Below are 55407 nucleotides of genomic sequence, written 5' to 3'. Positions count from 1 at the left end.
GGCGCAGCGGCGCCCTGTTCGCCGCCGACCACGCGGGCGTCTCGCCGGACGTGATGTGCCTGGGCAAGGCCCTGACCGGCGGCTACCTGACGCTGGCCGCCGCCCTGTGCACCGGCGAGGTCGCCGACGGGATCAGCCGCGGCGAGGTGCCGGTGCTCGCCCACGGGCCCACGTTCATGGGCAACCCGCTGGCCTGCGCGGTCGCCAACGCCTCGCTGGAGCTGCTGCTCGGGCAGGACTGGTCGACGGAGGTGAAACGGATCGAGACCGGGCTGACCGAAGGTCTCGCGGCGGCCGCGGACGTCCCCGGCGTACTCGACGTACGGGTCCAAGGGGCCATCGGCGTCGTGCAGTTGGACCACCCGGTGGACGTCCGGGCGGCCACCGGGGCGGCGGCGCGCGAAGGCGTGTGGCTGCGGCCCTTCCGGGATCTGATCTACACGATGCCCCCCTATGTGACGGAGGACGAGGACGTGGCACGGATCGCTGCCGCCGTGACCGCCGCGGCGCTGAAGGGATGAGCGCGCGCATCCTGTTCGTGACGGGGACCAACACGGACGTCGGCAAGACCGTCGCCACGGCCGCCGTCGCCTCGGCGGCGCTGCGGGCCGGGCTGCAGGTCGCGGTGCTCAAGCCCGGGCAGACCGGCGTGACGGCCGAGGAGCCCGGCGACGCCGCCGAAGTCCGGCGCCTGGCAGGCGAGCTGACGATCCGTGAGCTGGTGCGCTACCCCGAGCCGCTTGCGCCCGACACCGCCGCCCGACGGGCCGGGATGCCGTACCTCTCCCCCGCCGAGGTGGTTTCCGAGGTCGCCGAGCTGGCTTCCACACACGACCTGGTCCTGGTGGAAGGCGCGGGCGGGCTGCTGGTCCGCTACGACGACGAGGGCCGCACGCTCGCCGACCAGGCCCGGGCGGTACTCGACGCCGGGCTTCCGGCCGAGGTGCTGCTGATCGCCTCGGCCGGGCTCGGGACGCTCAACATCGTCTCCCTCACCGCGGAGGCCCTGGCGGCCCGGGGCCTGCCGCTCGCGGGTGTGCTCGTCGGCTCCTGGCCCGCCGAGCCCGGCCTCGCCGAGCGCTGCAACCTCGCCGACCTGCCCCGCTCCGCCGGCGCCCCGCTGCTCGGCGCCCTGCCGGAACGAGCGGGCGGCGCCGAGGACTTCGCCGCCCTCGCGTACACCTCGCTGGCCCCTGAGCTGGGCGGCAGCTGGGACGCGGAGCACTTCGCGCACGTCCACCGGCCCGAATCGGCCCCGCTTCGCTCGAAGGGGTGATCCCGGCTTCCGCCCCTGTCGGAAGCCGGGACGGCTCAATACCGTTCTTTCCATGACAGACGGGCTCACCGCAGACGAGGCCCTGCGGGCCTTGGCCGCCCTGGAGGCGGCGTGGAAGGACGACGACGAGGCGCTGTTCGCCCTGGCGGCGGGCGGCACCGGTGAACGGCCGCTGCCGGCACTGGTCGCCGCGTACGGCGAGCACGCCATGGACACCCTGATGGCGCTCGCCTTCGGGCTGCGCGCCACCATGAGCGACGAGGAGATCGCCGAGATCTCCGACGCCGTCAGCTCCAACATCGGCGCCCGGATGAGCGCCCTGCTGACCCAGACCCTGAAGGCCTGGGGCACCCTCGCCCCGGCGGAGGACCTCTCGGTGACGAAGATCATCGCCCACACCGTGATCGACGCGATGCGGGCCGTCACCGAGGACCCCAGCAAGACCGAGGTGCTGCCGCTGCTGGCCACCTTCCGCAGCTACGCCCTGAACGGCACCTGAGGGGACCGGAATTCGCGAGTCGGCGCGGGCTTCGAGAGGGCACTCGAAGCCCGCGCTGCTACGTGTGCGCCCTCATCCACCCTGCGGCGAACGCGAATCCGCCCGTAGCGGATGCGAGGAAGACGAGGACGAACACCATGGCACTCGCCGGGGTCGATACGCCCTCGGGGATCATGAGGGCGGCGACGGCGGCGACCGCGAGGCTTCCGACGACGATCACGCCGCTGGCGGCGACGGCCGCATACCTCTGCGGAGGACGGCGACCAGCCGCTCGATGACGTCCGGCCGGGCGGCCCCGAGGTCGATCAGGACGACGCCGGTGGCCTTGGCCGAGCGCCAGTCGATCCCGAGGGACGGGAGTTTCACGTCGGCGGCGTTCAGGACGGCCTGGAGGTCGTCGAGGACGTCGGCCGCGGTGCGACGGTCCTCGGCCGTGATCTTGTCGATCATGCTGCTCATCGGGCATCTCACTGTTCGGTGTTCGTGATCCAACGCGCCTCGGCGTCCCACTCGATGCCGCCCCCGAGGGGCCGGAGGTAGGCGCGGCCGTGCTGCCACCCCATGAAGGCGGCCCAGCGGCCGGAGCGGACGTCGAAGACCCGCTCGCCGACGGTGGAGGGGCGGTAGGGGCTGGAGGGGGGCGCCACCCGCCGCGCGGCCGGCGCCGCGGGGGTCAGGGAGGAGGCGTTCACCCGCGCCTCGGGGACGGAGTCGCCGCACTGCGCGCAGCGGCAGGGCGGAAAGCTCCGCCGCAGAACCAGGCTTTCGGCAGCTTGATTGTTCGTCATATTCACCGACTAGTCTCTCTCTGTTGCCACCCCCTCACCAAGAGTGTCTGCTCGCGACTAGTATCAGAAGAGCTTCACTTTGACAGCGAGCATTGTGGAAATCGGTGATCACCATGCCTCAGCGGGAAGTAGACCCAACCTCATCTCCGAACGCGGCCATCGGCGTTCAGCTGCGACGCTTCCGCAGGGCGAGGGGGCTCACGCAGATCGAGCTCGGACGGCGGACCAACTACAGCGATTCACTCATCTCCATGATCGAGAACGGAGACCGCCCCGCGCCGTTGAACCTCGTTCGCCGGTGCGACAAGGAACTCGACACCTGCGAGGCGCTTGAACTCCTGTACTGGACTGCCAAGAGCAGCACCTTGATCGGCGGATTCGTCGCCTTCATCGAGCACGAGCGCAAGGCCACGGCCTTCAAGGTCTACGAGCTGAACGTCATCCCCGGACTGCTCCAGACCCGGGCCTACGCCTCCGCGATCGTCAGTGCCGAGGCCCGACGGGGCGAGATCCCCGATGACAAGGTCAGCGAACGCGTCAATGTCCGGATGGCGCGCCAAGCCGTGCTCTACCAGGAACCCGCCCCCTCGATCCGCATCGTCATGGAAGAGAGCTGCCTGCGGCCCGTCGGCGGTCCCTTCGTCATGGCCGAACAGCTTCGCCGGCTGGAGAATGTCGCCGGCCTTCCGCACGTCATGCTGCAGATCGCGCCGTCCAGCCTCGGCGAGAACCTCCCGTCGCTCCTGCCGTTCACGCTGCTCACCTCCCCGGGCGGGGCGTGGATGGCCTACCTCGAAACCATCCAACGGGGCTACGTGGAGCGAGAGAACCAGGACAACATCCACTCCCTCGCAAGGACTTACGATTGGCTCCAGGCCCAAGCCCTCTCATGTGCGGACTCCCTGGCTCTCATCCGCACGCGTCTCAAGGAGTTCCACGCCATGTTCCCCATCGCGGCCTCCAAGCCCGTCTCCTGGCTGAAGTCCTCGTACAGCAGTGGCGGCGGTAACTGCATCGAGGTCGCACCGGGCATCCCCGGCGTCCTCCCCGTGCGGGACAGCAAGGACCCCGACGGCCCTCAGCTCGCCTTCGGCATGGACGCCTGGCAGTCCTTCGTCGCCGGCATCAAGTCCGGCGAGTTCGGCAGCATCTGAGAAGTTACGGCGGAGTGGGCCTCGCCCGCTCCGGGCGCGGCCCACTCCGCCCGCTCACCCCGCCGCAGGCCTCGTCAGGCGGCGCACCAGTGTGACCAGCGCCTCCCGGTCCGCCGCCGGGTCGGTCGCGCCGGAGAGGAGCAGCCGCACCATCTGCGGGAGCGTGAACCACGCGTTCACCAGGCCGATCACCGCGAACATCAGCCGTCCCGGATCCACGTCGTCGGCCAGCTCGCCCGCCCGCTGCGCGGCCGCGAGGACGGCGACCTTCTCCCCGTAGTGCGCGGTGCGTTCGGGCTCCGCCGCCAGAGCTTCGGACTCCGTGCCGCGCTGCAGCCCTTCCCAGGCCAGCAGGCGGGAGAAGTGCGGGTTGGCCGAGTGGTAGTCGAAGACGCGTCCGGCGTAGTCGCCGAGCTCCAGCCCCGGCGCCGGGGTGAGCGGCACCGCTTCGGCCAGCTTGCCGAGTTCGGACGCCAGTACCGCGGCGAAGAGCTGGTCCTTGCTGCCGAAGTACTGGTAGATCCGCTCCTTGTTCACTCCCGCCCGGGTGGCGACGCGGGCGATCCGGGCACCGTCCGGGCCGAACTCGGCGAACTCCTCGACGGCGGCGTCGAGGAGGAGTTGCTGCGTGCGTGCGGTGTCCCAGGCCATGGCATCACCATAGCGCGAATCTCCAACCAAAGGGTTGGACATCCGCGTGCGCGCCTGCCAAACTCCAACCGACGGGTTGGAGTTTTGGGCATCCGAGGCCTCCAGCCGCTCACTCACGGGAGGAAACCGCCTTGACCACCGACAGCATCACCGCACCGGCCCCCGCAGCCCCGTCCGTGCACCGCCGGGCCCTGCTCACCTGGCTCGCCGTCTACCCGACCATCACCGCCGCCTTCGCCCTGCTCGGCCCCCACCTCGGGCGCCTGCCGCTGGTGCTGCGGACCCTGGTCATGACCGGTCTCGTCGTCCCGGTCGTCGTCTACGCGCTGCTCCCGCTGCTGCTCAAGGCGGAGAGGAAGCTCACCCACCGCCCCGGTCGACGGAAGTAGCGAGCGCCCGGAACGGCGGCAGCCGCCGCACCGCTCCGGGCGCCGGACGGAGGAGCTACCGCCCCTCGGCGACCAGGAAGCGGCCGGAGCGCCAGTGCAGCCGCGCCGGGCCGCCGGTGGGCCAGTCGTGGTTCAGGTGACGGCGGCCGCGACCGAGGGCGCCGAGGTCCTGGGGCCGAAGCGTTCCGCTCCTCAGGCCGCTCGCCTCGACGGCCGTCACCGGCATGATCGTCACGTACTGGGCGTCGTCCCCGCCCATCCAGTCGACGACCTCGGTGAAGATCCACACGAACTGCTGCGAACAGCCCAGGCAGCGCCGCAGGTTGACGGCGAAGCGCGAGCCGCCCACCACTTCCGCCTCGTGTTCGAAGCCCTCCCGCTGCCGGCCCCAAACGGCCCGCTCGTCCTCGCCGTAGCACTTCGCGCAGCCGAACTCCGCCATCGGCCTTCCCATCGGTCGACTCCCTGGTCCGCGACGTCCCGTGTCGCGGCCCATGATGCCCGCAGGGCCCCGGGGGCCGGCCGGGCAGTTCACCCGACCGGGGAACAATTCACGGACCGTTCCCGCACCGTTCGCACCTCAGGGCGGATACCCGAACGGCCGGTTGACGCCCCGGGGCCCGGCTCGACCCGGCCCGGACTTCGGACCGCACACCTCGTTCCGGACCAGAAGCCGCCGCCCCGCAGGTAGCGGCGGACGTGGCTGTCGTAATCCTGTCGGAGCCTTCGGGAACTGACGCCCTTGAGGCTGTCGACCAGCTTGGAGAGCTGGATCTCGGGTGGGTAGTGCACCAGCAGATGCACGTGATCCGGTTCGCAGTCGACTGATTCAACCCGGCCTCGAAGTCCGCGCATACGTCCCGCATGATTTCTTCGCAGCGGGTCGGCATGGCGTCCGTGAAGGCCCTGCGCCGGTACTTCGTGACGAAACCGAGTGGACGTGCAGGTTGTGGACGACATGACGGCCGGTGCGCACATCGGGATTCGGATTCCATCGTGGTGACATGAACCAAAATGCTACGGTGGGCATCGTGCAGCTTCGGTACGCCTTCCGCGTGTACCCGAGCACCGGTCAGTGTGCTTTGCTGGCAAGGTCGTTCGGGTGTGCACGGGTGGTCTTCAACGACGCGCTCCGCGTCCGCGAGGACGCCCGCGCCGCCGGGTTGCCGTTCGTCACGTCGGCCGAGCTGTCCAAGCGGCTGACGGCCTCGAAGAAGACCCCCGAGCGTGCCTGGCTCGGCGAGGTGTCCTCGGTGGTCCTGCAACAGTCCTTGCGGGACCTGGACACCGCGTACAGGAACTTCTTCGACGGCATCGAGGGCAGACGGCCGAATACCGGACCACCCCGCTTCAAGTCCCGCAGGTACAACCGGCAGGCGATCCGCTTCACCGCCAACGCCGGATGGAGGATCACCGACGGCGGGAAGCTGCGCCTGCCGAAGATCGGTGACGTGCGGGTGGAGTGGTCGCGCCCGCTGCCGTCGGTGCCGTCCACGGTGACCGTGGTCCAGGACGCCGCCGGGCGGTACTTCGCCTCCTTCGTGGTCGGGACCGACCCGGCCGCCGACCGTGAGCGGATGCCCGAGACCGACGCCACGGTCGGCATCGACCTGGGCCTGACCCACTTCGCGGTGCTCTCGGACGGCACGAAGATCGACAGCCCGAAGTTCCTGCGCCGCGCCGAGAAGAAGCTCAAGAAGGCGCAGCGGGTGCTCGGTCGCAAGGTGAAGGGATCGAAGAACCGGGGCAAGGCCCGGATCAGGGTCGCCCGTGCGCACGCACGGGTGGCCGACGCACGGCGCGAGTTCCACCACCGGCTCTCCACCGAGTTGATCCGCGAGAACCAAGCGGTCGCCGTGGAGGACCTGGCGGTGAAGGGACTCGCCCGCACGCGCCTGGCCAAGTCCGTGCACGACGCCGGGTGGTCGGCGTTCGTGACCATGTTGGAGTACAAGGCCGTGCGGTACGGGCGTGCCTTCCACCGGATTGGCCGCTTCGAGCCGACCTCACAGGTGTGCTCGAACTGCGGCGTCAAGGACGGCCCCAAACCCCTCGATGTCCGGGAGTGGACGTGCGGGGCATGCGGGGCCGTCCTGGACCGGGATGTCAACGCGGCGGTCAACGTCGCCAAGGCCGCCGGACTGGCGGTATCGGCCTGTGGAGCGCAGGTAAGACCGGAACGCGTTCCGGCGCAGCGCCGCGAAGCAGGAACCCACCCGAAGCCGCACCAGGCAACGGTGCGACAGGCGGGAATCACTCGCCTTTAGGCGGGTGAGGATGTCAACAGGACTTCTTCTTCGAGGGCCCGTCCGTGACCTTCACCGGCCCGCACGACTGCTACAACGGCAACAGCGCCGACTACTCCTTCGACATCCCCGCCCCGCTCACCAACCACGTGTACTCGCTGCGCCCGTACGCCAACTGCTGGTTCAACCTGTTCACCGGCGTCCAGGCCACCGGGTACGCGAGCCCCAGCTACAAGGGTGAGACCGTCTCGGTGGACGACGCCTGGCGCACTCACTCCAGATCGCTGACGCTCGGCTGACCGACGGTTCCTGACCCCGCACCCCGCCCCGCTCGGCGCCCCTCCTCGGTGGCCGCCGGGGGCACGGTCAGGACAGGGGGCGGCCGGCCGGATCCCGGCCGGCCGCCCCGTCAGTCGGTCTCCAGCAGGACCGCCGGGAGCGCGCCGTCCAGCACCGGAGCACGCGGCAGGGTGAGGCCGAAGTGGCGGCCGAGCACCTCCAGGCAGGTGCGGTGGAGGTCGTCGCCCGCGCGGTCGTGGTCGGGCAGCCCGGCGGCGGCCAGTTCGGCCGTCAGGGCGGCGACGGTGGCCGGCTCGCCCCGGACGCCGTTGGGGCCCCAGCTGGCGTCCAGGTGGAGGTTGAGGAAGCAGGTCTCCCGGCCGTCCCGGTGGCCGCGGAAGAAGGGCGGCACCGGCTTGCCGTTCTCCTCCTCGAACTCCAGGTGGTAGACCTCGGCGCCGCCGCGCGAGGCGGACGGCGACACACTCAGCTCGCCCTGCCAGTAGCCGTACACCACCGCGAAGGCGAGGTCGCCGCTGCGCCCGTGGCGCAGCCCGATGTCCTCGACGTCGCCGAGGAATGCGAGTTCGTACTCCTCGAGCAGGTCGTCCGCCGTGAGTTCGCCGAGCGGGCGCACGGTGCACCCCGGGAGCTCCTCGGCGATCCGGGCCACGAGCTCCTCGGGCTCCAGGCCGCGGGCCAGGACCACGCTGTAGCCGCCGTAGGCGATCGACTGGGGTTCGGCGAGCCAGGTGAGTGCGTCCGTCATGGTGATCATCATGACGCACGGATCAACCGTTCGGTATTCCGAACGACCGGGCAGCGCGGCCGAACCCGTTCCGCCCGCTCAGTGCCAGAGCCCCCACGAGGCCGGCCGGACCGGTTCCGCGAGGTGGCCGTGCTGCTCGGCCCGGTACTGCAGCACCAGCACCGAGCGGACCTGTTCGCCGTCCAGCGCGGTGTAGGCGTGCGGCAGCGCCGCGTCGAAGCCGATGTAGTCGCCGGGGCCGAGTTCGATCTCGCGCCCGTCGACCCGCACGCCCAGCCGGCCGCTCTGGACCACGGTGTGCTCGGTGCCGGTGTGGCCCCCGGAGTCCTGGGCGGCTCCGGTGCGCACCACCTGGTCGTACAGCTCGAACACCGCGTCCCCGGACTCGATCCGGCGCAGCGGGCGCAGGTCGACGCCCCGCCCGCTGAGCACCTCGGTCTCGGCCGCGCGCACCACCGTGACCTCGCCGCCCGGCCGGGCCTCGACCAGGTCGGAGATCGGCACGCCGAGCACCCGGGAGAGCCCGAGCACCGTCTCCAGCGTCGGGTTCCCGGCCCCGGACTCCAGCTGGGACAGCGTCGCCTTCCCTACCCCGGCCTGCCGGGACAGCTCGGACAGCGACAGTCCGCGCTGGGCCCGCACCCGCTTCAGGTTGGCGGCGAGGACGCTCCGGACGGATTCCTCGGCATCGTTCACTCTCGACCTCTTCTCACCCGGCACTGTTCGATATACCGTACGGGACGCACACCGACGGACGGGGAAGCGTAGCGAAGCACGGCGCTTCCCTCACCCTCACCAGGAGACCTCAGTGACCGAGCCCGCCGAGCCCGCCGAGACCACCGATCCCGCCGAGACCATCAAGTACCGGAAGAACGGCCTGACCCGCGGGGTCACGGACGAGCTCGCGGAGAGCATGACGCAGGGCTGGGCCGACACCGAGCGCACCGCCCTGGAGCCCGTCCCCCAGGCCGCGCACACCGCCCGCCGCCGCGCGGAGCTGTCCGCCGCCTTCCCCGGCGAGCTGCTGGTGGTCCCGGCCGGCAACCCCAAGGTCCGGGCCAACGACACCGACTACCCGTTCCGCCCCTCCTCCGACTACGCCTACCTGACCGGCGACCAGTCCCAGGACGGCGTCCTGGTGCTCACCCCGACCGGCGCCGTCGGCCACGAGGCCGTGCTCTACCTGCGCGACCGCTCCCGCGTCGACAACGGCGAGTTCTGGCTGGACGGCCACGGCGAGCTGTGGGACGGCCGCCGCAACAGCCTGACCGAGAGCGAGCGGCTGTTCGGCCTGCCCTGCCGGGACGTGCGCGCCGTCCGCGCGGACCTGCGCGCCGCCACCGGCCCGGCGCGGGTGCTGCGCCGCCACGACGCGGGCGTGGAGGAGGCCCTCGCGGACCGGGCGGTCGCCGAGCGGGACGAGGAGTTCGAGGTCTTCCTCTCCGGACTGCGCCTGGTCAAGGACGCGTTCGAGATCGAGGAGCTGCGCTTCGCCTGCGCCGCCACCGCCCGCGGCTTCGAGGACGTGGTGCGCGTCCTCGGCACCGACACCGAGACCGCCGAGCGGCTGATCGAGGGCACCTTCTTCGTCCGGGCCCGGGTCGAGGGCAACGACGTGGGCTACAGCACCATCGCCGCGGCCGGCCCGCACGCGACCACCCTGCACTGGGTGCGCAACAGCGGGCACGCCCGGCCCGGAGACCTGTTGCTGCTCGACGCGGGCGTGGAGACCAACCACCTCTACACCGCCGACGTCACCCGCACCCTCCCGGTCAGCGGCCGCTTCACCGAGCTGCAGCGCAAGGTCTACGACGCCGTGTACGCGGCCCAGGAGGCCGGCATCGCGGCCGTGCGGCCGGGCGGGCAGTTCCGCGACTTCCACCGCGCCGCCCAGCGCGAACTCGCCGAACACCTCACCTCCTGGGGCCTGTTCGGCGACCTGAGCGCGGACAAGGTGTACGAGCTGGGCCTGCACCGCCGCTTCACCCTGGCCGGCACCGGGCACATGCTGGGCATCGACGTCCACGACTGCGCCCACTCCCGCACCGAGGAGCACGTCGACGGCCCGCTCGTGGCCGGCATGGTGCTCACCGTCGAGCCGGGCATCTACTTCCAGGAGAACGACCTGACGGTGCCGGAGGAGTACCGGGGCATCGGGGTGCGGATCGAGGACGACATCCTCGTCACCGAGGACGGCAACGAGAACCTCTCGGCCGGCCTCCCGCGCCGCTCCGACGAGGTCGAGGCCTGGCTGGCCCGCCTGCGCGGCTGATCGGCTGATCGGCTGATTCGCGAAGAGCGGCACCGGGGCGTACCCGGTGCCGCTCGCCGTACGGCTACTTGAGCCGCTTGAGCCGCTCCGGCTACTTCAGCTGCTGCAGCGCCACGCCCACCCGCCGCACGGCGGCCTCGACGTCCTCGGGCATCCGACTGGTGAAGCAGAGCCGGAAAAAGCCCGGCTCCGCGTTGTGCATGGTCCCGCCGGGCAGCAGGGAGACCTCGGTGGGCTTGGCGGCGAGGTAGCGGAACAGCCACTCCTCGTTCGGGTCGAGCCCGTCCGGCCCGATGGCCGGAAGCCCGTTCACGTGCTCGCCGGGCGCGCGCTTGCCGAGGTACCTGGTGAGGTCGAGCCAGAAGAACATCGCGGCGTTGTCGCCGTCCCGGTGGACGTACTCGATCCCGGCGGCGTCCAGGGCGTCCTTGGTCCTGCGGAAGCTCGCGCTCAGCAGTCCGCGGTAGTCGCGCATCGCGCGCACGGGGTACGGCTCCCCGTCGAGGGTGGTCTTGAACAACTCCCCGACGACGTAGGTCTTCAGCGAGTCGAACGGGGTGAACCAGGGAAGTGCGCGGGTCTGCTCGGCCGGGTCGTCGCTGCCGAGCATGGCGCGGTGCACGGCCTCGTTCTTGGAGACGACGAATCCCGTGCGGAAGCCGGACAGCCCGAAGTCCTTGGCGAAGCCCCAGACCAGGTGGATCCGGTCGGCATGCTTCTGGTACGCGTCCAGGGCCACCGCGCTGGTGAACGGCGTCGTACCGGTGTCGAGTTGGGAATGACAGTAGATCTCGTCCGAGATGATATTGAGATCGGTGTGCGCGAGCGCCCAGTCGTAGATCTCGTCGAGCAGTTCCTTGGGGTAGTTGACACCCAACGGGTTGTGCGGATTGGTGAGGACGAGCAGCCGCGGGTTGTGCCCCGCCTCCTTCCGCGCCTCGTAGGCGTTCACGATCAGGTTCAGGGTGAGCCGGTAGCGGTCCTCGCCGTGGGTGGGCAGGTGCACCGGGACGCACTTCAGCTTGGGCCGTTCCTGGAACGACCAGTTGAAGCCCTGCCAGTACGGCGCCGGGATCAGCACCTCGTCCCCCGGCTTGAGCGGCTCGCCGCCCGTCCCCTGCCGCCGCATGAGCCCGAAGGCGATGCACTCCAGCGCGGAGGAGACCCCGGCGCAGCCGAACACGTCGTCCATCGCGACCGTGCGGCCGAACGCCCGGGTGAGCAGGTCCGCCACCTGCTGACGCAGCCACGGTATGCCGACCGGGGCCATGTACTTGATGTTCGCCTCGGGGATCAGCCGGACCTTGTCGAAGACGTCCCGCTGCATCGAGTGGTGGTACAGCAGGACGTTCTCCGCGACGGACAGGTCGATCGCGGTGTCCGGTGCCAGGTGCTGGTGGTAGAAGGCGAGGGCCTGCTCGAAGTCGGGCAGGCCGGCGTGCAGGTCGGCGACCGCCTGGGGCGGGGCGAGCCTGAGTCCGTTCACGGTGGTGGTCATGGTGGTCCCCTGTCGGGTGAGCGGGTCCGGCGGTGCGCCGGAACGGTGCCGAACGACGCCGAACGACGCCGTTCGCACACGCATCGCCCCCAGCCGACCATGCCCCGGAACCGGCCGCCAGCGCTCGGCGGCCGTCCGGACGGCGCCCCTGCCGCCACACCCTCGACCGTCAGCCGAGCCGCCACACCGTCGTGGTCTTGACCGCGGTGTCCTCCAGGTCCGCGACCACCGGCACCTGGTAGGCCGCCACCGCGGTGAACCGCTCGCGGGGCAGGTAGGCCCGGCCCGGGTCGCCGACGACCACGGTCGCGCCGCGCGCCGCGGCCCGCTCCAGGAAGGGCAGGAAGCGGGCGGCCATGGCCCGTTCGTAGAAGACGTCGCCCGCGAGCACCACCTCGGCGGGACCGCCGTCGCCGTCCACCAGGTCCACCAGGGCGCCGTCCACCCGCACCCCGTTGGCCTCGGCGTTCAGCCCGATCGCGGCCACCGCGTAGGCGTCGATCTCGGCGGCGCGCACGTCCGTGGCCCCGCGCAGCGCGGCGGCCACCCCGACCAGCCCGGAGCCGGCCGCGACGTCCAACACCGTACGGCCGGCGACCAGTTCGGGGTGGTCCAGCACGTAGCGGGCGACCGCCACCCCGCCCGCCCAGGCGAAGGCCCAGAACGGCGGCGGCAGCCCGTCCTCCCCCCGCGCCCGCTCGGTCGTCTCCCACAGGGCGATGGCATCCTCGGCCATGTGCAGGCTGATCTCGGACACGAAGGGGACGGGCTTCAGCTCGGTCTCCCGCCGGATGAAGGCGAGGTCCTCGGCGGTCTGAAGGGCGGGCGGGAGAGCGGATCGGAGAGTGCGCAGCTCACTCGGCATGTCCGCAGCATAGGGCCCGCGCGGGGGTGCTCCCCGCCACCCGTCCGGCGGGACGCCCCCACCCGTGTGCCCGACGGCCGGGTTCACCCCCGCTCGTTCACCCCCGCTCGTCCACCACCCGCTTGATCTTCCCGACCGAGCGCTCCAGCGTGTACGGGTCCACCACCTCGGCCGCCACCGTGATCCCGACCCCGTCCTTCACCGCCCGGACGATCGCCGCCCGCGCCGCCGCCCGCTGTTCGGCGGAGGCCTCCGGCCGGGCCTCGACCCGGACGGTCATGTGGTCCAGCCGCCCCTGCCGGCCGAGCCGCAGCTGGAAGTGCGGCGCTACGCCCGGGGTGCGCAGCAGGATCTCCTCGATCTGGGTCGGGAAGACGTTCACCCCGCGCAGGATGATCATGTCGTCGCTGCGCCCGGTGACCTTCTCCATCCGGCGGAAGGCCGGCCGCGCGGTGCCGGGCAGCAGCCGGCTGAGGTCGCGGGTGCGGTAGCGGATGATCGGCAGGGCCTCCTTGGTGAGCGAGGTGAAGACCAGTTCGCCGCCCTCCCCCTCCGGCAGCACCTCGTCGGTGAACGGGTCGACGACCTCCGGGTAGAAGTGGTCCTCCCAGATGTGCAGCCCGTCCTTGGTCTCCACGCACTCCTGGGCGATGCCGGGGCCGACCACCTCGGAGAGGCCGTAGATGTCGACGGCGTGCAGGTCGAGCCGCTCCTCGATCTCGCGCCGCATCTCCTCCGTCCAGGGCTCGGCCCCGAAGATGCCGACCCGCAGCGAGGTGCCGCGCGGGTCGACGCCCTGCTTCTCGAACTCGTCCAGGAGGGTCAGCAGGTAGGACGGGGTGACCATGATGATCTCGGGTTCGAAGTCCAGGATCAGCCGCACCTGGCGGGCCGTCATGCCGCCGGAGGCCGGGATGACGGTGCAGCCGGCCCGCTCGGCACCGTAGTGGGCGCCAAGGCCGCCGGTGAACAGCCCGTAGCCGTAGGCGATGTGCACCTTGTCGCCGGGCCGGCCGCCGGCCGCGCGGATCGAGCGGGCGACCACGTCGGCCCACATGGAGAGGTCGTTGTCGGTGTAGCCGACCACGGTCGGCAGCCCGGTGGTGCCGCTGGAGGCGTGGATCCGGCGGACCTGCTCCATCGGGACGGCGAACATGCCGAAGGGGTAGCCCTCGCGCAGGTCGGCCTTGGTCGTGAAGGGGAAGCGGGCGAGGTCGTCCAGGGTGCGGCAGTCCTCGGGGCGGACCCCGGCGGCGTCGAACTTGCGGCGGTAGAGCTCGACGTTGTCGTACGCGTGGCGCAGGGTGGCCCGCAGCCGGGTGAGCTGGTGGGCGCGCAGCTCGTCCGGGCTCATCCGCTCACCGGCGTCCAGGAGCTCCGGCGGGATCGGCTCCCCGAGGTGTCGGTGCGGGACGGGTGCGGTGCCGGTCATCATCGCTCCTTCGCTGCTCGGCCGGGGTTCCCCTGCCAGGGGCACCGACCGATCGTTCGGTCAGCCCTGTTCGCTCCATTGATCCAGTACCCGAACCACCTGTCAAGGGATCGCACGAGGCTTCCGGAATGTGAAGTTCCGACCACTTCGAGGTGACTTCACCTCGACAGCTTGGCTGTCCGATATGAAAATCATTACAGAAGTTTGACTTGCCACCGGCCTTCACCGCCCCGCCCCCATGGTTCAGTAGTGCGGTTTCCGCCCCGCACCCCGGAGTGATCACCGTGCCCACGACTCCCGCCCTGGTCAGCGCGCTGCGCGAACTCGGCGACCGACCCGCCGTCGTCGCCGACGGGCGCGCGATCAGCGGCATCGGCCTGCTGCTCGGCGTCTCCCCGCCGGGCGGCCTGCCCCGCGCCCTCGCCCGGCGCGTCGCCGAGCACGCCGCGCTCCCGCCCTCCGCCGCCCGGGCCGCCGAACAGCGGCTGCGCTACTGGGCCGGCGTCCTCGGCACGCCCCCGATCCGGCACACCGTGCTCCACCCCGTGACCGACCTCGCCGTCGACCTCGCCCTCGCCACCCTCCTGGCCGGCGGCACCGTCCACTGCGGCGACCCCGACCAGCGGCCCGAACAGCAGCTCCGGGCCGTCGCCGCCGCCCGGACCACCCACCTCAGCCTGCCCTCCGCCCTGCTCTGGCCCCTCAGCCGGCAACCCGACCTCACCGCCCACGACCTCGGCGCGCTGCGCCTGGTCCTGCACGTCGGCCCCGAACCCCGACAGGAGGACGTCTACACCGCCGTCGACGCCCTCGGGGCCGTCCTCGCCCACGTCCGCGCCCCCGACAGCAACACCGAGGCCGCCGACCGCCGGCTGCGCGCCGACACCGAGAACGCCACCGCCGCCGCCTGGAAGCACAGCATCGGCATCACCGCCGCCCAGGTCCGCGACTTCGGCGCCCAGCTCGACCGGGCCGTACTCGCCGCACTGCTGCACACCCTCCAGCAGAGCGGCGTGCTCACCGACCCCGCCCGCGGCCACCCCGAGGCCGAAGTGCTCGCCGCGGCCATGGTCACCCCCGTCCAGCGCCCCCGCGTCGCCCGCTGGCTGGACGCGCTCGCCCGGCACGGCCTGATCACCCGCCAGGACGGCGGCGCCCAGGGCCCGGTCTTCCGCGGCCGCCCCGGCCCGGCCGCCGCCGAGGTCCGCGACACCTGGCGCCCCGCCGTCGAGACCTGGGCCGACGGGCTCGGCCCGGCCGCCGCCCTCACCCGGGTCCGGCGCGACGCCCTGCGGCTGCCCCGGGTGATCACCGGCCAGGAGACCCCCCGGCCGGCCGCCACCCCGGTCCGCCGGGCCGCCGCCCGCGGCTACCTCGGCGCCGCCCTCGGCGCGCTGGTGCGCGGCACCGCCGAGGCCCACCAGGGGCCCGGGCCGCTGCGCGTGCTCGAACTCGACCCCGAGGGCGGCGAGCCCGCCGTCGCCCGCGCCCTCGCCGCCGCCACTCGGCCCCGGCACGCCGTCGAGCACCACTCCGTTCCCGACGGCGGGCGCTACGACGTCGTCGTCGCCACGGTGGCAGCGGCTCCGGCTTTGGCTCCGGCTTTTGCCTCGGCTCCGGCTCCGGCTTTTGCCCCGGCCCCGGCTTTTGCCTCGGCTCCGGCTCCGGCCTCGACCGTGGCCGTCACCGCGGCCGGAGAACCGGAGCAGGAGGTGGCGGCCCTGGTCCAGCTGCTCTCCCCCGGCGGCCGGCTGCTGCTGCTCGCGCCCACCGCCGAACACCTCGACCTGCTGATCACCGGCGACGCCCACGGCCCCACCGCCCGCCCGGCGGAGCACTGGCGGGCCGCACTGACCGCCGCGGGCTGCCCGACCGTGCTGACCCTGCCGGAGGACGAGCACCCGATGACACTGCTGGGGCAGCGACTGTTCGCGGCCCGGGTGGACTGACGGACGCCCGGGGGTGCGGCTGGCTACTCTCAAGAGTCATGACCACTTCCGCGCCTCCGGCCCGACCCGCCCGCGGGTCCATCGGCTCCGTCCGCTCGATCGGCTCCATCGTGTCCGTCCGGTCGATCGGCTCGATCGGGTCGGTGCTGTCGACCGGCTCGATCGGATCCGTCCTCTCCCTCGGCTCGATCGGCTCGGTGCTGTCCATCGGCTCGATCGGGTCGGTGCTGTCCATCGGCTCGATCGGATCCGTCCTCTCCCTCGGCTCGATCGGCTCGGCCTGCTCCACCCTCAGCGTCCTGTCGGCCGGCTCACGGCGCGGCCTCGGCTCATTGCTGTCGAAGCGTTCCCTCCCATCGGTGCTGTCCCGGCGGCTCGCCCTGCCGCCCACCGTGGCCGAGCAGTGAAGTCCGGATCACGCACTGCCACCCGATCCGTACCATTTCGATACCGAAGCCTGGATGAGCTGCGAGGATCCTCGCCGCCCGGCTCCGTCCCCGGGTAGGCTCCGCATGTCCTCCGGCCCTCGCGCAGGCGGCCCCCTGCCGCCGTGCCGCGTTCTCCGGGGGTTGCACCCCCGCGGGCCACTCGATGGACACCGCGCACTCGACACCGCGCGCCAGGGCAGTCGCGCGAACGGCGAAGGGCATCGCATTGGCGGATCGGCTCACCGGAGGAGACTCCTCGCTGCTGCGGCGGATCAACGCGGCGGTCACGCTCCGGGCGCTGCGCAACGGCCACTCCGTGACCCTCACTCAGCTCGTCGGCGAGACCGGGCTCTCGCGCCCGACCGTCGAGGGCGTGATCGAGGGTCTGGTCGAGACCGGGCTGGTCGCCGAGGTCGAGCAGCCGCGGGAGGAGGGCCAGCCGGGCCCCGGCCGCCGCGGCCGCCCGGCCCGCTGGTTCCGCTTCCGCGCCGAGGCCGGGCACATCCTCGGCATCGAGATCGGCGTGCACGACATCCGGGTCATCCTGGCCGACCTCACCGGCGAGGTGGTGGGCAGTCACTTCAAGCCGGTCGACGAGACCCTCGACGCCGAGGACCGGCTCGCCGCCGTCCGCACCGCCGTCGCCGAGGTGCTGCGCAAGGCCGGCATCTCCCGGGACAACCTGTGGTCGGTCGGCATCGGCACCCCCGGCATCGTGGACCGCGAGGGCACCGTCCAGCTGGGCACCGCGATGCCCGGCTGGACCGGGCTCGACCTCGGGGCCCGGCTGCGGCGCTCCTTCCGCTGCCCGGTCCTGATCGAGAACGACGCCAACCTGGCCGCCATCGCCGAGCACTGGCAGGGGGCGGCGGTCGGCGCCGACGACGTCGTCTTCGTGATGGCCGGCCTCAGCCCCGGTGCCGGCTCGCTCATCGACGGCAGGCTGCACCGCGGGTTCGGCGGCGCGGCCGGCGAGATCGGCGCCCTGCACCTGCTCGGCCAGGAGGTCACCCCCGAACGGCTGCTGTCCACCACCGGAAAGCCCCTCAACCCACTGGACGAGGCCGCCGTGGCCCGCGTGCTGCGGCTGGCCCGGGAGGGCGACGAGGTCGCCAAGGTCGCCATGGACCGCTTCCTCACCCGCCTCGTCCAGGGCGTCGCCGCGCTGGTCCTCGCCATCGACCCGCAGCTGGTGGTGATCGGCGGCTGGGCGGCCGGCCTCGACGGGGTCCTGGACCCGCTGCGCGAACGCCTGTCCCAGTTCACCCTGCGCGCCCCGGAGGTCGCCCTCGCGGCGCTCGGCTCGGAGGTGGTGGCGATGGGCGCCCTGCGCGTCGCCCTGGACCACGTCGAGGAGCAGCTCTTCGCGGTGGACCCGCCCCGGGCCTGACGTCGGGCGCGGCGCGGGGCGGGGCTGCGGGGCCGGGGAGCTGGGGAGCCGGGGGCCGCTCCGTCACCCCCGCAGGCGTCGCTCCGCGACGTCGAGCGCCCAGCGGACGAAGTCGACCGGCAGCGCGCCGACGTCCGGAGGGATGCTCAGCACCGCGTCCTCCCAGGGCCCGCCCTCGGGTACGACGACGGCGAGCACCGACCCACGGGTGTCGAGGTGCCCGTCCCGGAACTCCCACTCCCAGGTGTCCGGGTCGGACCCCTCCGACTCGATCACCCGGACCGGCCGGCCACGAAACCGCTCCGCTGTCACGGCGCGTAGTCCGGGTCGGTCAGGTCGAGGGTGAGGACGGTGCCCCAGTCGTTGACGAAGTGCGCCAGCGGCCAGTCGACGGACACCCGGAGGAACGGGTTGCCCTCGGTCGACGCCAGCACCCACACCAGCCGGCGCTGCCCGTCGAGCCGGGCGAGGAAGCCCTGGTCGCCCATGCCCCCGCTGCCGCAGCAGACGTAGCCCCGCCCGTCCGGCAGTTCGGCCTCGCCGTCCACGCCGATCTTGTGCTCGTACGTGGGCTCCTCGACCTCGAACGGCTCGCCCAGCTCCAGGTACAGCGAGCCGGGCCCGTCGAAGAACACCTCCCGCGCCGTTCCGTCCGCCCTGAACAGCCCGCCGTACGCCGGTATCTCCGACTTCGCCCACAGCTCCACGACCAGGTTCACGACCCCGCCCTCCCCCTCCGCACTGCCGGAGCCTCCGATGCTACGCCGGCCAACGGCAAAGGCCCGGACGCCAGTTGGCGTCCGGGCCTCGGCCTGAGGGTGTTCGGAAGATGGTTCAGGAGGCGGTGCGGACCTCAGCCGTCGCACCGACCGGGGTGACCTCGACGAGTCCGGCCTCGCCGAAGGTCAGCTTGCAGGTGTCCGCCCGGTAGGTGGCGACGCCCAGCGCCACCAGCCGGCCGGCCGCGGCGTACTGGGTGGTCATGACCAGGACCGGGGCGCCGGGCGGGCGCTCCAGCAGGGCGGCCTGCTCGGCCTCGGCGACGCCCAGCTCGACCGAGCGGGACTCGCCGTCCACCTCCAGGCGCTCCAGCTGGCGCAGCACCGAACGGGCGCGGTCGCTCTCGGCGCGGAAGCCGGGCAGGTGCGGCAGGGCGGCGGCCGGAACGTGCAGCGCCTCGGTGGCGACCGCACGGCCCTCCACCAGGCGGACCCGGCGCACGGTGTGCACGGTGGCGCCCTCGGCGATGCCCAGGCCCTTGGCCAGCTGCGCGGAGGCGGGGGCCGTGGTGCAGTCGAGCGTCCGCCAGGACTGGCTGCGCGCGGCGCCGGGCCAGCCCTCCTCCTGCCGGTTGACCGGGACGCCGACCCGCGGGGCGGCGATCAGGGTGCCGATCCCCCGGCGGCGCACCAGGCGGCCCTCCAGCTCCAGCTGGTCGAGCGCCTGCCGCAGCGTGGCCCGGGCGACGCCGAAGCGGGCCGAGAGCTCGCGCTCGTTGGGCAGCACCTGACCGATGGAGAACTCCGAGTCGATGGCCCGCAGCAGCACCGTGCGCAGGTGCCAGTACTTCGGCTCCGGCACCGCAGAAAGCTGTCCTGTCGTCCCCACCGCGTCCTCCACCCTGATGCTGTCCGCCCTGAGACAAGGAGGGCGGATCCCGGGCCCACCGTCCGCAGTTGCGGCAGGTGGGAGAGCGGGCCTTTATCCGTCCTTCTTTATTAAAGGTCCTTGCAGTAAGTGACCCTAGGCGCTCCGTCCGAAGATGGTCAAGACCAATGGCGCCGCTCGATGGGACTGCCGCACATCTTCATGCCGCGTTCACGACAGGTCCTGTCAGTCACTGTCACCATCCACCTCCGCATCCACCTTCGCCGGAATCCCGGAGTCCACATTCCGCGGAGCCCGGCCACCCGGGCCCTCGGCCCCGCGCGTCACGATTCGGGACGGGGACGACCAGTCGGTAGGCTGCCCGGGTGATCGTGGTGACGAGTGTGAACGTGAACGGAATCCGGGCAGCGGCCAGGAAGGGCTTCGTCGAATGGCTGGCCGGCACCGAGGCCGACGTGGTCTGCCTGCAGGAGGTGCGCTCCGAACCCGAGCAGCTGCCCGCCGAACTTCGCGACCTCGACGGCTGGCACGCGGTCTGGGCCCCGGCCGCCACCAAGGGCCGGGCCGGCGTCGCCATCCTCTCCCGCGAGAAGCCGCAGCGCACGGTGATCGGATTCGGCTCCGAGGAATTCGACGATGCGGGCCGGTACATCGAAATCGACCTCCCCGGCCTGACCGTCGCCAGCCTCTACCTCCCCTCCGGTGAAGTCGGCACCGAACGCCAGGACGAGAAGGAACGCTTCATGGCGGAATTCCTCGTCCACCTCACCGCCCTGCGCACCCGCGCCGCCGCCGACGGCCGCGAGGTCGTCGTCTGCGGCGACTGGAACATCGCCCACCGGCCCGAGGACCTCAAGAACTGGAAGGCCAACCAGAAGTCCGCCGGCTTCCTCCCCGAAGAGCGCGCCTGGCTCTCCCGCGTCTACGACGAGGCCGGCTACGTCGACGTCGTCCGCGCCCTCCACCCCGACCGCACCGGCCCCTACTCCTGGTGGTCCTACCGCGGCCGCGCCTTCGACAACGACTCCGGCTGGCGCATCGACCTGGTTGTTTCCACAAAAACCCTGGCCGACAAAGCCGTCGAGGCCTACGTCGAACGCGCCGCGTCCCACGCCGAGCGGTGGTCCGACCACGCACCGGTCACGGCAGTGTTCGATCTGAACAACTAGGCAGCAGAAACGGGTAGTTCGACAGAATCAAGAGGCGGCCCCGACACGGAGCATTCCACACCTCGGGGCCGCCTCTCGGTAGCAAATACGCCAGCGGCGAAGGAAGTCGCACGGCACTCCCGCAGTGGATTTTTCAGCAAAGCGATTCACGTGACCCTGCTTCCACAAGCGAAGCACCTGTCCGCCCCAGATCGGCTCCCCCGACGATCCAGACCCGAACATCCCTCTGGATACGGCCACCGCCCGCAACCCCTTGACCCCCAGTTCAGGGCTCCGCCCCAAAAAACCTCAGGAACGCCTCTCCCCTGTTTCGGGAACGCATGAGGCTCCTTCGCAGTTCAAGTCCACGCGGTAGCGGCTCAACCCGCGCTGTCCGCAGTGAACTCCGAGCACCGGAGGTGGTGACGGTGACCGCCGCCCGCGGTTGCGGCCGGCCGGTTCAGGCAGCTCCGTGTGGAGCATGTTGCCCCTGTCCACTTCGTCGGGGCCGTCCAGGAGCCGTCCCAGCGTGAAGGCTGTGAGCTGCGACAGCGGACCGGGCTGCGGCTTCTTGCTGTTGTCCGTCTCGATTCTGGGGCGGGGCGGGCCCGCAGCCGGCAGTCCGGGGTGACCCCGTAGAGGCGGGGGTGGGCCGTGACCTCGGAGGGCCGACTGCCGACGGCTTCCGGTCCAGTGCCGGATATGGCGCACCCGGTTGTGAGCAGTAGGAGTGCAGCGGCCCTCCGCGGATCAAGCCGATTCGTACGGCGAAGGCGCCGCCGCGGGAAGCCTGACGTGGACGGCGAGGCCGCCCGCCGGGAGCGCGGTGGCGTGGACGGTGCCGCCGTGGGCCCGGGCGACGACCTGGACCAGGGCGAGGCCGAGTCCGTGTCCGTGGGCGCTGTCGAGGCGGGGCCGGGCCCGGTAGAAGGGTTCGAAGAGGCGGTCGACGACGGCCGGGTCGACGACGGGCCCGGTGTTCGTGACGGTGAGGTGCACCGCGCCGGGTCCGTCGTCCGGGGCGGTGGACCGGGACTCGGTGGCGACGTCCACGGTGACCCTGGCCCCCAGTTCGCCGGTGTTGTGCTTGACCGCGTTGTCGACGAGGTTGCCGACCAGCCGGCCCAGCAGCACGGAATTGCCCCGTACCAGGCAGTCGGGGTCGTCCGCGGTGAGGACGAACTCCGGTCCGTGCGCGGACTGCCCGGCGCCCGCGGCGGTCGCCGCGGTCACGGCTTCTTCCGCGAGGGCCGTGAAGTCGACGGGCTCGGGGTCGAAGGTGAGGTGTTCGGCCGCGGCCAGGTTCAGGAGTTCCTTGACGACCCTGATGTTGCGTTCGTTCGCCTCACCGAGCATGGGCAGGATCTCGGCGAACTCCTCACGGTCCGGACGGTCTCCCAGCATGGTCAGGGCCGTCTTCGTCGTGGACAGGGGGGTGAGCAGCTCATGGGCGGCGTTGGCGGCAAACCGCCGGTGCGAGGAGAAGGACTCCTCCAGGCGGGCGAGCGTGACGTCGAAGGTGTCGGCGAGGCGGCGCAGTTCGTCGTCGGGCCCGGAGGCGTTGATGCGGTGGGAGAGGTCGCCTTCGGCGGCGCTCGTCGCGGCCCGGTTGAGTTCGCTCAGCGGGGCCAGCAGCCTGCCCGCGATCCTGCGGCCGGCCAGCAGGCCCGCGGTGGCGACGATGAACACGCCCGCGGTGGAGACGGCGAGGACGGTGTTCCAGACGTCCTCTTTGGTGCGGATCGTGGAATGGGGACCCTGGATCCGCTCGCCGGGGGACGGGGCCCGGGTCCCGATCTCGTCGGACCCCGGTGGCATGGGGTTTTCGTCGGTGGGCGGGTAGGGGTGGGCCGAAGTGAAGCTGGTGCCGGGCGGTACGGTGACCGCCGTGGTCAGGTCGTAGGTCGGCAGCCAGCGGATGCCGACGTAGACGACGGTCAGCATCAGCAGGGCGCTCGCGGCCAGTGCGACGGCGAACCCGAAGGTCAGCCGGCTGCGCAGGCTGAGGGGGCGAGTGAGGCGGTGCAGGCCGAGCGGGCGGCGTCCGCGTCTCACGCCGCGCCCAGGCGGTAGCCCGTCCCGATGACGGTCTGCACGATCTTCGGGTCCCCGAGTTTGCGGCGCAGGGTGTGCACCACGAGCCGGACCACGTTGCCGCCCTGGTCGGTCTGTCCGTCCCAGGCTTTGTCCAGCAGGTCCGCACTGCTGACGACTCCGCCGTCGGCACGCATGAGCAGTTCGAGGACCGCGATCTCCTTCGGGGTGAGCCGGATCTCCGTACCGTCGCGGGTCACCTGCCGGCGGTGGGTGTCCAGGCTGATGCCGGCCTGCTCCAGCACGGGGGCGTACGTGGTGCCGCTCCTGCGGTGCAGGGCGCGGAGCCGGACGATCAGCTCGGGCAGGTCGAAGGGCTTGGGGAGGTAGTCGTCCGCCCCCAGGCCGAAGCCGGCGACCTTGTCGTCCAGTGTCCCGGCCGCGGTCAGCATCAGGATCCGTGCGCCCAGGCCCATCCCGGTGATCCGGCGGCACACCTCGTCCCCGTGGACCACGGGCAGGTCCCGGTCCAGTACGACCACGTCGTAGTCGTGGATCCGTACCCGCTCCAGCGCCGCGCCGCCGTCGGGTGCGATGTCGGCGGCGATGCCCTCGCGGCCGAGGCGCATCTGGAGCAGGCGGGCGAGCGGTGCCTCGTCCTCGACGATCAGTACCCGCACGGCGGCGACGTCCCTTCGGGTGAGAATTCGATGAGAGCCCGAAGGCGGGTCGGAATATCGACCCACGGAATTACGGGACACTTCCATTTGTACCGTACCGGGCGTGTGAGCGGTATGTGAGGCCTCGGTGCCGGGCCATCGGGCATCACATACGGGTGAAATACGCTGGCCGATAGCGTCGTTGCCATGAATCTATTCAAACGGGCCTGGTGGAGGCTGACCGGCCAGCTCGGGAAAACCGCCATGCTGATCGGCCTTTTCACCGTCATCTGCACGCTCGTGCTCTCCGGATTCCTCATCCAGTCTGCCGCGGCGCGCGCGGCCGATGATGCGAAGAGGAAGGTCGGGGTCGTCGCCACGATGCAGCTCGACATCAACGCGCTCATCAACTCGGGCGGAACCAACGCCGGCGGTGGCGGACGGCCCAGCACTATCGGTTCGAAGGGCGAGCTGCGCAGCAGCCTCGTCGACAAGATCTGCGCGTCCTCCGCGGTGACCGGCTGCAACTACGCCGTCGGGAGCGTCGGGCGCCCCGGCACCGGGCTGAAACTGCACCAGCCGGTTCCGACGCCGCCCGGCCAGAACGCCGAGGGAACGGACTTCTTCTCGGCTTCCGGAATTCTCGACCTGAACCAGGAGAAGGACTTCCGCAACGGCGACTCGAAAATCATCTCGGGCCGGGGCATCACCCCCACCAGCGCCAAGGACGAGATCGTCATCGAGGAACGCGTCGCCAACGACAACAAGATCAAGGTCGGGGACGTCGTCAAGCTCAAGGTGGGCGAGATGCCCGTGGACGGCAAGCAGCGCAGCGACGCCGACCTCTCCTTCAAGGTCGTCGGCATCTACAAGAACAGCACCGCCGACAGCAGTGCCTACGTTCCCGCGATGATGGACCCCGCCAACAAGATCTACACCACCCCGCTGGGCAGCTCGCTCCTGTTGGGCAAGGACGGCAGCGACGGCATCCTCAAGTCGGCCACCTTCAGCCTGAAGAACCCCGACGATCTCGACCGGCTGAAGGAGGACGCCGCGGCCGCCGGCGTGGACCCCAAGATCTTCCCCTTGACCGTCAACGACAAGCAGTACCAGGCCCTCGTCGGCCCCATCACCCGCACCGCGGGCTTCGCCGGCCTCACCGTCTGGCTCGTCGCCCTCGCGGGCACCGCGATCCTCGCCCTCATCATCGCCTCGGCGCTGCGCGAACGCCGCAAGGAGCTCGGCATCCTCCTCGCGCTCGGCGAGAAGAAGCCGCTGCTGCTCGGCCAGCACCTCGTGGAGATCTTCGCCTGCGCGCTGATCGCCATCGGCATCGCCTCGGCCGCCTCCCAGGCACTCGCCCAGCCCATCGGCGACGGCCTGCTGGCCGGCGAGGTCTCCTCCGCGAAGGACGACGCGGGTAAGAGGACCCCCGAGCAGGACTACAGCAGCATCGGCGGCGGCACCAAGGACGACGGACCGCAGGTCGATCCGATCGACTCCCTGGAAGTGAAGGTCGGTCCGTCCGACATCGCCCAGGTCGGCGTCCTCGGGCTCGGCATCGCCGCGATCGCCACCGTCCTGCCCGGCATCCGCGTGATGCGCATGAGTCCCCGCGACATCCTCACGAAGGGCGACTGACCCGCCATGAGCACCCACCTCACCGACGCCGCCGACTCCGCTGCCGGGCACGAGCCCGCGGTCCTCGAAGTGTCCGGCGTGGCCCGCACAGTCCCGGCCAAGAACCACAAGCGGACCATCCTCAAGGACGTCCACCAGCGCTTCGAGGCCGGCCGTATGTACGCGATCGTCGGCCCATCCGGCTCCGGCAAGACCACCCTCCTCTCCCTCGCCTCGGGGCTCGACTCGCCCACCTCCGGCACGGTCCGCTTCAAGGGCCGCGACATCGCCGAGATCGGGCTGGGCCGCTACCGCAACCGGCACGCCGCGACCGTCTTCCAGTCCCTCAACCTCATCACCTACATGACCGCGGTGCAGAACATCACCTCCGCCATGGAGATCACCGGGGTCAAGGCCGGTTCCCGGGCCCGGAAGCGGCGCGCCGTCGAACTCCTCGAACTCCTCGGTGTGGAGAAGACCGAGCACAACCGGCGCACGCTCCAGCTCTCCGGCGGCCAGCAGCAGCGCGTCGCCATCGCCCGGGCCCTGGCCTGCGAGGTGGACATCCTCTTCGCGGACGAGCCCACTGGCGCCCTCGACCACGACACCGCCGAGTCCATCGTCGGCGTCTTCCGCCGCCTCGCCCACGACGAAGGCAAGTGCGTCATCCTCGTCACCCACTCCCGCGAGGTCGCCGCCGCCTGCGACCAGATCCTCCAGCTCAAGCGCGGACGGCTCGTCGCCGCCTGATCCGCAGCACGCGGGAGAGGCTCCGACCCGGTACGGAGGATTCCGGGGGTCGGGGCCTCGTCCATGACTGGGCTTTACCCAATGCCGGGAAGATAGGGCCGTGGGCAGGCTGTCAAGGGCTGGGGCAGGGGGTGACAGTGATCGTGATTGTTGCTCTCTGTAGTGCCTTGTCGTTCCTGGTCTCGTTGTAGGCGAACTTGGACTGGCTGCGTTTCACACGGCGGGGAAGGATCCGGGGACGCCGCTGTTTGGGTCCCAGAGCTCGGGGGTTGAGGATGGCAGCGGTGATGCGTGGTGTCGTACCGACCTCTGCGCGGGGCGCCAGGTCGGCGTTGATCACCGTGTGGCGAGCGGTGCGAAGTGTGACGGTCAGTGAAATCCGGCCCGGGTCGAGACCGACCGCCGTGGCGGTCTGCGCCGAAGTGCGCCGAGCGGCCTGGAACACGATGAACAGTCCGAGCAGTTCTTGGAAGACATCGCGCGGGTGATGGGAGCGCAGGACGGGTCCCGAGCCGAGCGCGGTGACCTTCAGCCCGTAATAGGCGGTCTCGACCTGTCCGGTAGGTGCGGCGCATCGCTGCGCCGCACCCCCCTCAGAACCGGACTTGCCCGCTTTCCGGGCATCCGGCTCAAACAGGCCCTGAAGGCCCACGGGCAGCCAGAAGTGCTGGTTCCCTGTTGCCATTGCCGTCGCGCCAGCGGTGGCAATGGGCATGGATCAGTCGGAAGGCGACGAGACCGTCGGATTTGCCTCTGCCCGCGTCGACGGTGATCGCGTTCTCGCGGACCGCCGTTCGGGTCGCCCGCAGCCACTGCTCCCATTCCTGAGGGCTTTGCGGCTGGTGGGTGGCGTGCAGGAGGAGGCTTCCGCAGAGCGGACACCGTCCCTGTTGCGCCTGGAGCAGAAGCAACCAGAACGGGCTCAGCAGGGGTTTGTTCCTGCGTCGCCGTGAGGCCCAGTACTCGGTCAACGCCGGGTCGTCCACGGACGCGCCCTTGATGACCAACTGGTGTCTGACGATCTTGTTCCAGGCGAACTTGGCGAGATAGCGTCCGGTCTCCCGGTCGCCGAACACTGACCGTCACCCCCAGCTCATCGACATGACCTCCGCTACCTGGGCAAACCAGGTCGTCCGTGACCAGCTGCTCGGCAGCGTGCCGTGGGCGGTCGAGCCGAAGCTCCTCCGGCAGATCGCACTGGATGACCTCTCCCGGTTCGACGCCGCCATGCTCACGACCCGGTTCTGCACCTTCCTCCAGGACGGTTCCTCGAAGGAAGAGGCCCGAGAGCACTTCGCCGCCGAGCTCTCCGCCCTGGAGGAGACCGACCGGAGGGACATCGAGGTCCTGTACCTGCAGGACGACGGCTTCGAAGCCCACTGGGGCACCGACTCCGCCGTCTCCTGGGTGAGCCACGCGGCCGACGGACCGTGGCGCCTCATCCTGAACCCCGCCGAGGCCAAGCCCGCCTACGGCGATCCCCGCCCCTGGCGAAGCCATGCGGACGAACTCACCGACCTGGGAAGGCACTTCACCGAAACGGCCGTGCAGGCCCTGCGGACCTGGAAACCGAACGACCTCTACGGAATCAGCAGGGCCACGGACTGCGCTGGATCCACGCCATGCTGGTCCACCTGCCCGACCTCACACCAGCCGTCGAAGCGACTATCCGGCTGGTGATCCGCGACGCCCGCCGCAGCCAGTCCGGCCCCCAGTCCTACGACTACAAGTCCCAGGAAGATCGCAGGCGGTTCGACGAACTCCTGGACGCGATCACGCGCATCGTCGCCGACCCCGCCCCACAGCCACCCGCGACCCGTCGCACTGCCCTCGGCGATCCCGAGGAAGTGACGGTGCGGAGCCTGTCCGCCGCCTCTGCGGAGGTACTCGACGCGTACCTCGACCGGCACGCCGGCGACGACAACCTCGTGGAGAAGGCGCTGCTGTCCCTCGCCTTGCACGGCCACCACGGCAAACCGGCATTCGCTTCCCTCGCCCGCCACTCCGACCCGCGCCACGCCGTCCACACGCTCACCCGGGAGCTTCGCCACCGGCTCGGCGGCAGCTCCGCCAACCGCGAAGCATGGGCCCGGGAGATCCTCGCCCTGCCCGACTGCCCCAGCGAGACCGTCCTCGCCCTGCCCGCCTGGACCGCACTCAAAGCACGCGGGCACCGCTACGACAGCACGCATCCCACCGTGCTCGCCCTGGTCGAAGCCGCGCTCGGAGACGACCACCAGGCCTGGCAGCGATTCGCCGACAGCCCGATCGGCAACTCCGGACCCAGCGCCTGGCTCCGCCTCGGAGACATCCTCACGGCCGCCACAGATGGACGGCATGGCCGAAGCCGCCCACCTCCCGCTGACGACTCCGGCGGTCCCGAATCGGGTCGGCTCGTACAGTCGCACGAGCCGGCCTGCGGGCCACCGAGATCCCCGACGCGATCGCCAAGCCGAACCTGCCCAGCGGCGGCTCGATGGTCGTTTCCTACAGCCGCCTGAAGGCCGCCCGGAGGCCGAGACCGCGTTCGAGCGACTCGTCGCGGGCTGGATTCGAGAAGCCCACCGGCAGACCGCCCTGCACGAGGAAGCCCTGCGGCAGCTGGTCGCTGTCAAGGTCCCCCCGGTGGAGAAGGAACCGTACGAGGACCGGGCGCACGATCCACTGACCCAGTGGGAAGCGGCCGTCATCGCCACCTACCAGGTCGCGGCCGACTGGCCGGACGGCACAGTGGCACTGCTCGTCCCGCATCTCATCGGCGAGCATCTCGTCGCAGGAGCCACCGGCGCCATGCCGGTCACCCGCCTCACGGTGCCGGACTCCGCACTTCCCGTTCAGGCACTGCTCCAGGCCTGGGAACCGGAGGCTGACGACGAGGAATGAGAGCGGCCCGGGAACGGCAGGTGGCCCTGCTGTGCCCGGCAGGCCCGGTCTCTCGTCGGCCGTCCAGTGTCCTCGGTCCGGCAGGCCTCCGCGCCGACCGGCTAGCGGAGTCCGGAACACGCAGGGGCGTTCCGCCGTCAGCAGTCCCGTTCCGGGAGCACACGCAGGGCGAGGACGGATCCGTCCGGGTGAATAGAGACGGGGCCGTCCCAGTCGTCGTCCCAGGTGGCGGTAGGCCACGAGGCTCGGCGGGCGTGGGCCTCGTCGCGATACTGGGTGAGGCGGCTCTCGACGAGATGCTCGAAGAGATCCTCCGCCACGCCCGAGAAGGCCTCCACGCGGGTGCGGTTGAGGCGCAGGACGTGGTCGGTGCCGACGAACGGGATGCCGAGGAGTTCGTGGTCCGCGTCCTGGACGCTGCCGATCGCGGCGTGCGAGATGCCCTCGTACCGCTTGCGGCCCTGCCGGCCGGTCAGGTAGGGGACGGTTGCTGCCGCGTCGCCGGCGAAGGCCGTCAGGCCGGCCGCTCCGGTGCGGGCGAGGGCGTGCTGGAACCAGGCGAAGTGGTCCGCTTCGATGTGGAAGCCCGGAACGGAGTCCGGGGTCTGGCCGTCCACGGCGGGCGGCTGGATCCCGGGGAAGATGTTGTCCTGGTCGAGTTCCTTGTCCAGGTCGCGGGCTTCGCCGGCCGGGTGGGTGAGCTTGCCGTCGTTGCCGGGCGCGTGCAGCAGGTGGACGGTCATCGGCCCGTCGACGGGGAGTTCGGTGCTGAAGATCAGGGCCGGGGTGTCCGTCCATCCGCCGATGTGCACGGCGTCGGCGTGGACCGCGGCCGAGGCGAGTTGCGTGTGGGAGGCGGAGGCGCCGCTGTGGTTGCCCTTGCAGGCGATCGGGAAGACCCGCGAGGGCCGGCCGGGCTTCCACACCTCCGCGAAGTACTGGGGGCGGTAGCGGTAGCCGACGGAGACGCCGCTGTCCCGGCCTGTCACGGCAAAGCCCGCCCGCAGGGCGGCGTCGGCAGGGACGATGGACACGCTGTGGTCCGGATAGCGCCTGGCCAGGACGTGCTTGGCCGCGGCCAGCGCGAACCCGACGCCGAGTTCGTCCGATTGCAGCGCCTTGTAGTAGTCCGCCGTGTCACGGCCCTCGGCCGACAGGGCCATGAAGGTTCCGAGCGTTCCCTCCAGCGCCTGGCTGTACTTGAGGCAGCCCCAGTGCTCCGCGAGCCCCCGCCCGGCACCGCGTCGCGCGAGTGCGGTCGCGCGACCGAGGATGTGCAGCACGTCCCAGGGCGTCAGCTGGACGCTGCCGAGTTCCCTGGCCGGAACGGGTCGCAGGCCCGGCTTGCGCCGCAGCGCGTCGAGTTCGTTCTGCTCCCGTTCCTCGTCGTCCTTCGCGGCGACGGCTTCGACCTCGCCCAGCAGCTTGTCGCTGGAGTGGACCGCGACGTTCGACGGCTGAGCGAGCTGCTGAAGCACCTCGCGCACGTTCTTCGGCTTGTTGCCCTCCATGGCGTTCCCCCAACTCTCCAGTCCCACAGCGCAGATGCCGCACCTTAAGCCGCACGTTCGGGCGCGTGCCAGGGGCGTACGCGAGCACTGCTGAATTCGCCGGCGTCAGGTTCGTGCTGCCACTGATGTGCGTCGGCAGGTATAGCCGGGGATCTCCCGCCTCCCTTCGGGCAACGCATGGCCGACCGGGTCGCCACCCACGATGTCCTACCCGATGAGCAAGGCCGTCCGGAGCCCGGGTTCGCGGAGGTGGGCGAGGAGTTGGGGGTCGTCGTCGAAAACGATCTCGGCGGCGGGGTCGAGGGCCTGGTGCAGCATGGCCTGGACGACGTCGGCCATCGGTTGTTCGTTGACGACCGCAGCCCAGCGGGCGGCGCCGTCATGATCGCCCTTGGCGGTGGCGTCGGCCCACTGGGCGACGCAGGCCTTCGTGACGTGGAAGGCGTTCACCCGGCCCTTGGCCAACAGTCCGCGGTTGAGGTCGAACAGGTCGATGGTGGCCCGGCCCCTGGGGGTGAGTGGCTGGTACTGGCCGACCGCCAGGACCAGCCGCAGGTGCGGTGTCGGGTCCTCGGCCGTGGCGATGAGCAGCGGCTTACCGCCGCCGTCGAGCGGAAAGACGGCCTTCTTGAGGTGGCTGTTGCACAGCGAGCAGGCGAGGACATGGTTGGTCCAGTCGAAGGCGCGCATCGGGTGCCGGTCGATCGGCTCGAAGTGGTCGATGTCCGTGCCCTGGTTGTCTCCGCAGTACATGCACCGCTCGCGCCCGGCCGCCATTTCCCCGAGAAGGTCCCGAAGCGGCGCATGCACATTCCGCCGCACCGTGGTGTGCTTCCAGAGCTCTCGCGCCCGCGTCACGGGCTTCTCGGCGAGCACGATCTCGCAGGTGCACTGCGCCATGCGGGAACGCGGCGGCTCTGTCAGGGGGAGCCGGCGGATTCGGATCACGCGACGTGTCCGGTCAGGGAGTGCAGGCGGGCGGCAACCTCGTCGACCCGGGCGGACGGCGAGCTGGTCAGGGTCCGCTTCAGCTGCCGGTAGTGCTCCCGCTCCTCCTCGCCGGCCTCGCCAGCCACGATCTTCATCTCCAGCGCGACCAGGAGCGCCCGGGCCTCGTCCGCACGCTGCGAGTACGGGGTGTCGAGGCCGAAGAGCTCGGACAGCACCGCGTCGTCGCCACTGCCGAACACCACCCGGTCGTACAGGTCCGTCCCGACGACTTCGGGGGCTTCGTCGACGTCCGGGCCGGGCAGCCGGATCAGCCCTGCGGGGTCGGCTGCCTGGCAGATATAGGCGCTGTGGGTGGTGACGAGGAACTGCACCAGCGGAAAGTGCTGCTTGAGCCACCCCCCGATGCGCTTCTGCCAGGACACGTGCAGGTGCGCGTCGATCTCGTCGGCCTTCCAGCTCTTGAAGGCGGTTGTGAGCCATTTCGAGCCGGGATTGCCTCGAATGGCCCGCTCGGCGTCGGGGTTCATGAGCAGCGTGGCGTCCACGTTGCGGGGGTCCAGCTTGGCGCTGACGAAGCTGCCTCCCAGCCAGACGCTGTGGATGAGTTCGCGGCCCTGAAGTAGCGGCGTGAACTGCTCCTCCAGGTGGATGAATTGGTAGAGGTACTCCTGGAAGCCCTGCCAGATCTGGGCCCGGGTGGTGGATGCCTGGAAGCGCTCCGCGTGGACGAGGGCTTCGGCGGCCTGCGTGATGGTCAGCCGGTAGCGGCCTGGCGGTAGGTGCCCGCAGTCGTTGAAGTCTGGTAGCACGGGCCCCCTTACCGGTCGTGGAGTGACCTTAGCCGCAGATCGGCTGACGGTGACCACCCAGTCGGAAGATCGTGCAGAGATGTGATCTCACGGACCTGTGGCCTGTGACCGTTTTTCGGGGTGTCGGCGAGGGAGTGTTCCTTGCCGCGCCTCGGCTGTCAGGCGTGTCGACCCGGCCCGGGGTCGATGTCGAGGACCTGGTAGAGGTGCTGGCCGGTGCCCCAGCGGGCGAGGCGTTCGCGGTCGACGAGGTGAAGGCGCTGTCGGGTGGCGAAGGCGGCAGCAGGTTCGGCCGCCGTGGCGGCCAGTGGATGGCCCCACAACCAGGCCGCGGTCTGCACGACGGCGCCGAGCGCGAGGAAGCCCATCAGGAACGCGAGACCACTGTCACTGTCGTCGTCGGTACCCATGCCGCCCTGGCGCCGCGTGCGGCCTTCGCCGGGAGTCATACCTGTCACCCACCGTTTCCTTCCCGTCCAACGAGAGGGTAGGGCCCGACCGTAGTCGCGGTTCACGTTTCTGATGAATCGCCGTGATTTGACGGCCTGTTGCGACTTTGACGGCCTGTTGCGGCTTGACGGGCTGACAGTGGCCGTGCGGCCGCTGACCGGCTCAGGGCGTGAGCACCCCTCTTTGCGCCCCCGGCGTACGCTGCTGGTTTTCGCCAGATCATCGACGATGCCCACGACACCCTGCTGCGGCCGGGCATTCGTCCAGCTGATAGGTGGTTCGCAGAGTGAAGGCCGTAGCTGCGGCTGGCCCGTTCCTCACGGACACCGCCATGCCGGGCGGCTCGACAACCTGGGCCAAGGCCGTCAACAGGCCCCACCGGGAAGCCGGTGTCGGCACGAGGTCCGTGTCCGAATCCCGCTGCGGCCTGTGATCGATTGTCAACGTTCCGTCAGTTCGTGTCGGAGGGCACTGCTACATCAGAGGGCGGAACGGGCCGCGAGGGGCGGCCCGCCGACGGGAGGGGAGCCCATCCGATGCCGGTGCCCGAGGGATACCACGTCGTCCGCAGCCACATCCGCCGCAACCCGCGGCCGAGCGCGAAGAGGATGAGCGGCTGGACGATCGTCGGCGTCTGCGCGCTGGTGTGGCTGTGGAGCCATTTCATCGGCTTCGGCGACTCGGGCGCGGCCACGCCGAACAGTCCGGCGCCGACAGCCACCTCCGCCCCGGTGGCGCCTTGATGGCTCGCGGGCGACGCCGATGGCTGCGCCGGCCCCGGGGTTCCACCGAGCACGTGGCGGCCGGTGTCACCGCCCTGGCGGTAGCCACGTTGCTCGCCCAGGCCGCGATCGCCGGCGCCCGGGTCACCGCCCGGTACTGGCCCGTCCTCGTCGTTCTTGCCGCCACCGCCCTCGCCGTCGCGGCGGTGTGGTGGGTGCGGCGCCGCTCCGCCGATCGGGCCCGCGCGGCGCGACGGGCCGGTCTGAGGCTGACCCTGAGCGGCATCGACGCGCTTAACGACCAGGAGTTCGAGTTCGCGTTGCGGGACCTGCTGGTCCGCGACGGCTGGGCGGCGCGGCAGGTCGGCCGGCAAGGCGACCAGGCCGCCGACGTGATCGGTCAGCATCCGGCGCTGGGTCGGATCGTGCTGCAGGCGAAGCACACCACGGTCGGCGGAAAGGTCGGTTCCCCGGTGATGTACCAGGTCAAGGGCACTGCCGGCCCCGTCCACGGTGCCGACATCGCCGTCGTGGTCACCAATGGCTCCTTCACCCGCGACGCCAAGGCATGGGGTGACAAGCACCAGGTGCGCTGGGTCGACCGCGACCGGCTCCGGCTGTGGGCCGAGCACGGTGTGGCCCTCGACGAACTGCTGCGCCTGCCGGCCCGAAGGCCCCGGCGGCGAGTCCGCCGTTCCGCAGCCCGGCCGGTCCGGCTCCGGCGCCCCGAGACGACACAGGAGAGGCCGTACAGTGCGCCATGACGGCACATTCGATCCGCTGCTGAAGGCCATCGCCGGGGTGATACTCGCCATCGCCGCCGCCAAGGTGGTCTGGCAGTGGCTGAGCACCACCTTCTGGCACTGGCTCAGCGTGGACGTCTGGGGCTGGATCGCCGATCACCCCTGGTGGTCGGCTCTGATCGTGGCCCCGCTCGTGCTGGTGCCCGTCGTGCTCGTGGCCCGTCTCCTCGCCCCGCGCGGGTACGTCCGCTACGTGGAGGACGACTTCGACGACGAGGCCCCGGTCATCCTGACGTACGGGATCCACCGCCTGGACGCGATGGAGGCCACGGAGTTCGAGCGGGCGTGCGCAGCCCTGCTCGCCCGCGACGGCTTCACTCGGGTCCAGCACTCGGGCCGCGCCGGGGATCTCGGCGCGGACGTCATCGCCTGGGACCACCTCGGCCGCAAGGTGGTCGTACAGTGCAAGCACTACGGCAAACCGGTCGGCTCCCGGGACGTCCAGACCTTCAACGGCACCGCCCGACCCGAACACCACGCCGACGTACCCGTCATAATCGGACTCAACGGCTTCACCCGGGACGCCCGCGCCTTCGCCGGCCGCCAAGACCTCGTCCTCGTCAACCGGCAGATCCTCCGCGACTGGGCCCAGGGCACCCACCTCTACGACGCCATCGACGACGAAGCAGACCGCGCCGCCGCCTGAGCACCCACCGGCGCCCTGGCGGCGCGGAAGGAGGAGCTCACTGTCAACACGTACACCGGCTATGCGGCCTATGCGGAAGGGGATTTGATCACCGCGTTCGGGCCTTGCCGCCTGCTGGACCTGCGGCCGAAGCAGATCAAGAACTGGCTGGCCGCGCAGCGGACCCGATGGGGTGTCGGCTGCGCGTCGGCTTCGACGACTCATTGCAGCTGGACGCCGCCGACTGACGGTTGCGTGTCGGCACCAGGCCCCCCGCCAAGAAGGGCCTCGACTTCCTCACAGCTTCTCAACCCGCCCCCACCCCGGCCAGCACACACGGCGCGAACGACGGCCACATCAACTATCTCCGGAGCGACTGGTCCGACGCCCTGGAGATGGTGGGGCGGGTGTTCACCGCTCCGGCTCCGGACGTGCGGTGGTGCGGCGACATCACGTATCTGCCGGTCGGCGGCTCGTGTATGTATCTGGCCACGGTGATCGACATGCACTCGCGGCGGGTCGTCGGCTGGTCGCTCGCGGAGCACATGCGCGCCGGCCTGGTCATCGACGCCGTCCGGTCCGCGGTCGGCGCCCGGGGCGGCGACGTGCGCGGGGTGGTCTTCCACTCCGACCGCGGAGCGCAATATGCATCGGCAGCGTTCGCCGAGGTCTGCCGGATGCACGGGATACGGCGGTCGATGGGCCGGGTTGGCTCCAGCTATGACAACGCCCTCGCGGAGTCCTTCTTCGCCACGTTGAAGCGTTAACTGCTCTACGGTTCACGCTGGCTGACCAGGCCACAGGCCCGGATGGCAATCCTCGCCTGGATGGCTTGGTACAACCGCAAGCGGCGACACTCCGCCCTCGGCTACCTCAGCCCGGTCGACTACGAACGGCAGCACGCCAGGAGCGTCACTAACCTGGAACTGGTTGCATAACAGGCGAGTGTCTACAAAATAGGGCAAAGCCCGGATCTTGTCGGGCGCGACTTCACCGCGCCCCGCCCGAGGATGCGGCTGGTCGGCGACATGACCTTCCTGCCGACCGAGGAGGGCTGGCTCTACCTGACCACCTGCATCGACCTGGCCACCCGCGTGGTGGTCGGCTACGCGATGGCCGACCACCACCGCGCCGAACTGCCGGTGGCCGCGCTGCGGATGGCCGCCGGCCGAGGCGGTCTGGAGCGTGACTGTGCCTTCCACACGGACCGCGGCAGCGAATCTACGTCGAGTGAATTCCGCAGCGAGATAGGCAAGTTGGACATGCGGCAGTCGATGGGAAGGGTCGGCTCCTGTTACGATAACGCCGCCGCCGAGAGCTTCTTCGCCGTACTGAAGGAGGAGATCGGCGCCCGGGTCTGGCCCGACGGCGCCACCGCCCGGGCGGAGGTCTTCTCTTTCATCGAGACCTTCTACAACCGCAGGCGCCTACGCAAACACCCCGAGTGGGGCTACCTCACGCCACTCGAGACCCGCCAGCGGCACCGGCAAGGTCACACCCTCGCAGCGTAGACGGAGAGTGTCCAACCGCAGGGTGGAACTTCACTACGGCGCTTTCCCCACCGGCCCGGACCTTCTCACCACTCGACCAGCGCGAATCCCGCCGACATACCGCCGCCGAAGCCGGCCAGGAGGATCAGGTCGCCGGGGGTGAAGGCGCCGGCGCGGGCGGCCGCGTCCAGGGTGATCGGGATGGAGGCGGCTCCCGTGTTGGCGTAGTGCGTCAGGGTGCGGTGCATGGTCGCGCGAGGCAGTGCCAGGTCGGCGAAGACGCTGTCCAGCATGGTGCCGTTGGCCTGGTGCGGTACGAAGTGGTCGATGTCGTCGGGCGCGACACCGCATTCGTGCAGGAATCCCTTGACCAGCTGCGGCAGGTGGTCACCGACGAAGTTCCGCACGCCTCGCCCGTCCATCGCGAAGTACTGGAGCCCTGCGTCGAGGACCGTCTGGTCCACCGGCATGCGGCTGCCGCCGGCGGGCACCTCGATGAGCCCCGACAGTTCGCCGAACGAGTGCAGTGAGAGGTGCCGGACACGTGGTCCGTGGTCGACCGGCGCCCCCAGGACCACGGCTCCGGCGCCGTCCCCGAACAGGATCACGGTCCTGCGGTCGGCCCGGTTCAGGATGCGGGAGTACAGGTCCGCACCGATGACCAGCGCATGGCCGCCGGTGCGGGCGAGTACGCCCTCGGCCGCGGAGAGCGCGAACACCGTGCCGGAGCAGACCGCGTTGACGTCGAACGCGGCCGCGCCGCTCGCACCGAGCCGCTGCTGGACGTAGGCGGCGGTGGGCGGTTGCGGCCGGTCGGGTGTGGACGTGGCGACCACGATCACGGACAGCTCCTCGGCGGAGATGCCGGCCGACCTCAGCGCGGCACGCCCCGCGGCGGTGGCCAGGTCCGAGGTGGCCTGGCCGTCGGCAGCCCATCGCCGTTCCCGGATGCCGGTCCTGTCGGTGATCCACGCGTCGTCGACCCCCGCCGCCGCCGCGGCCTCGTCATTGGACACGATTCGCTCCGGCACATAGGCACCCGTACCGAGAATCCTGACGTCGGTCATACGGCTGCCCTCCCCTCAAATGGATGGAGAACGGTGTGTGTAGAACTGGCCTGCGGCCGTGGCGGGCGCGTGCGGGAGCAGCCGCGGAGGCTGCCCCCGCACGCATGGGACCGCAGGTGTTCGGGATCGCAGGTGTTCTAGCGCGCCTGGTAGATGCGCTTGTGACCGCTGACGCCGGCCAGCCGGAAGGGCCCGGTGGTCTGCTGCGGGGTGGGGTGGTCTCCTCCGTCGGCCGGGAAGGACCACTCGTGCAGCTCGCGGTAGCGGGCGTGGTCGACCGGCTTGCGCCTGGCTATCGCCGCCAGGTTCGCTGCGGTCCGCAGGTGTTCGCGGTAGCCGGGGACGGCCGTGCCCGCGAAGAACTCGGCGACGCTGCCGGAACCGTAGCTGAGGAAGCCGATGGGCCGGTCGGTCAGGTCGTCCGCCTGGTCGAGCAGCGCGGCGAGAGCGAGGTACACCGAGGCGGTGTAGCTGTTGCCGATGGAGGTGTTGTAGGCCACGGTCTGCCCGATGGCGTGCTCGATGTCGGCCTGGTCGGCGCTGTGGCCCGCGTGGTTGAGCAGGTGGCGGTGTGCCTTGTAGGCCATCTTTGTGAACGGCTGGTGGTAGCAGAACGCGGCGAACTCGTCGAGTGTGCGCCCGCCCTGCTCGCCGTAGTCCTTCCAGCTGCCTGTGACCGCCTGCAGGTACGCTTCGACGGATTCCTGCCCGTCGACGAGGGCGGTGGTGCGGTAGTTCGGCCGCCAGAAGTCCATCACGTCGGCGGTGAACAGGCCCGAGGCGTTCTCGATGCAGACCAGGGCGGGGTCGGCGCTGACCAGCATCGCCACCGCGGCGGCACCCTGGGTCGCCTCGCCGGGGCTGTCCAGTTCGTACTTGGAGACGTCGCTCGCGATCACCAGGACCTGCTGGTCGGGGTCGCGGCGTACGAGTCCGATGGCGAATTGCAGGGCGGCCGTGGCTCCGTAGCAGGCCTGCTTCAGTTCGACGACGCGGCAGGCCGATTGCAGGCCGAGCAGTGAATGCACGTAGATGCCGGCGGACTTCGCCTGGTCGATCGAGGATTCCGTCGCGAAGACCACCGTCCGGATCCGTTCGGAACCGTGCCGGGCGATGATCGGGGCCGCGGCGGCGGCCCCCAGGGTCACGATGTCCTCGTCCGCGGCGCACACGCTCATCGACCGCTGGCCGATGCCTATGTGGTACTTGCCGATCTCCGTGCCGTTGTACTCGGCGAGTGCCGCGTGCGACAGGACGTATTCGGTCGTCGCGAAGGACAGGTCGTGGATTCCGAAGGAAGCGGCGTTGGACATGTTCAGGCACCGACCTTTGCTGTCTTGTTGTCGCGCTCCAGTTCGACGTGTGCACGCATGAGTTCACCCGGGTTGGTCTGCGCCGCGAGCAGCGAGAGCTCGCCGCAGAGGACCGTCGCCGCCGCGATGACGGCGAGCCGGCGCGCGTTCTCGCCGGGGGCGCGGTCCACGCGGCAGCCGAGGCGGGTCAGGTTCGTCTCCACGAACTCCAGGCCCTTGCCGTTGCCCACGGTGCCGACGATCAGGTTGGGCAGATTGCAGGAGAAGTAGAGGTCACCGTCGCGGTCCTCGGCCAGGGTGACGCCCTGGGAGCCCTCGACGATGTTGGCCGCGTCCTGCCCGGTGGCCAGGTAGAAGCCGAGCAGCATGTTGGCGTAGTGGGCGTTGGCCGAGCGGATGCCGCCGGCCAGCAGGGTCCCGAGCAGGTTCTTGCGGATGTTCAGCTGGACGATCCTGGCGGCAGTGGTGTGCAGGACGCTTTCCACCACGTCGCGCGGGACGAGCAGTTCCGTGACCACGTTCTTCCCGCGGCCGAGGATGCCGTTGATCGCGGTCGCCTTCTTGTCCGTGCAGTAGTTCCCGGAGATCGATCCGTAGGAGATTCCCGGAACGGTCCGCAGCAGGTGCGTCAGCAGATTGTCGGAGGCGAGCGTGGCCATGTTGTGGCCGGAGGCGTCGCCGGTGCTGAACTCGAACCGGATGAACAGCAGGTTGCCCGCGATCTCGTGCCGGACGGTGAGCAGCTCGGCGAACCGGCTACAGCTGCGGACCACGGCGCGCAGTTCCTCGATCTGCGCCTCGATGGCGCGGGCGGCCGTGTACGCGGTCTGGGCGTCGGTCGCCTCGACGAGCACCGAGCGGGTCATGCGCTCGTCAACGAGGGTGGCGACGATGCCCTGCTCGGTGAGCATGGACACCTTCGCGCCGCGGCCCACGGAGGGCCACAGCGGTGTCTCGTAGGTGGCGAGGGGAACGTGGGTCTCGGTGTTGGCGACGTTCCCGGAGACTCGAAGGGGTCCGACCCACTTCATGGGGACCCTGGCAATGGCGTGTGTGTCGGTCACTGTGCTTTTCCTGTCGCGTTGTGAAGGGTGTCGGCCGATCGGGAACGCCGGGCGAGTCGCCCCGTGTCGATGCCCCGGTCGGCGCAGAAGGAACGGAGGGTGCCGTGGATGATCAGGTCGTTGCTCGCGAGGTCCGCGGGAGTGCGCGCGCCGAGCATGGTCTGGAGGGCCGCGAGCTGGTCCAGCCAGTTCGTGAGCTGCTCGATCAGCGCCTCGGGACCGCCGTCGAGCAGGGTGCGCAGGAACACTCCGGAGGCCCCGACGCCGGAGGCGCCCAGGGCCAGGGCGCGGGCGACGTCGAGGGGATGGCGGATGCCGCCGGAGGCGAGCACGGGAAGACCGGCGCTCTGAGCGTCCAGGAGACAGGCGGCGGTGGACTGGCCCCAGTCGTGGAGGAACGCGTAGTCGCCGAGCGGTCGCCGGCCGTTCTCGATCCGGGCGAAGTCGGTGCCGCCCCGGCCGCCGACGTCCGCCGCGTGGACCCCCAGTTGTCGCAGCAGCAGGACGGTTTCCCGGCTCAGGCCGTTGCCGACCTCCTTGACGATCACGGGTACGTCACCGGCCGCCGCGATCTTCTCGATCTGCGGGACCCAGGACCCGAAGGACCGGTCGCCTTCCGGCATGGCCGTTTCCTGCGCCGTGTTGACGTGGATCTGCAGGGCGTCGGCCTCCAGCAGATCGAGGGCACGCCGGGTGTCGTCGACCGATGCCGTCGCGTTGACATTTGCTATGACAAAACCGTGGGGGTTCTCCTGGCGCAGGACGCGGAAGGTGTCGGCGCACGTCGGGTCCTTCAAGTAGGCGTGCACCGAGCCCGACGCGATGGGTACCCCGGTCTCGCGGGCCGCTGTCGCCAGACCTCGGTTGATGACGCCGGTCTTGGCGGTCCCGCCGGTCATCGCGTTGATGTAGAGCGGCACCTGCCAGGAGATCCCGGCGAAGGTCGTGTCCAGGGACACCTGCGGCCGGTCGATGCCGGCCAGGGCGTGATGGACGAAGGACACCTCGTCGAACTGGTTGATCCCGCTGCGGGTGTCCTGCTGCTCGATGGCGAGCCGGACGTGGTCGTCCTTGCGCTGAGCGCTCATTTCTCGGTCCCTTCCGGGGCGGGCCGGACGGGCAGGGGCAGCACCCCGGCCGCGGCCCACCGCTGCCGTACATGTGAGATGTCGTGCATGGCCTCGGCATCGAGCAGCGCGATGCCGCAGTCGCCGCCGCCCGCGCCCGACGGCTTGGCGGCACCGCCGACGGTTTCGGCGACCGTGCACAGGGCCGTCAGCTCGGGTGTGAAGATGCCGAGCCCGACTTCGTCGTCGAGGCGGGCCAACTCCCGCCGGGCACGGCGGATCTGGTACAGCAGGCTCTGGTCGTCGCCGGCCTCGAGAGCGGTGATCGAGGCGCGTACGAAGTCGGTGGAGGTCTCCACGAACGCGCGGTGCGACGCGGTGCCGTGCCAGATCCGGCGGTGCAGACCGGACACGAGCGAGGCGGTGGAGGCCGGGTTGCCGGTCCAGCCGACTTCGAGGGCGAGGCCGCGCGGGGCCGGAAGCCTCCGGACCGAGTGGCCCGGCCAGGGCGTGCGCAACGCCTCCTCGACGCCGTACCGGCGGGTGAGGTCGAGCACGAAGGCCCGGTCGGGTGCCTGGTACGCGATCCAGCCGCCCCAGGTACTGGCGGCGAGGTCACCGCCGGAGCCCACGGGGTCGATCCCGACCGAGGAGATCACGGCCAGGCGGTACCGGGCGTCGGGTGAGAGGTCCAGTCCGCACAGGGACGTGATGGCGTCGATCGTGGCCACGGTCACCGCGCCGCTCGACCCCAGGCCGTACTTGCGGCCGTTGTCATGCAGCCGGCTGCCGATCGAGAGGTCCAGCCCGGGCATGGGCAGGCCGCGTTCGGCCAGCAGTCGTCCCACGGTCTCGACCGCTGCCACCACGTGCGTCAGTGCGCCCCGCGCGCCGTGTCCGTCGGCTTCCCCGTTCTCCGTGCCGGGAGCGTGGAGCCGGCCGTCGAGCCATCTCCAGTTCACCGCCCGGGGGACGAGATCGGAGGAGATCACGATGTCGGCCGTTTCGGAGAGGGTCACCGTGGCGGTGATCTCCCGGTCCACGGCCACCACGATGGCCGGGGTACCGGGCTCCACCACCGCGTACTCGCCCGTGACGAACAGCTTGCCGGGCGCACTGCGGACGACCGTTCGCCCGGAGGTCATCGTCCGCCCGCGTCCACCAGGCGGGCGCCCTGTCCGGGCCCGGCGATGTGCACGGTGCCGCCCGCGGCAGCGTCGCGCACGGCCTCGGCGACCCGGTCGGCGTCCGTACGACGGCAGAGCACCTTGACGTTCGGTCCGGCGTCCATGGTCGCGTAGGCCGGTATGCCGTCGCGCCGCAGCCCCAGCACGCTGTCGAGGACGGTGAGCGAGGCGGGCGCGAGGTAGCGCACTGCAGGGCGCGCGCCCAGCATGGTCGCGTGCATGCCGAGAGAGTTGCGCTCAGCGATCTCACCCACCGTGTCGAGGTCGCCGCGCAGGAGCGCCGCCCTCATCTCGGTCAAGTCGTCCCGGCTCGACGCGGCCCAAGGCTCGAACAGGGGCGAGGTCTCGACGGTGCGGCGCATCGCCGCGCGGCTGGACACCTCCTTGGGGCCGGCGTTGACCACCGCGATGACCAGTGCGGGGTCGAGGTCGCCCGTCCGTACCGGCTCGGCGTAGGAGCTGAGGTCGGCCTCCGCGGGCGGCGCCGTGGGGTTGCCGGCGTTCCAGACGGCGAAGCCGCCGAAGATCGACCGCGAGGCCGAGCCGGAACCGCGGCGGGCCAGGCGGGAGAGACCGGTGCCGTCGAGGTCCAGTCCGTACGCGGCGGCGGCGGCGACGGCGAGCGCGGCGAAGCCGCTGGCGGAGGACGCCAGGCCCGCCCCGGTGGGTACGGTGTTGCGGGTGTCGACGACGGCCCGGTGCGTGAGCCCGGCCCGCCGGCGCACCAGGTCGAGGAACCCGGCGATGCGCCGCCGCTCCTCGCCCGCCGCGGGTACGCCGTTGAAGGTCACTTCGTCGTCCGAAGCCTCGGCGTCGAGGTGGACCCGGGTGGTCGTGGGGAAGATGTCAAGAGTCATCGACAGACTGCTGGTCCACGGCAGGAAGAGGCGCTCGTCGCGCTTCCCCCAGTACTTGATCAGCGCGATGTTCGGGTGCGCGACGGCGGTGGCCCCGTTCGCGCCCTGCCGGTCCTGCAGGCGGCGCACGGTGATCTGTTGCTCAGACATGCGTGACGAGCCTCCTCAGTGGGACGATCCACGTCTGCACGGCCCCCGCTTCGTGCAGCCGCCGGGTGACCTCTCTCGCCTGCTCGGGCTGGGTCAGAGCGAGGACGCAGCCGCCCAGTCCACCCCCGGTGATCTTGGCGCCGAGGCTTCCTGCGGCGAGCGCGGCAGTCACCATCCCCTCGATCCGGTCAGTGCTCAGCCCGGCCTCGCGGAGCATTCCGTGGTACTCCGTCAGCAGGAAGCCGAGCTCCTCCGGCCGGCCGGCGGCGAGGGTGGTCACGGCTTCGCTGGTCAGTTCCGACGCCCGGCGGACGAACCGCTCCTGTGCTCCGGCGTGGAGTCGGAACCTCTCCCGCAGCTTGTCGACCGCTTCCTTGGTGCTGCCGACGGTGCCGCTGTCCGCGATGACAAACAGCGCGTCGCAGCCCACCAGCAGCGTGCGGGCCTCGCCCGCGTGGAACAGCAACGGCGCGCTCGCGCCGACGGTGATGGCGTCGACGCCGCTGGCCTTGCCGTGCACCACGTTCTCGGCGGTCTGCACCAGGTCGAACACCGTCCGCTGCGAGACCTCGCGGCCGCAGAGGTCGGCCAGGGCGAGGACGACGGCACGGGCGCAGGCCGCGCTGGAGCCGAGCCCCCTGCCGAGCGGGATCGAACCGTCGATGATCACATCGAGATGCCGGCCGTCGTCGATGCCCGTGGATGCCCTGAAGTCGGTGGTCAGCCGACGCAGCCCCTCGGATGCCTGCGTTCCGACCTCCTTCCAGGCGGATCCGGTCATCGTGAAGGACACACCTGCCGGTTCTTCACCGCGGGTGGAGAACCCGACGCTGGCGGTGATCGACAGCTGCGGAACGGGCAGGGCGAGCGCCGGGGCTCCGTAGACGACCGCGTGCTCCCCCAGCAAAATGGCCTTGGCATGGGCGTGGCCGGTGCCGACCGAGCGAGCACGGCGGCTGTCCGCTGTCCCTGCCGCCGAGGCCGGTGGAGTCGACGTGCTCAGCTCCCCTTGTCGAAATTCCATTGAGATCGCGTCATCCAGATTTCTAGGAAGGAATGAAGTAAGCCCGTTCGACCGCGCGCCGCGTCATGCCCGGGCCACCCCCGGACCACCGTGGCCGGCGGTCGTGGCCGCCGGCGCGAGCGATGTCATCGCGCAGGGCGGGCCAGGGCGTCGAGCCGCACCCGACGGTGCGTGCTCGCGGAACCGCGTCCCTGGCGGGTGCCGGGCCGGTTCTCCCCCGGTCGCCCCCGGCAGCGGGTTCCGGACGGGGTGGGCTCGCGAGGCGAGCGACGCGTGTGGCGGCGCCGGGACGGTGGCGACCCGCGCCGACGTGGTGCTCAGGTGGTCCGGAGTGTCGTGGTGGTGACGAAGGTTTCGAGGGTCTTCCTGACCTCGTCCGGGAACGGGGTCTCGTCCAGGACCCGCCGGGCACGCTGCACACGATCGGTGATCATCTGCTCCACCTTGTCGGCGGCGCCCGTGGCCCGCAGGATCCCGCGAACCGTCTCGGCGCCTGCCTCGTCCAGGTCCGGGTCGCCGACCAGGGACCTCAGCACCCGCGCCTGCTCGGCGCCGGCGGCGTGGAGGGCGTGTGCCATCAGAGCGGTCGCCTTGCCCTCCCGCAGGTCGTCCAGGACCGACTTGCCGGTCTTGGACGGGTCGCCGAAGACGCCGAGGAGGTCGTCGCGCAATTGGAAGGCCTCGCCGATCGGAAGGGCGTAGGCGGTGAAGACGTCCAGCAGGGCCTGGTCCGCTCCGGCAAGGACCGCGCCGATGTGCAGCGGCCGCTCCACGGTGTACTTCGCCGTCTTGTAGCGGATCACGGCCAGCGACCGTTCGACGTCCTCGTTGGGCTTCCCGGTGGCCAGCAGGTCCAGGTACTGACCGATCATCACCTCGGTGCGCATGGCGTCCAGCAGCGGTCGGACGGCGACCAATCGCTCGTGGTCGATGCCGCTGGAGTACAGCAGCTCGTCCGACCACACCATGACCAGGTCGCCGAGCAGGATCGCGCTATTGGTGCCGAACCGCTCGGCGGTCGTGGCGTCCGCACCCGTCTCCAGCGTCCGGTGGAGGGTCGGACGGCCACGCCGGGTGTCGGAGGCGTCCATCACGTCGTCGTGGATGAGGGTGAAAGCGTGGAAGAGTTCGAGCGAGGCCGCCGCGCCGATAACGGGCCCCGTGTCGCCGTATCCGCCCGCCGCGTGCCAGCCCACCATGCACAAGAGCGGCCGGATGCGCTTGCCGCCGGCGGTCAGGAAGCCACGCAGGTGCTCGATGAGCGAGACCAGGTGGGGTTGCCTGTCGCAGTTGGCGTCGAGGAAGGCGTTCAATCGCTCGTCGATCAGGCCGCGCAGATGAACCGAGTCCAGGGCGTCGGCTCCCAGCTCGCGAAGGCTGGTGGTCGAGTTCATGTCGTTACTCCTGTTCGTCAGGACCATGTGGCCGCGTCCGCGAGGACGTGGCATGGGAGGGAAAGCGCCGAGAGGCATCACTTTCCGGCCGGGCTAAGGAGGGCCCCGGCAGTCGCCGGGCCGCACCGCAGGTGCGGGCCACCGAGGGAGGGGCGAGTGGTGGGTGTTCGGGCCGCGCCGAATGGCATGCCCTCCGTACATGCGGGTTCACATGGTGGAGGGCATGCCGGGCAGGGGTGGGCCCGGTGCGGCACCCGCCGGGCCCCTGTCGGTCGAACGGAACGGGTTCAGCTCGCGGCGGACTGCGGCTCGCGTGCCGGCTGCCGACGGGTCGGCACCACCGTGAGCTGGTCGGGACGCAGGCTCATCCGCACGAGGGCGCGCGTGGGGCGGGTGCCCGGGGCGCGGTCCAGCTTCCAGTACTGGGCCACGGTGGCCACGATGACCTGGGCCTCGGTGAGGGCGAACGCGTCACCGATGCACTTGCGGTTCCCCGCGCCGAAGGGCAGGTAGGCGCCCTTGCGCGGAGTGGTCGACATGGTGAGCCACCGGTCCGGCTCGAAGCTGTCGGGGGCGTCGAAGTAGCGGGCGTCCCGGTTCAGCAGGAAGGGGCTGTACGACAGCTCGGTGCCGGCCGGCACGGGCAGCCCGCCGAGCGTGGTGTCGACAGCGGCACGACGGCTGAGCAGCCAGGCCGGCGGGTAGAGGCGCAGACCCTCGGCGACGACGTTGCGGGTGTACGGCAGCTTCTTCAGGTCCTCGGCCGTCACCGGGCGGCCGGCCAGCACCTCGTCGAGCTCCGCGTGCAGCTTGGCGGCGACCTGCGGGTTCTCGTGCAGCAGGTGGAAGATCCACGACATCAGGACGGCGGTGGTCTCCGCGCCTCCGAGGAGCAGGGTGATGGACTGGTCGTGCAGCTCCTGGTCGGTGAAGCGGTGCCCCTCCTCGTCGACCTCCGTCATCATCGTGCGCAACAGACCGCCGCCGTCGCCCGAGCGGCGGTAGCGGTCGATGGTCTCGTTCACCACCTGGTGCAGCTGCGCCTCCGCCCGCTTGTAGCGCTGGTTGCCGGGAGTGGGCAGGAAGGACAGCGCCGGCAGCGGGTTGAGCATGCGGAAGAACATGCCGTCGATCACGGTGTTCAGGGCCGTCGGGAGACCGTGGTGACCGCCCCGGCGCACCTCGCCCTCACCGGGCTCGGAGAAGAGGCAGCTCAGCGCCACGTCGGCGCTGAGGTTGCCCATCTGCATCAGGAGGTCGACGTTCTTGCCTTCCGGCCATTCATGAGCCGACATGGCTGCCTGCTTCTGCATGATGCCGACGTACTCGGCGATGCGCGCAGGGTGGAAGGACGGCTGGATCAGGCGTCGCTGCTTGCGATGGACGAGGCCGTCGACCGTGACCAGCCCGTCTCCGAGGACCGTGCGCACGCGGTCCATCACGGGACCGCCCTTGACGAAGTCCTTGACCTTGTCGGTCAACATCTCGTGGACCAGATCAGGGTGGCACGCGATGTACATGGGGGTCGGCCCCACCATGATCTTTACGAGATCGCCCTGCTCGGGCAGTGATCGGAGGAAGGTGAGCGGGTCGCTGCGCAGCTGATTCGCGTGCCCGAGCACGGGCAGGGCATTCGGTGCGCTGCCCTTCGTGTAGCTGCGGGTTTCCTGGCCTGTCACGGAACAAACCTCCATGCGGTTAGTGGCGAACTTGTGGACCTGTCGGACTTTGCTTCGCCGCTGTCACTTCTCCAACTGGTCCCACCACCAGGCGATCTGTGGAATCGGCAGGGGCGCAGGGTTGGCGTCAGCCGGCTCGTCGGCCCAGACCAGGCCGTAGCCACCGAAGTCCTGTTCTTCGCCGGTCTCCGGGTCGACAGGCGCGCAGTAACGGGTGGTGAAGTCCGCCCAGATGATGTGCCCGCGAATCCAGTAGCCGATCTCGTGGACGTATCGCCGCAGTTCCGGGCGGGCGGTCGCGGAGACCTGGTCACGCAGATTCAGATAAAGGGACATGATTCGGTCGCGCAGCGCGCGGACCTCGGCGACCGCTTCCTCGGGCGTGCATTGCCGGTCGCGCACCATGATGCTGATGGCGTTCTGGTCGAACAAGCCCTGGAGATTCTCCCGGTGAATGGAGATCAGGTCGTTGTCGAGACCGACGATGACGGATACGGCTTCGGAGGCGGCGCGCACCCGGGGATCGAGGCGTTCGGCTGCGGTCAGTTCGTAGCCGCCGCCGATCGGAGTGAGTGCGGTCAGCCAGGGGCCGGCCACATCGTTGCCACGCATGATCAGGTAGTCGCCCAGTTCGGGGAGTTCACCGAGGCTCTGGTTCGCACATTTCCACAGCACGCCGTCGAAGTAGCTGCAGAAACCCTGGCGCAGGTGCTCGAGCTGGCCCGGGGTCGACACAGTGGAGATGTGGTTCCAGAAGTCCTGGAAGGAGGAGAGGTACGCGTCTCCGGGCGGCACGACGGACTTGGGCGAGGCAAGGATGTGCTTGAGACGGCTGACATGGACCGTCAGCGGTACGGGCTGGTCCAGCCCCGGGATCACGTCGAGGTCGTCGTCCCAGGCGCCGCCCCAGTACATGACACAGGTGATGATCTCGGCGCACCGGTCGAGGACGTACGGCATGCAGTGTGCGGTGTACGAACCCGCATTCATGCGCGGCAGCCAGTCACCCTCCTTGCGGAACCCTTGCCGGAACATCCAGGCGACGGCGCCGGCATCTATTTCCTCCGGCTTGTCGTACACGGCGTCGGGCAAAGGGCAGAAAAATGGCGGAACGCCAAGTGTGCGGCGCACGGTTGTCATGCCAAAAATCCCTTCGGGCAGGACTGAGCGGCAGGAATGTCACAGCAATGCTGGGGTGGCCCTCGGAATAAACCCGGAGCATTGGACGGCCTTGGGCGGTGGGGCTGTGTGCGACCCACTACGGACCCCAAATGGCGCGGACTCGAGGAACAGCACTCAATTTCAGCGCCTCAACCCCCCGCGGCATTCATTGACGTCCCACTGCCGCACCCCTCGGCAGTCATCGACGTCTCGCTTCCGTCCCCCTCGGCAGTCCTCGATGCCTCACTGCCGTCAGAAACTGAACAGGACAGTTAGATTCGGGGAATACGGGACATGCGAGTCCTCCTGAGTCGTCCGCCGGCGGCCCCGTCCGGAAGCCGCCGAGTCCGTGACCGGACCTGATATACGGTCAGGGATACTGGTAGACAAGCGATCAACGACCTCTTCGGCATACAGTCAACGCCCTGGTCAACACGGTCGCGGCACCCCGGGCAGCACCTGAGCCCAGCGTCCCGGCAGACAATCGATGGACAACGGGCCGGCAACAAGGCGCGGCCGTCAGCGTCGGCGGCGGGGAGCCCGCTCGGTGATCCGCTCCACCAGCACGGCCCGACGGACGCGGCGGGGCGGCATCGGTGTGAATCCGCGGCACGAAGAGCCCGCCAGCCGGGCACGAAGGGCAGGGCTGCTCATGCTGGTAGGCATGTCTCATCACCTCAGCGGCCCCAACCTCCGCTCCCCTGGACGACGCCCGCCTCGACATGACGGACCTGTTCGCCTTCACCGTGCCTGGCGACCGGACCGTGCTGATCCTGAACGTCAACCCGGTCGCCCCCATCGGCGGCCAGGCGTTCCACCCGGACGCCGTCTACCGCGTCAACGTCGCCACCGACGGCGACCACCGCTCCGACGTGGCGTACAGCTTCGTCTTCTCCCCGCCTGAGGACGGCCGCCAGAGCGTCACCGTCCTGCGGGCCACGGGCGAGCAGGCCCGCTCCCACGAGGCCCTCGGCCAGGAGCTCTTCATCGACGTGCCGGTGAACTTCGGCGCCGAGACCACCGCGGCGCACTCCGGGCCGTACACGTTCTACGCCGGGTTCCGCAGCGACCCGTTCTTCGCCGACCTCGACGGCATCGTCGCCAAGTTCCAGTGGACCGGCGTGGACTGGGGTGCCGACAAGAACGTCTTCGCCATCGTCCTGGAAGTGCCGAACGCCGAACTCGGCACACACCCCGAGATCGGCGCCTGGGGCCGGGTCAGCCTGTGCCAGAACGGGCAGCTGACGTCCGTGGACCGCGGCGCCCACCCCTCCCTGACCGCGTACTTCAACGCGGAAGAGGTCAAGGACGCCTACAACGCCGGCGAGCCCGCCGACGACTGGGCCACCTACCGCGAACCCTGGCCCGCCGTCCTCCAGCACTTCGGGGACTACGACCCGCAGGCCGCCGAACAGGCCCTACGCACCGTCCTGCCGGGCGTCGGGCCGAGGCGGCTTCGTGCCGTGCCGCCCCCGGAGCCCGGGGAGGACTGCGGGTGCCGTACTCGGCTTCCGCCATCAGTTACTCAAGGGCGGCCCGACCAAGCAGCCCCCGGGGCCGCGACCGGCCCCCGAGGGGCGCGGCGCGGCCCCGGGGGCTGCTTGCGATTCAAGGATGGAGGGACTTCGTGGAGCAGGTGTCACATGGCGACGGCCTTCACCGCGTCGGGGGACTTCTCCCGAACACCGGGACGGTACAGCGCGAAGGTCACGACGAGCCCGACGGCTGCGAGGCCGGCCGCCCACCAGTACGCGGTGGAGTAGCCGTGCAACGCCGCCCCGGCGATCACCTCGGGCGTGGCCTGCCGGCTGCTGAGATAGCTGCCCGCGGCGGTCGCCGCGAGCGTGTTGAGAACGGCGATCCCCAACGAACCACCGATCTGCTGCGAGGTGTTGACCGCCGCGGAGGCCACCCCGGCGTCATCCTCGTGAACCCGGTAGGTGGCCAGGTCGATCGCCGGCGCGTAGACCAGGCCGAGACCGAGGCCCAGGACGAGCAGCGGCGGCAGAATGCCTCCCGTGTAGGTGCTGTCCAGATCCAGGCGGGTGAACCAGACCATGCCCACGCCCAGCAGCGCCATCCCGAGGGGAATCACGATCTTCGGCCCCACCCGGGGCATCAGGACCCCCACGGCCAGGGCGGAGGCAACGACCAGTGCGGCGGGGATGGGCAGGAAGGCGAGCCCCGCCTCGACCGGGGTGTACTTGAGCGTCTGCTGCATGTAGTAGGCGAGGAACAACGCGACCGCGTACATGCCTCCGGTGGCGACCAGAATGGCGATCTGGGAGGCGCCTCGATCCCTGTCGAGGAGGATGCGCAGGGGCAGCAGCGGCCCGGCCGTCGTCGACTGCCAGTACGCGAAGAGGGCGATCAGGGCGAGGCCTCCGACCAGCAGACCCCAGCTGGCGGGAGAACTCCACCCGCGCGACTCGGCGTTGGAGAACCCGTAGACCAGGCCGAAGAGCCCCAGGGTGACGAGTACCGCACCGGGGACGTCGAGCTTGGGGCGCTGCTCCGCCCGCGACTGACGCTCGATCAGCAGCAGACCGCCCAGGAGCGCCACCGCCGCGAACGCCAGGTTGATGTAGAGGGTCCAACGCCAGTTGAGGTACTCGGTCAGCAGGCCGCCGAGCAGGTTGCCGAGCGCGCCGCCGGCGCCCGCGATGGCACCGAAGATCGCGAAGGCCCGGCCCCGCTCCTTGACGTCGGTGAAGATGGTCGTCAGTAGGGAGAGGGCCGCCGGGGCCAGCAGGGCACCCGAGATGCCCTGGATCGCCCTGGCCAGCACCAGGAGTTCGAAGCTGCCGGCGGCTCCGCCGAGCGCCGAGGCGGCGGCGAATCCGATGACACCCGTGAGAAAGGCCTGCTTGCGACCGAAGAGATCGGCGACACGCCCGCCGATCAGCAGCAAGCTGCCGAAGGTGAGTGCGTAGGCGGTGACGACCCACTGCCTGTCGTTGTCGGAGAAGCCCAGGTCGGCCTGGGCGGACGGCAGCGCGATGTTCACGATGGTGGCGTCCAGCATGATCATCAACTGGGCCAGGCCAATCACGGCCAGCGCCCACCACCGCAGCGAGGACCGCGGGGACGGGGGGCCCGATTCGGGCGGGATGCCGGTGAGCTCAGTGGTGGATGCCGACATGGCGGTGCCACTCCCTTCGAATAGATTGACTAACTGGATGGTTAATATTCCGAGGCAAGGCTGCCCGAGATCCGACGGCCCGTCAACACGACTTCGGGCAAAGAGCGATGGCCGGATGCGACGGAGGTCCGCGAGGGTCAGTCCGCGAGTCGGATCCGGATGCCCACCGCGCGGTACCCGGACCCCTTCAGTCGGCTGCCCAGCAAGCCGACCCGCGCGACGAGGCCGTACTTGCGCTTCATCAGGTCGAGGTAGTGGACGGTGTCCCGGTCGGCGGGCAACTCGGCGACACCGGGTACGGATTCCCCCTTCGGGACTCCCCGCCAGTCGCAGGGGGCGACGGTCACCCGGCCGCTGTTGCGGATCCGTTTGACCTTGCCGGCGCCGGCCGCGCTCCACACGGCCAGGCAGTCCCCGTCCCCCATCACCCACACCGGAGTGGGCACGGCCCGCCCATCCCGGCGGAACGTCGTGAGAAGTACGTACCTGGATGCCGCCAGTCGTTCAACCGAACTGCCCGGCAAGGATGCTGAGGCGGATGGTGAGGTGGTCACCGCGATAGAGTAACTGGTTAGTTAACTCGCTGTCGCCGCGAACCGACGTGGCGCCCGTCCCCAAGATGAGGAGTGCTGCGTGCTGAACTTCGCCTTGGCCGTGCTCGCCGGATTCGCCCTGGGCACCCCGGCCGTACCCTTCGGCCTCTCCTCCCTCCCCCCGCCCGTCGCGCTCGTCGCCGTACTCCTCGGCGCGGCCGGATGCCTGCTGTCCGCCGTCTTCGCAGCCGGGTGGCTGCGTACCCGCTGGCTGCTCTGGCGCTCGAAGCGGCGGCCCGTCACCGCCGGGCCGCCGCCCGAGAACCGCCGCAACCGCCGGAACCGCCTTGACGGCCCCACCGGCCGACGGGCCCGGCGCCTGGTGAACCGGTACGGCGTGATCGGCTTCGGCATCATCGGGCCCGCGCTCTTCGGCACCTGGGGATCGGCCATGCTTGGCACGGCGCTGGGCCTGCCCCGGTGGCGGCTGATCGGCTGGCTGATGGCCGGTGTCACCCTGTGGTGCACCGTCATGCTGCTCGCCTCCGAGGCAGTGATCGACGCCTTCGGACTGCGGTGACGACACACGCTGCGTACCGGTCCCTGATCGCGAGGAGCACGTCGCCGCAGCCCCCCGGCCTGCCTCGTCGTGGGTCTGCGCATCGCGCCGACCGTCGGCCCGGTCATCGTCGGGCGGTGGCAACTCACCGTTCCGGCGAGGTACTTCTCCCCCTCACCGGTTCACCCGGAGCAAGACCACCGACGGGACTCCCGAACGAATCGCCTCATGTCTCAAACGAATCCACCGTGGTTCCAGCGGCGAACGCGCTCACCTGGCGAGGGCACCGGGTCCTACGCCCCGGCAAGATCCAGTAGGCGCTGTTAGCATGACTCCCATGTCCCGAGCCGAGGCCACGAAGGCGCGCATCCTCCACGCAGCAACCCAGGAGTTCGCGGCGTACGGGATCGCGGGAGCCCGCGTCGACCGGATCGCCAAGGTCGCCTCGGCGAACAAGAACCTCATCTACGTCTACTTCTGCAACAAGGACGGGCTCTTCGACGCCGTCTTCGACGCGCACCTCGGGCGCGGCCTCGACATGGTGCCCTTCACGCCTGACGACCTGCCGGGCTACGCCGGGCGGCTGTTCGACTTCTACCAGAAGCACCCCGAGGTGCTCCGCCTGGCGACCTGGCACCGGCTGGAACGCGGCACTGCCGTGGAACGGGACCCGGCCGTCGCCAAGCAGACCCACGACGACAAGCTCGCCTCCTTGGAAGCGGCTCGGAAGGGCCGAGTGGGCACACCGGGCTTCACCCCGGCCACACTTCTCACCCTCGTCCTGGCCATCGCCTCGGCCTGGAGCCCGACGAATGCCGCGAGCATGCCGGCGACGACTGTCCTGGCGTCGGACCCGGAGGACTGCCGGAACGCGATCATGGAGGCCGTGCGGCGCCTCCTGTGAGGGGCGGCGTGCATCACTCGCCTCCGCCACGTACCGCGGTGACCGCACACGTTCGCCGGGTTGCCGGGTCACGCGGCGGGGATGGGTCGGGATGCGCGCACCTGACCCGCTACGTTGCCGTGCCGGCGTCAGGGCGGTGCGTTCACGGGCGCCGGAGCGCCGGGTCCGCCCAGTACGCCACGTCCGCACAGTCCTTGGCCGACCGGAACCCCCTGTCCACCTTCGCCCACACCAACGCGTCCCACTCGCCCTGCCGCTCGGTCAGCCACGGGCCCAGGTCCGGACGCTTCCACGGAGTGATCTCAGCGGAGACGTCGAGGTCCTCGAAGGACCCGACGATCTCCCACTTCTTCGAGAGCGTGTGCCGGGTCCCCGACTCCGCCTGCACCAGGTGCGACACCTTGCCCTCATCCCCGTGCGTGTCCGACACACGCGAACCCACCACCGCCCGAACCGGCGCCAAAGCTGTCATGCTGCCCATAGGAGGCCCCCTACCGCCCAGGCCGGCAGACACCCTCGAACAGCCCACACTCGAACGGGTGGACCTTTTACAAAAGGTGTCGTTCCGCTGGCGCATCGACCTGGTTGTTTCCACAAAAACCCTGGCCGACAAAGCCGTCGAGGCCTACGTCGAACGCGCCGCCACCCACGCCGAGCGGTGGTCCAACCACGCACCGGTCACGACAGTGTTCGATCTGAACAACTAGGCAGCAGAAACGGGTAGTTCGACAGAATCAAGAGGCGGCCCCGACACGGAGCATTCCACACCTCGGGGCCGCCTCTCGGTAGCAAATACGCCAGCGGCGAAGGAAGTCGCACGGCACTCCCGCAGTGGATTTTTCAGCAAAGCGATTCACGTGACCCTGCTTCCACAAGCGAAGCACCTGTCCGCCCCAGATCGGCTCCCCCGACGATCCAGACCCGAACATCCCTCTAGATATGGCCAGCGCCCGCAACCCCTTGCCCCCCAGCCGCATCGGCCTGTCCGCCGGAGTCGTTCTGGCCAGCGGGTTTCGCGGTTGTCCCTCCGAGGTGTCCACCAGTGTTGTCCTGCGGCCGTGTCCACGTCCTCTGCCGCCGCCGGCTGCGGTGTTGCCCGGGCTGGACACGGGGACGTGCTGAGCTGCTGGTGCAGCTCGGGGTGGTGGCGGTGACGGGGCTGCCGATTCTGCGGCTGCCCCGGGTGGTCGGCTGAGCTGAGACGCGGGTGGTCGGCCGACAGCTGAGCGGGACCGGCCGCGCCCGGTACGGCAGCAGGGCTCGGACCGCGCGTCGCGGTCCGAGCCCCTGCCCCGTGCGGTGCCGCGCTGCGGCGGCGGTGCGTCAGCCCTGTACTGTGTCGCCGCCCGCCTGCCCGGCGCCCTCAGCCGTTCCTGCCTTCTCGCGCATCTTGCGCACCAGCTCCGCCTTCTGGTCGGCTGCACCCTGGCGGTCGAGGTTGCGGTGCGGACCGTTGTTCTGCCGTTCGGCGCGGGACTGCCTCTTGCGCTGGCCGCCGCCCATGCCCACGGGGTTGTTGATGTTCTTGCTCACGGTCGTGGGTTCTCCCTGTGGTGAAGTGAAGTGAAGTGATCTACGGATTCATCGGTGGGGGACGGGCGGCGACGTCGAAGGACGTCAGCAGGGGCCCATCACGCGCTCACTCGTAAATCGGGGTCTGGAAGAACATGACCAAGACGTTACCTGGTTCCGTCGGCCTTGCACACCAACCTTTTCGCCGCCCCCGCGTCGGCCGGGCCTTCGGCGAGCGCCCGGGGCCGGCCGGTTCCTTCGGAATCCCAGCACCGCCAGCACCCGCCAGCACCCCGCCAGCACCGCCGGTCGTCGCCGCCCACCGTGTCCAGATGGGCGTTGCCGGGCCGCGGGGGCGCTGCCAGTGGTCGCGAGCACACTGATGGCATGAGAGGTCATCTCACTTGAGTCCCGCCGTTGCAGAACAACCCTTGGCTCGGGCAGCGGCGATTCACCTGCCGATTTCCGTTCCCGTGTCCTTTTGGCCACGCGGTGGATATCGCCCATGGGGAGAGGACACGGAATCCGGGATCCCACACCGCCCGCCGGCCGGCCGGGACACCCTTCGCTGCCACTCGCCAGCCCGGGCGAATCAAGGTCGACTACCCACCGGACACGGTTGGTGATCTTCCGGACGGTGTGTCGTCTTGAGCGTGTCCTCGCCGGCTGGTTCTGACGTGCCTCGCGCACAGCCCCGCACGCTCTGCCGCCACGCCCGGCCGAACCGGCACACCCCCGCTCGTACCCGGGCCCGGCTGACCGGCAGCAGCCGGCCCTTCGCGCTCCAGGCTGGCGACCCTTGCCCTCCGCCCGGTCGGCGGCACCGAGCGGGCGGAGGGCAAGGGC

58 protein-coding genes and 3 pseudogenes (1 of these 61 only partly in view) are annotated in these 55407 nt (G+C 70.4%); 26 read left to right on the top strand and 35 right to left on the bottom strand.

Translation table 11 applies throughout. The annotated features are described in order from the left end of the window. The 3 genes in view from ACFVVA_RS08310 to ACFVVA_RS08300 are tightly spaced (at most 52 nt apart) and all read left to right on the top strand, a layout consistent with a single transcriptional unit that may run on beyond the window. A protein-coding gene (locus tag ACFVVA_RS08310; protein WP_387686979.1) for an adenosylmethionine--8-amino-7-oxononanoate transaminase crosses the window boundary here: on the top strand, window positions 1-521 show its final stretch. Its footprint begins 784 nt before the window's first position; only the last 521 of its 1305 coding nucleotides appear in the window; the start codon falls outside the window, past its left edge; it ends in the stop codon at window positions 519-521. Beyond that, complete coding sequence (bioD, locus tag ACFVVA_RS08305; RefSeq protein ID WP_387686977.1) at window positions 518-1276, top strand: dethiobiotin synthase; 759 nt, start codon at window positions 518-520, stop codon at window positions 1274-1276. The genes ACFVVA_RS08310 and bioD overlap by 4 nt, the downstream gene beginning before the upstream one ends. A gap of 52 nt (window positions 1277-1328) precedes the next feature. Then, window positions 1329-1775: a hypothetical protein gene (locus ACFVVA_RS08300; RefSeq protein ID WP_359913369.1), complete on the top strand. Its 447-nt coding sequence runs from the start codon at window positions 1329-1331 to the stop codon at window positions 1773-1775. Window positions 1776-1991: 216 nt separating this feature from the next. On the opposite strand, the gene ACFVVA_RS08295 is transcribed toward ACFVVA_RS08300, so the two are convergent. After that, on the bottom strand, window positions 1992-2234 hold the full coding sequence (locus tag ACFVVA_RS08295; protein ID WP_387686974.1) for a hypothetical protein: 243 nt from the start codon (window positions 2232-2234) through the stop codon (window positions 1992-1994). An 8-nt stretch (window positions 2235-2242) separates the two neighbouring features. Further along, window positions 2243-2563 (bottom strand): hypothetical protein, encoded by a 321-nt coding sequence (locus ACFVVA_RS08290; RefSeq protein WP_387686972.1) that lies wholly within the window; start codon window positions 2561-2563, stop codon window positions 2243-2245. 113 nt (window positions 2564-2676) lie between these two features. Between ACFVVA_RS08290 and ACFVVA_RS08285 the strand changes: the two genes are divergently transcribed. Continuing rightward, complete coding sequence (locus ACFVVA_RS08285; protein WP_387687391.1) at window positions 2677-3717, top strand: Scr1 family TA system antitoxin-like transcriptional regulator; 1041 nt, start codon at window positions 2677-2679, stop codon at window positions 3715-3717. Between the two features lie 54 nt (window positions 3718-3771). On the opposite strand, the gene ACFVVA_RS08280 is transcribed toward ACFVVA_RS08285, so the two are convergent. After that, window positions 3772-4368, bottom strand: a complete 597-nt coding sequence (locus ACFVVA_RS08280) for a TetR family transcriptional regulator (protein ID WP_387686970.1) — start codon at window positions 4366-4368, stop codon at window positions 3772-3774. A gap of 131 nt (window positions 4369-4499) precedes the next feature. Between ACFVVA_RS08280 and ACFVVA_RS08275 the strand changes: the two genes are divergently transcribed. Then, window positions 4500-4757 (top strand): hypothetical protein, encoded by a 258-nt coding sequence (locus ACFVVA_RS08275; RefSeq protein ID WP_387686968.1) that lies wholly within the window; start codon window positions 4500-4502, stop codon window positions 4755-4757. Window positions 4758-4812: 55 nt separating this feature from the next. Here the strand turns inward: ACFVVA_RS08275 and ACFVVA_RS08270 are convergent, their stop codons facing one another. After that, window positions 4813-5211: a hypothetical protein gene (locus ACFVVA_RS08270; RefSeq protein WP_387686966.1), complete on the bottom strand. Its 399-nt coding sequence runs from the start codon at window positions 5209-5211 to the stop codon at window positions 4813-4815. Between the two features lie 77 nt (window positions 5212-5288). After that, window positions 5289-5612, bottom strand: coding sequence for an IS200/IS605 family transposase (gene tnpA, locus ACFVVA_RS08265; RefSeq protein ID WP_387686964.1), 324 nt, complete (start codon window positions 5610-5612; stop codon window positions 5289-5291). 176 nt (window positions 5613-5788) lie between these two features. Between tnpA and ACFVVA_RS08260 the strand changes: the two genes are divergently transcribed. Both ACFVVA_RS08260 and ACFVVA_RS08255 read left to right on the top strand, forming a co-directional pair. After that, window positions 5789-7024: an RNA-guided endonuclease InsQ/TnpB family protein gene (locus ACFVVA_RS08260; protein WP_387687389.1), complete on the top strand. Its 1236-nt coding sequence runs from the start codon at window positions 5789-5791 to the stop codon at window positions 7022-7024. A 44-nt stretch (window positions 7025-7068) separates the two neighbouring features. Continuing rightward, complete coding sequence (locus tag ACFVVA_RS08255; protein WP_387686962.1) at window positions 7069-7302, top strand: hypothetical protein; 234 nt, start codon at window positions 7069-7071, stop codon at window positions 7300-7302. 110 nt (window positions 7303-7412) lie between these two features. On the opposite strand, the gene ACFVVA_RS08250 is transcribed toward ACFVVA_RS08255, so the two are convergent. Next, window positions 7413-8051 carry a hypothetical protein gene (locus tag ACFVVA_RS08250; RefSeq protein ID WP_387686959.1) on the bottom strand — a complete coding sequence of 213 codons (639 nt, stop codon included), beginning with the start codon at window positions 8049-8051 and terminating at the stop codon, window positions 7413-7415. Between the two features lie 78 nt (window positions 8052-8129). Continuing rightward, complete coding sequence (locus ACFVVA_RS08245) at window positions 8130-8747, bottom strand: helix-turn-helix domain-containing protein (RefSeq protein ID WP_387686957.1); 618 nt, start codon at window positions 8745-8747, stop codon at window positions 8130-8132. 112 nt (window positions 8748-8859) lie between these two features. On the opposite strand from ACFVVA_RS08245, the gene ACFVVA_RS08240 reads away from it, so the two are divergent. Beyond that, entirely contained in the window at window positions 8860-10323 is a 1464-nt protein-coding gene (locus tag ACFVVA_RS08240; protein ID WP_387686954.1) for an aminopeptidase P family protein, read from the top strand. Between the two features lie 91 nt (window positions 10324-10414). Here ACFVVA_RS08240 and ACFVVA_RS08235 read toward each other — a convergent pair whose 3' ends face one another. From ACFVVA_RS08235 to paaK, 3 genes are all read right to left on the bottom strand, one after another. Next, window positions 10415-11821, bottom strand: coding sequence for a pyridoxal phosphate-dependent aminotransferase (locus tag ACFVVA_RS08235; protein ID WP_387686951.1), 1407 nt, complete (start codon window positions 11819-11821; stop codon window positions 10415-10417). 169 nt (window positions 11822-11990) lie between these two features. Continuing rightward, on the bottom strand, window positions 11991-12686 hold the full coding sequence (locus ACFVVA_RS08230) for a class I SAM-dependent methyltransferase (protein WP_380350612.1): 696 nt from the start codon (window positions 12684-12686) through the stop codon (window positions 11991-11993). 97 nt (window positions 12687-12783) lie between these two features. Beyond that, window positions 12784-14118 (bottom strand): phenylacetate--CoA ligase PaaK, encoded by a 1335-nt coding sequence (paaK, locus tag ACFVVA_RS08225; protein ID WP_387686947.1) that lies wholly within the window; start codon window positions 14116-14118, stop codon window positions 12784-12786. A gap of 284 nt (window positions 14119-14402) precedes the next feature. Between paaK and ACFVVA_RS08220 the strand changes: the two genes are divergently transcribed. From ACFVVA_RS08220 to ACFVVA_RS08210, 3 genes are all read left to right on the top strand, one after another. Next, window positions 14403-16067 carry a hypothetical protein gene (locus ACFVVA_RS08220; protein ID WP_387686945.1) on the top strand — a complete coding sequence of 555 codons (1665 nt, stop codon included), beginning with the start codon at window positions 14403-14405 and terminating at the stop codon, window positions 16065-16067. Between the two features lie 38 nt (window positions 16068-16105). Beyond that, entirely contained in the window at window positions 16106-16474 is a 369-nt protein-coding gene (locus ACFVVA_RS08215) for a hypothetical protein (protein ID WP_387686943.1), read from the top strand. Between the two features lie 247 nt (window positions 16475-16721). Next, on the top strand, window positions 16722-17885 hold the full coding sequence (locus ACFVVA_RS08210; RefSeq protein WP_387686939.1) for an ROK family protein: 1164 nt from the start codon (window positions 16722-16724) through the stop codon (window positions 17883-17885). Window positions 17886-17948: 63 nt separating this feature from the next. Here ACFVVA_RS08210 and ACFVVA_RS08205 read toward each other — a convergent pair whose 3' ends face one another. From ACFVVA_RS08205 to ACFVVA_RS08195, 3 genes are all read right to left on the bottom strand, one after another. Further along, window positions 17949-18197 (bottom strand): hypothetical protein, encoded by a 249-nt coding sequence (locus ACFVVA_RS08205; protein WP_387686938.1) that lies wholly within the window; start codon window positions 18195-18197, stop codon window positions 17949-17951. After that, a complete protein-coding gene (locus ACFVVA_RS08200) occupies window positions 18194-18604 on the bottom strand; it encodes a hypothetical protein (protein ID WP_387686936.1) in 411 nt (136 codons plus the stop codon). Before ACFVVA_RS08200 ends, ACFVVA_RS08205 begins: the two co-directional genes overlap by 4 nt. Before the next feature lie 115 nt (window positions 18605-18719). Continuing rightward, window positions 18720-19493 carry a GntR family transcriptional regulator gene (locus ACFVVA_RS08195; protein ID WP_359899721.1) on the bottom strand — a complete coding sequence of 258 codons (774 nt, stop codon included), beginning with the start codon at window positions 19491-19493 and terminating at the stop codon, window positions 18720-18722. 365 nt (window positions 19494-19858) lie between these two features. On the opposite strand from ACFVVA_RS08195, the gene ACFVVA_RS08190 reads away from it, so the two are divergent. Further along, window positions 19859-20662 (top strand): exodeoxyribonuclease III, encoded by an 804-nt coding sequence (locus ACFVVA_RS08190; protein ID WP_387686934.1) that lies wholly within the window; start codon window positions 19859-19861, stop codon window positions 20660-20662. A gap of 729 nt (window positions 20663-21391) precedes the next feature. Here the strand turns inward: ACFVVA_RS08190 and ACFVVA_RS08185 are convergent. Further along, window positions 21392-22696, bottom strand: coding sequence for a sensor histidine kinase (locus ACFVVA_RS08185; protein WP_387686932.1), 1305 nt, complete (start codon window positions 22694-22696; stop codon window positions 21392-21394). Then, entirely contained in the window at window positions 22693-23355 is a 663-nt protein-coding gene (locus ACFVVA_RS08180) for a response regulator transcription factor (RefSeq protein WP_224280684.1), read from the bottom strand. Before ACFVVA_RS08180 ends, ACFVVA_RS08185 begins: the two co-directional genes overlap by 4 nt. A 186-nt stretch (window positions 23356-23541) precedes the next feature. On the opposite strand from ACFVVA_RS08180, the gene ACFVVA_RS08175 reads away from it, so the two are divergent. Continuing rightward, window positions 23542-24975 carry an ABC transporter permease gene (locus tag ACFVVA_RS08175; protein ID WP_387686929.1) on the top strand — a complete coding sequence of 478 codons (1434 nt, stop codon included), beginning with the start codon at window positions 23542-23544 and terminating at the stop codon, window positions 24973-24975. A gap of 6 nt (window positions 24976-24981) precedes the next feature. Then, window positions 24982-25704: an ABC transporter ATP-binding protein gene (locus ACFVVA_RS08170; RefSeq protein WP_224280686.1), complete on the top strand. Its 723-nt coding sequence runs from the start codon at window positions 24982-24984 to the stop codon at window positions 25702-25704. 112 nt (window positions 25705-25816) lie between these two features. Here ACFVVA_RS08170 and ACFVVA_RS08165 read toward each other — a convergent pair whose 3' ends face one another. Together ACFVVA_RS08165 and ACFVVA_RS08160 are read right to left on the bottom strand one after the other, a co-directional pair. After that, window positions 25817-26419 (bottom strand): hypothetical protein, encoded by a 603-nt coding sequence (locus tag ACFVVA_RS08165; protein ID WP_387686926.1) that lies wholly within the window; start codon window positions 26417-26419, stop codon window positions 25817-25819. Further along, the gene (locus ACFVVA_RS08160) at window positions 26334-26780 is read right to left on the bottom strand and encodes a hypothetical protein (RefSeq protein ID WP_387686924.1); all 447 of its coding nucleotides are present in this window, start codon (window positions 26778-26780) and stop codon (window positions 26334-26336) included. Before ACFVVA_RS08160 ends, ACFVVA_RS08165 begins: the two co-directional genes overlap by 86 nt. 25 nt (window positions 26781-26805) lie before the next feature. Between ACFVVA_RS08160 and ACFVVA_RS08155 the strand changes: the two genes are divergently transcribed. The 3 genes from ACFVVA_RS08155 to ACFVVA_RS08145 all read left to right on the top strand — a co-directional run bounded on the left by ACFVVA_RS08155 (window position 26806) and on the right by ACFVVA_RS08145 (window position 28587). After that, the gene (locus tag ACFVVA_RS08155) at window positions 26806-27384 is read left to right on the top strand and encodes a hypothetical protein (RefSeq protein ID WP_387686921.1); all 579 of its coding nucleotides are present in this window, start codon (window positions 26806-26808) and stop codon (window positions 27382-27384) included. Then, window positions 27327-28205 (top strand): hypothetical protein, encoded by an 879-nt coding sequence (locus ACFVVA_RS08150; RefSeq protein WP_387686919.1) that lies wholly within the window; start codon window positions 27327-27329, stop codon window positions 28203-28205. Before ACFVVA_RS08155 ends, ACFVVA_RS08150 begins: the two co-directional genes overlap by 58 nt. A 124-nt stretch (window positions 28206-28329) precedes the next feature. Further along, window positions 28330-28587, top strand: a complete 258-nt coding sequence (locus tag ACFVVA_RS08145; protein ID WP_387686917.1) for a hypothetical protein — start codon at window positions 28330-28332, stop codon at window positions 28585-28587. 137 nt (window positions 28588-28724) lie between these two features. Here ACFVVA_RS08145 and ACFVVA_RS08140 read toward each other — a convergent pair whose 3' ends face one another. From ACFVVA_RS08140 to ACFVVA_RS08125, 4 genes are all read right to left on the bottom strand, one after another. Then, window positions 28725-30125, bottom strand: a complete 1401-nt coding sequence (locus ACFVVA_RS08140; RefSeq protein ID WP_387686915.1) for a hypothetical protein — start codon at window positions 30123-30125, stop codon at window positions 28725-28727. Window positions 30126-30305: 180 nt separating this feature from the next. Next, on the bottom strand, window positions 30306-30998 hold the full coding sequence (locus ACFVVA_RS08135) for an HNH endonuclease (RefSeq protein ID WP_387686913.1): 693 nt from the start codon (window positions 30996-30998) through the stop codon (window positions 30306-30308). Between the two features lie 44 nt (window positions 30999-31042). After that, a complete protein-coding gene (locus tag ACFVVA_RS08130; protein WP_387686911.1) occupies window positions 31043-31858 on the bottom strand; it encodes a DUF6932 family protein in 816 nt (271 codons plus the stop codon). A 158-nt stretch (window positions 31859-32016) separates the two neighbouring features. Further along, the gene (locus tag ACFVVA_RS08125; RefSeq protein WP_387686909.1) at window positions 32017-32316 is read right to left on the bottom strand and encodes a hypothetical protein; all 300 of its coding nucleotides are present in this window, start codon (window positions 32314-32316) and stop codon (window positions 32017-32019) included. A gap of 528 nt (window positions 32317-32844) precedes the next feature. Here ACFVVA_RS08125 and ACFVVA_RS08120 point away from each other — a divergent pair. The 5 genes and pseudogenes from ACFVVA_RS08120 to ACFVVA_RS08100 all read left to right on the top strand — a co-directional run bounded on the left by ACFVVA_RS08120 (window position 32845) and on the right by ACFVVA_RS08100 (window position 35969). Then, window positions 32845-33051, top strand: a complete 207-nt coding sequence (locus ACFVVA_RS08120; protein ID WP_387686907.1) for a hypothetical protein — start codon at window positions 32845-32847, stop codon at window positions 33049-33051. Beyond that, a complete protein-coding gene (locus ACFVVA_RS08115) occupies window positions 33051-33794 on the top strand; it encodes a restriction endonuclease (protein ID WP_387686905.1) in 744 nt (247 codons plus the stop codon). The genes ACFVVA_RS08120 and ACFVVA_RS08115 overlap by 1 nt, the downstream gene beginning before the upstream one ends. Then, a complete protein-coding gene (locus ACFVVA_RS08110) occupies window positions 33784-34479 on the top strand; it encodes a restriction endonuclease (protein WP_387686904.1) in 696 nt (231 codons plus the stop codon). Before ACFVVA_RS08115 ends, ACFVVA_RS08110 begins: the two co-directional genes overlap by 11 nt. 371 nt (window positions 34480-34850) lie before the next feature. Beyond that, a pseudogene (locus ACFVVA_RS08105) lies at window positions 34851-35396 on the top strand (IS3 family transposase); the annotation flags it as partial. Window positions 35397-35414: 18 nt separating this feature from the next. Next, window positions 35415-35969, top strand: a complete 555-nt coding sequence (locus tag ACFVVA_RS08100; RefSeq protein ID WP_387687387.1) for an IS3 family transposase — start codon at window positions 35415-35417, stop codon at window positions 35967-35969. A gap of 65 nt (window positions 35970-36034) precedes the next feature. Here the strand turns inward: ACFVVA_RS08100 and ACFVVA_RS08095 are convergent, their stop codons facing one another. From ACFVVA_RS08095 to ACFVVA_RS08050, 10 genes are all read right to left on the bottom strand, one after another. Beyond that, the gene (locus ACFVVA_RS08095) at window positions 36035-37015 is read right to left on the bottom strand and encodes a 3-oxoacyl-ACP synthase III family protein (RefSeq protein WP_224279292.1); all 981 of its coding nucleotides are present in this window, start codon (window positions 37013-37015) and stop codon (window positions 36035-36037) included. 137 nt (window positions 37016-37152) lie between these two features. After that, window positions 37153-38328: a hydroxymethylglutaryl-CoA synthase gene (locus tag ACFVVA_RS08090; RefSeq protein ID WP_387686901.1), complete on the bottom strand. Its 1176-nt coding sequence runs from the start codon at window positions 38326-38328 to the stop codon at window positions 37153-37155. A gap of 2 nt (window positions 38329-38330) precedes the next feature. Next, on the bottom strand, window positions 38331-39392 hold the full coding sequence (locus ACFVVA_RS08085) for a hydroxymethylglutaryl-CoA reductase (RefSeq protein ID WP_387686899.1): 1062 nt from the start codon (window positions 39390-39392) through the stop codon (window positions 38331-38333). After that, window positions 39389-40480, bottom strand: a complete 1092-nt coding sequence (gene fni / locus ACFVVA_RS08080; protein ID WP_387686897.1) for a type 2 isopentenyl-diphosphate Delta-isomerase — start codon at window positions 40478-40480, stop codon at window positions 39389-39391. Before fni ends, ACFVVA_RS08085 begins: the two co-directional genes overlap by 4 nt. After that, window positions 40477-41604, bottom strand: coding sequence for a phosphomevalonate kinase (locus tag ACFVVA_RS08075; protein ID WP_387686895.1), 1128 nt, complete (start codon window positions 41602-41604; stop codon window positions 40477-40479). The genes fni and ACFVVA_RS08075 overlap by 4 nt, the downstream gene beginning before the upstream one ends. Continuing rightward, window positions 41601-42653, bottom strand: coding sequence for a diphosphomevalonate/mevalonate 3,5-bisphosphate decarboxylase family protein (gene mvaD / locus ACFVVA_RS08070; protein ID WP_380357408.1), 1053 nt, complete (start codon window positions 42651-42653; stop codon window positions 41601-41603). The genes ACFVVA_RS08075 and mvaD overlap by 4 nt, the downstream gene beginning before the upstream one ends. Further along, window positions 42646-43677 carry a mevalonate kinase gene (mvk, locus tag ACFVVA_RS08065; RefSeq protein WP_387686891.1) on the bottom strand — a complete coding sequence of 344 codons (1032 nt, stop codon included), beginning with the start codon at window positions 43675-43677 and terminating at the stop codon, window positions 42646-42648. The genes mvaD and mvk overlap by 8 nt, the downstream gene beginning before the upstream one ends. A 317-nt stretch (window positions 43678-43994) precedes the next feature. Then, window positions 43995-45071 (bottom strand): polyprenyl synthetase family protein, encoded by a 1077-nt coding sequence (locus ACFVVA_RS08060; RefSeq protein ID WP_380769858.1) that lies wholly within the window; start codon window positions 45069-45071, stop codon window positions 43995-43997. A gap of 287 nt (window positions 45072-45358) precedes the next feature. Continuing rightward, on the bottom strand, window positions 45359-46750 hold the full coding sequence (locus ACFVVA_RS08055; protein WP_387686889.1) for a cytochrome P450: 1392 nt from the start codon (window positions 46748-46750) through the stop codon (window positions 45359-45361). A gap of 63 nt (window positions 46751-46813) precedes the next feature. Next, complete coding sequence (locus ACFVVA_RS08050) at window positions 46814-47890, bottom strand: terpene synthase family protein (RefSeq protein WP_387686886.1); 1077 nt, start codon at window positions 47888-47890, stop codon at window positions 46814-46816. A gap of 692 nt (window positions 47891-48582) precedes the next feature. Between ACFVVA_RS08050 and ACFVVA_RS08045 the strand changes: the two are divergent. Continuing rightward, window positions 48583-49281 (top strand): annotated as a pseudogene (locus ACFVVA_RS08045) (DUF4331 family protein); the annotation flags it as partial. Window positions 49282-49550: 269 nt separating this feature from the next. Here the strand turns inward: ACFVVA_RS08045 and ACFVVA_RS08040 are convergent. Together ACFVVA_RS08040 and ACFVVA_RS08035 are read right to left on the bottom strand one after the other, a co-directional pair. Next, the gene (locus tag ACFVVA_RS08040; RefSeq protein ID WP_387686883.1) at window positions 49551-51053 is read right to left on the bottom strand and encodes an MFS transporter; all 1503 of its coding nucleotides are present in this window, start codon (window positions 51051-51053) and stop codon (window positions 49551-49553) included. A 137-nt stretch (window positions 51054-51190) separates the two neighbouring features. Continuing rightward, window positions 51191-51607 carry a PPOX class F420-dependent oxidoreductase gene (locus ACFVVA_RS08035; protein ID WP_387686881.1) on the bottom strand — a complete coding sequence of 139 codons (417 nt, stop codon included), beginning with the start codon at window positions 51605-51607 and terminating at the stop codon, window positions 51191-51193. A gap of 79 nt (window positions 51608-51686) precedes the next feature. Between ACFVVA_RS08035 and ACFVVA_RS08030 the strand changes: the two genes are divergently transcribed. Together ACFVVA_RS08030 and ACFVVA_RS08025 are read left to right on the top strand one after the other, a co-directional pair. Next, on the top strand, window positions 51687-52166 hold the full coding sequence (locus tag ACFVVA_RS08030; RefSeq protein ID WP_224279320.1) for a hypothetical protein: 480 nt from the start codon (window positions 51687-51689) through the stop codon (window positions 52164-52166). A gap of 316 nt (window positions 52167-52482) precedes the next feature. Next, on the top strand, window positions 52483-53049 hold the full coding sequence (locus ACFVVA_RS08025) for a TetR family transcriptional regulator (RefSeq protein ID WP_387686879.1): 567 nt from the start codon (window positions 52483-52485) through the stop codon (window positions 53047-53049). A 142-nt stretch (window positions 53050-53191) separates the two neighbouring features. Here ACFVVA_RS08025 and ACFVVA_RS08020 read toward each other — a convergent pair whose 3' ends face one another. After that, entirely contained in the window at window positions 53192-53479 is a 288-nt protein-coding gene (locus ACFVVA_RS08020) for a recombinase family protein (RefSeq protein WP_387686877.1), read from the bottom strand. Window positions 53480-53618: 139 nt separating this feature from the next. Between ACFVVA_RS08020 and ACFVVA_RS08015 the strand changes: the two are divergent. Continuing rightward, window positions 53619-53756, top strand: a pseudogene (locus tag ACFVVA_RS08015) (exodeoxyribonuclease III); the annotation flags it as partial. Between the two features lie 616 nt (window positions 53757-54372). Here the strand turns inward: ACFVVA_RS08015 and ACFVVA_RS08010 are convergent. After that, window positions 54373-54582 carry a DUF6243 family protein gene (locus ACFVVA_RS08010; RefSeq protein ID WP_063352004.1) on the bottom strand — a complete coding sequence of 70 codons (210 nt, stop codon included), beginning with the start codon at window positions 54580-54582 and terminating at the stop codon, window positions 54373-54375. Window positions 54583-55407: the final 825 nt, after the last annotated feature.

The organism is Kitasatospora sp. NPDC058048 (genome assembly GCF_042885555.1).
Classification (GTDB): Bacteria; Actinomycetota; Actinomycetes; order Streptomycetales; family Streptomycetaceae; genus Kitasatospora; species Kitasatospora lactacystinica.
Note: the sequence above shows the minus strand (reverse complement) of the source record. Positions and strands in the feature narration are given on the sequence as shown.

Coding starts and splice junctions, on each gene's coding strand:
- ACFVVA_RS08175 (WP_387686929.1), top strand. CDS start 23,542: ATGAATCTATTCAAACGGGCCTGGTGGAGGCTGACCGGCCAGCTCGGG.
- ACFVVA_RS08295 (WP_387686974.1), bottom strand. CDS start 2,234: ATGAGCAGCATGATCGACAAGATCACGGCCGAGGACCGTCGCACCGCG.
- ACFVVA_RS08280 (WP_387686970.1), bottom strand. CDS start 4,368: ATGGCCTGGGACACCGCACGCACGCAGCAACTCCTCCTCGACGCCGCC.
- fni (WP_387686897.1), bottom strand. CDS start 40,480: ATGAGCGCTCAGCGCAAGGACGACCACGTCCGGCTCGCCATCGAGCAG.
- ACFVVA_RS08230 (WP_380350612.1), bottom strand. CDS start 12,686: ATGCCGAGTGAGCTGCGCACTCTCCGATCCGCTCTCCCGCCCGCCCTT.
- mvk (WP_387686891.1), bottom strand. CDS start 43,677: ATGGAATTTCGACAAGGGGAGCTGAGCACGTCGACTCCACCGGCCTCG.
- ACFVVA_RS08290 (WP_387686972.1), bottom strand. CDS start 2,563: ATGACGAACAATCAAGCTGCCGAAAGCCTGGTTCTGCGGCGGAGCTTT.
- ACFVVA_RS08215 (WP_387686943.1), top strand. CDS start 16,106: ATGACCACTTCCGCGCCTCCGGCCCGACCCGCCCGCGGGTCCATCGGC.
- ACFVVA_RS08075 (WP_387686895.1), bottom strand. CDS start 41,604: ATGACCTCCGGGCGAACGGTCGTCCGCAGTGCGCCCGGCAAGCTGTTC.
- bioD (WP_387686977.1), top strand. CDS start 518: ATGAGCGCGCGCATCCTGTTCGTGACGGGGACCAACACGGACGTCGGC.
- ACFVVA_RS08150 (WP_387686919.1), top strand. CDS start 27,327: ATGCTGGTCCACCTGCCCGACCTCACACCAGCCGTCGAAGCGACTATC.
- ACFVVA_RS08170 (WP_224280686.1), top strand. CDS start 24,982: ATGAGCACCCACCTCACCGACGCCGCCGACTCCGCTGCCGGGCACGAG.
- ACFVVA_RS08050 (WP_387686886.1), bottom strand. CDS start 47,890: ATGACAACCGTGCGCCGCACACTTGGCGTTCCGCCATTTTTCTGCCCT.
- ACFVVA_RS08095 (WP_224279292.1), bottom strand. CDS start 37,015: ATGACCGACGTCAGGATTCTCGGTACGGGTGCCTATGTGCCGGAGCGA.
- ACFVVA_RS08300 (WP_359913369.1), top strand. CDS start 1,329: ATGACAGACGGGCTCACCGCAGACGAGGCCCTGCGGGCCTTGGCCGCC.
- tnpA (WP_387686964.1), bottom strand. CDS start 5,612: ATGCGCGGACTTCGAGGCCGGGTTGAATCAGTCGACTGCGAACCGGAT.
- ACFVVA_RS08040 (WP_387686883.1), bottom strand. CDS start 51,053: ATGTCGGCATCCACCACTGAGCTCACCGGCATCCCGCCCGAATCGGGC.
- ACFVVA_RS08165 (WP_387686926.1), bottom strand. CDS start 26,419: ATGCCCATTGCCACCGCTGGCGCGACGGCAATGGCAACAGGGAACCAG.
- ACFVVA_RS08120 (WP_387686907.1), top strand. CDS start 32,845: ATGCCGGTGCCCGAGGGATACCACGTCGTCCGCAGCCACATCCGCCGC.
- paaK (WP_387686947.1), bottom strand. CDS start 14,118: ATGACCGGCACCGCACCCGTCCCGCACCGACACCTCGGGGAGCCGATC.
- ACFVVA_RS08060 (WP_380769858.1), bottom strand. CDS start 45,071: ATGAACTCGACCACCAGCCTTCGCGAGCTGGGAGCCGACGCCCTGGAC.
- ACFVVA_RS08250 (WP_387686959.1), bottom strand. CDS start 8,051: ATGACGGACGCACTCACCTGGCTCGCCGAACCCCAGTCGATCGCCTAC.
- ACFVVA_RS08090 (WP_387686901.1), bottom strand. CDS start 38,328: ATGTCCAACGCCGCTTCCTTCGGAATCCACGACCTGTCCTTCGCGACG.
- ACFVVA_RS08235 (WP_387686951.1), bottom strand. CDS start 11,821: ATGACCACCACCGTGAACGGACTCAGGCTCGCCCCGCCCCAGGCGGTC.
- ACFVVA_RS08135 (WP_387686913.1), bottom strand. CDS start 30,998: ATGGCGCAGTGCACCTGCGAGATCGTGCTCGCCGAGAAGCCCGTGACG.
- ACFVVA_RS08115 (WP_387686905.1), top strand. CDS start 33,051: ATGGCTCGCGGGCGACGCCGATGGCTGCGCCGGCCCCGGGGTTCCACC.
- ACFVVA_RS08285 (WP_387687391.1), top strand. CDS start 2,677: ATGCCTCAGCGGGAAGTAGACCCAACCTCATCTCCGAACGCGGCCATC.
- mvaD (WP_380357408.1), bottom strand. CDS start 42,653: ATGTCTGAGCAACAGATCACCGTGCGCCGCCTGCAGGACCGGCAGGGC.
- ACFVVA_RS08270 (WP_387686966.1), bottom strand. CDS start 5,211: ATGGGAAGGCCGATGGCGGAGTTCGGCTGCGCGAAGTGCTACGGCGAG.
- ACFVVA_RS08155 (WP_387686921.1), top strand. CDS start 26,806: ATGACCTCCGCTACCTGGGCAAACCAGGTCGTCCGTGACCAGCTGCTC.
- ACFVVA_RS08025 (WP_387686879.1), top strand. CDS start 52,483: ATGTCCCGAGCCGAGGCCACGAAGGCGCGCATCCTCCACGCAGCAACC.